Source organism: Paenibacillus hamazuiensis, assembly GCF_023276405.1.
GTDB lineage: Bacteria > Bacillota > Bacilli > Paenibacillales > NBRC-103111 > Paenibacillus_AF > Paenibacillus_AF hamazuiensis.
Genome location: NZ_JALRMO010000001.1, coordinates 8,628,604 through 8,686,274, shown reverse-complemented (window position 1 = coordinate 8,686,274; position 57,671 = coordinate 8,628,604). Strand labels below are relative to the sequence as shown.

At 50.9% G+C, this 57,671-nt stretch carries 43 protein-coding genes (2 of these 43 only partly in view); 3 read left to right on the top strand and 40 right to left on the bottom strand.

Annotation, left to right across the window (positions count from 1 at the left end):
- From MYS68_RS37950 to MYS68_RS37900, 11 genes are all read right to left on the bottom strand, one after another.
- A protein-coding gene (locus MYS68_RS37950) for a ribulokinase (RefSeq protein WP_248930698.1) crosses the window boundary here: on the bottom strand, positions 1–214 show its 5' end (the start). It extends 1,466 nt beyond the left edge of the window; 214 of the gene's 1,680 nt are visible here — the first part of the coding sequence; it begins with the start codon at positions 212–214; its stop codon lies off the left edge, out of view.
- Positions 215–227: 13 nt separating this feature from the next.
- A complete protein-coding gene (locus tag MYS68_RS37945; protein ID WP_248930697.1) occupies positions 228–2,021 on the bottom strand; it encodes an L-fucose isomerase in 1,794 nt (597 codons plus the stop codon).
- 1 nt (position 2,022) lies between these two features.
- Positions 2,023–2,946 carry a dihydrodipicolinate synthase family protein gene (locus MYS68_RS37940; RefSeq protein WP_420852194.1) on the bottom strand — a complete coding sequence of 308 codons (924 nt, stop codon included), beginning with the start codon at positions 2,944–2,946 and terminating at the stop codon, positions 2,023–2,025.
- Positions 2,947–2,983: 37 nt separating this feature from the next.
- Complete coding sequence (locus MYS68_RS37935) at positions 2,984–3,943, bottom strand: phosphoglycerate dehydrogenase (RefSeq protein WP_248930695.1); 960 nt, start codon at positions 3,941–3,943, stop codon at positions 2,984–2,986.
- A gap of 18 nt (positions 3,944–3,961) precedes the next feature.
- Entirely contained in the window at positions 3,962–5,605 is a 1,644-nt protein-coding gene (locus MYS68_RS37930; protein WP_248930694.1) for a response regulator transcription factor, read from the bottom strand.
- Positions 5,583–7,337, bottom strand: coding sequence for a histidine kinase (locus tag MYS68_RS37925; RefSeq protein ID WP_248930693.1), 1,755 nt, complete (start codon positions 7,335–7,337; stop codon positions 5,583–5,585). The genes MYS68_RS37930 and MYS68_RS37925 overlap by 23 nt, the downstream gene beginning before the upstream one ends.
- A 90-nt stretch (positions 7,338–7,427) precedes the next feature.
- Positions 7,428–8,243, bottom strand: coding sequence for a carbohydrate ABC transporter permease (locus tag MYS68_RS37920; RefSeq protein WP_248930692.1), 816 nt, complete (start codon positions 8,241–8,243; stop codon positions 7,428–7,430).
- Between the two features lie 3 nt (positions 8,244–8,246).
- Positions 8,247–9,125, bottom strand: a complete 879-nt coding sequence (locus tag MYS68_RS37915) for a carbohydrate ABC transporter permease (protein ID WP_248930691.1) — start codon at positions 9,123–9,125, stop codon at positions 8,247–8,249.
- 24 nt (positions 9,126–9,149) lie between these two features.
- Complete coding sequence (locus MYS68_RS37910) at positions 9,150–10,490, bottom strand: ABC transporter substrate-binding protein (RefSeq protein WP_248930690.1); 1,341 nt, start codon at positions 10,488–10,490, stop codon at positions 9,150–9,152.
- A 191-nt stretch (positions 10,491–10,681) separates the two neighbouring features.
- Positions 10,682–11,320 carry a bifunctional 2-keto-4-hydroxyglutarate aldolase/2-keto-3-deoxy-6-phosphogluconate aldolase gene (locus MYS68_RS37905; protein WP_248930689.1) on the bottom strand — a complete coding sequence of 213 codons (639 nt, stop codon included), beginning with the start codon at positions 11,318–11,320 and terminating at the stop codon, positions 10,682–10,684.
- Between the two features lie 17 nt (positions 11,321–11,337).
- Positions 11,338–12,132 (bottom strand): IclR family transcriptional regulator, encoded by a 795-nt coding sequence (locus MYS68_RS37900; protein WP_248930688.1) that lies wholly within the window; start codon positions 12,130–12,132, stop codon positions 11,338–11,340.
- 214 nt (positions 12,133–12,346) lie between these two features.
- Here MYS68_RS37900 and MYS68_RS37895 point away from each other — a divergent pair, with 214 nt between their 5' ends.
- Positions 12,347–12,946 carry a P-loop nucleotide/nucleoside kinase family protein gene (locus MYS68_RS37895; RefSeq protein ID WP_248930687.1) on the top strand — a complete coding sequence of 200 codons (600 nt, stop codon included), beginning with the start codon at positions 12,347–12,349 and terminating at the stop codon, positions 12,944–12,946.
- 14 nt (positions 12,947–12,960) lie between these two features.
- On the opposite strand, the gene MYS68_RS37890 is transcribed toward MYS68_RS37895, so the two are convergent.
- The 7 genes from MYS68_RS37890 to garD form a co-directional block, all read right to left on the bottom strand.
- Positions 12,961–13,602, bottom strand: coding sequence for a fumarylacetoacetate hydrolase family protein (locus tag MYS68_RS37890; protein WP_248930686.1), 642 nt, complete (start codon positions 13,600–13,602; stop codon positions 12,961–12,963).
- 89 nt (positions 13,603–13,691) lie between these two features.
- A complete protein-coding gene (locus tag MYS68_RS37885) occupies positions 13,692–15,095 on the bottom strand; it encodes an MFS transporter (RefSeq protein ID WP_248930685.1) in 1,404 nt (467 codons plus the stop codon).
- 96 nt (positions 15,096–15,191) lie between these two features.
- Positions 15,192–16,196, bottom strand: coding sequence for a LacI family DNA-binding transcriptional regulator (locus tag MYS68_RS37880; RefSeq protein WP_248930684.1), 1,005 nt, complete (start codon positions 16,194–16,196; stop codon positions 15,192–15,194).
- 127 nt (positions 16,197–16,323) lie between these two features.
- A complete protein-coding gene (locus tag MYS68_RS37875) occupies positions 16,324–17,259 on the bottom strand; it encodes a dihydrodipicolinate synthase family protein (RefSeq protein WP_248930683.1) in 936 nt (311 codons plus the stop codon).
- A 322-nt stretch (positions 17,260–17,581) separates the two neighbouring features.
- Positions 17,582–18,463: a 2-hydroxy-3-oxopropionate reductase gene (gene garR / locus MYS68_RS37870; protein WP_275983657.1), complete on the bottom strand. Its 882-nt coding sequence runs from the start codon at positions 18,461–18,463 to the stop codon at positions 17,582–17,584.
- 34 nt (positions 18,464–18,497) lie between these two features.
- A complete protein-coding gene (gene dapA, locus MYS68_RS37865) occupies positions 18,498–19,391 on the bottom strand; it encodes a 4-hydroxy-tetrahydrodipicolinate synthase (protein WP_248930682.1) in 894 nt (297 codons plus the stop codon).
- A gap of 28 nt (positions 19,392–19,419) precedes the next feature.
- Positions 19,420–20,949: a galactarate dehydratase gene (gene garD, locus MYS68_RS37860; RefSeq protein ID WP_275983656.1), complete on the bottom strand. Its 1,530-nt coding sequence runs from the start codon at positions 20,947–20,949 to the stop codon at positions 19,420–19,422.
- Between the two features lie 136 nt (positions 20,950–21,085).
- Here garD and MYS68_RS37855 point away from each other — a divergent pair, with 136 nt between their 5' ends.
- A complete protein-coding gene (locus tag MYS68_RS37855; protein ID WP_248930681.1) occupies positions 21,086–22,009 on the top strand; it encodes a LysR family transcriptional regulator in 924 nt (307 codons plus the stop codon).
- A gap of 101 nt (positions 22,010–22,110) precedes the next feature.
- On the opposite strand, the gene MYS68_RS37850 is transcribed toward MYS68_RS37855, so the two are convergent.
- The 19 genes from MYS68_RS37850 to MYS68_RS37760 form a co-directional block, all read right to left on the bottom strand.
- Positions 22,111–23,223: a glycoside hydrolase family 88/105 protein gene (locus MYS68_RS37850; protein ID WP_248930680.1), complete on the bottom strand. Its 1,113-nt coding sequence runs from the start codon at positions 23,221–23,223 to the stop codon at positions 22,111–22,113.
- Positions 23,224–23,246: 23 nt separating this feature from the next.
- Positions 23,247–25,526 (bottom strand): AraC family transcriptional regulator, encoded by a 2,280-nt coding sequence (locus tag MYS68_RS37845; protein WP_248930679.1) that lies wholly within the window; start codon positions 25,524–25,526, stop codon positions 23,247–23,249.
- Positions 25,527–25,599: 73 nt separating this feature from the next.
- A complete protein-coding gene (locus MYS68_RS37840; RefSeq protein ID WP_248930678.1) occupies positions 25,600–27,111 on the bottom strand; it encodes an extracellular solute-binding protein in 1,512 nt (503 codons plus the stop codon).
- 60 nt (positions 27,112–27,171) lie between these two features.
- The gene (locus MYS68_RS37835) at positions 27,172–28,053 is read right to left on the bottom strand and encodes a carbohydrate ABC transporter permease (protein WP_248930677.1); all 882 of its coding nucleotides are present in this window, start codon (positions 28,051–28,053) and stop codon (positions 27,172–27,174) included.
- Positions 28,054–28,075: 22 nt separating this feature from the next.
- Positions 28,076–29,038 carry an ABC transporter permease gene (locus MYS68_RS37830; RefSeq protein ID WP_248930676.1) on the bottom strand — a complete coding sequence of 321 codons (963 nt, stop codon included), beginning with the start codon at positions 29,036–29,038 and terminating at the stop codon, positions 28,076–28,078.
- Positions 29,039–29,498: 460 nt separating this feature from the next.
- Entirely contained in the window at positions 29,499–31,673 is a 2,175-nt protein-coding gene (locus tag MYS68_RS37825; protein WP_248930675.1) for a malate synthase G, read from the bottom strand.
- Positions 31,674–31,698: 25 nt separating this feature from the next.
- Positions 31,699–32,460, bottom strand: a complete 762-nt coding sequence (locus MYS68_RS37820; protein WP_248930674.1) for a fumarylacetoacetate hydrolase family protein — start codon at positions 32,458–32,460, stop codon at positions 31,699–31,701.
- A gap of 106 nt (positions 32,461–32,566) precedes the next feature.
- Positions 32,567–33,967 (bottom strand): FAD-linked oxidase C-terminal domain-containing protein, encoded by a 1,401-nt coding sequence (locus MYS68_RS37815; RefSeq protein WP_248931151.1) that lies wholly within the window; start codon positions 33,965–33,967, stop codon positions 32,567–32,569.
- Between the two features lie 73 nt (positions 33,968–34,040).
- Positions 34,041–35,411, bottom strand: coding sequence for a (Fe-S)-binding protein (locus MYS68_RS37810; protein WP_248930673.1), 1,371 nt, complete (start codon positions 35,409–35,411; stop codon positions 34,041–34,043).
- A gap of 1 nt (position 35,412) precedes the next feature.
- The gene (locus tag MYS68_RS37805) at positions 35,413–36,774 is read right to left on the bottom strand and encodes an FAD-binding oxidoreductase (protein WP_248930672.1); all 1,362 of its coding nucleotides are present in this window, start codon (positions 36,772–36,774) and stop codon (positions 35,413–35,415) included.
- 287 nt (positions 36,775–37,061) lie between these two features.
- Positions 37,062–37,952: an NAD(P)-dependent oxidoreductase gene (locus tag MYS68_RS37800; protein ID WP_248930671.1), complete on the bottom strand. Its 891-nt coding sequence runs from the start codon at positions 37,950–37,952 to the stop codon at positions 37,062–37,064.
- A gap of 95 nt (positions 37,953–38,047) precedes the next feature.
- The gene (locus MYS68_RS37795; protein ID WP_248930670.1) at positions 38,048–39,061 is read right to left on the bottom strand and encodes a D-2-hydroxyacid dehydrogenase; all 1,014 of its coding nucleotides are present in this window, start codon (positions 39,059–39,061) and stop codon (positions 38,048–38,050) included.
- Positions 39,062–39,090: 29 nt separating this feature from the next.
- Entirely contained in the window at positions 39,091–41,115 is a 2,025-nt protein-coding gene (locus tag MYS68_RS37790; protein WP_248930669.1) for a family 10 glycosylhydrolase, read from the bottom strand.
- 83 nt (positions 41,116–41,198) lie between these two features.
- Positions 41,199–41,891 carry an LrgB family protein gene (locus MYS68_RS37785; protein WP_248930668.1) on the bottom strand — a complete coding sequence of 231 codons (693 nt, stop codon included), beginning with the start codon at positions 41,889–41,891 and terminating at the stop codon, positions 41,199–41,201.
- Positions 41,888–42,286, bottom strand: coding sequence for a CidA/LrgA family protein (locus MYS68_RS37780; RefSeq protein ID WP_248930667.1), 399 nt, complete (start codon positions 42,284–42,286; stop codon positions 41,888–41,890). Before MYS68_RS37780 ends, MYS68_RS37785 begins: the two co-directional genes overlap by 4 nt.
- 37 nt (positions 42,287–42,323) lie before the next feature.
- A complete protein-coding gene (locus MYS68_RS37775) occupies positions 42,324–44,411 on the bottom strand; it encodes a hypothetical protein (RefSeq protein ID WP_248930666.1) in 2,088 nt (695 codons plus the stop codon).
- A gap of 87 nt (positions 44,412–44,498) precedes the next feature.
- On the bottom strand, positions 44,499–46,076 hold the full coding sequence (locus MYS68_RS37770) for a type 2 periplasmic-binding domain-containing protein (protein ID WP_248930665.1): 1,578 nt from the start codon (positions 46,074–46,076) through the stop codon (positions 44,499–44,501).
- 66 nt (positions 46,077–46,142) lie between these two features.
- Positions 46,143–47,012 carry a carbohydrate ABC transporter permease gene (locus MYS68_RS37765; RefSeq protein WP_248930664.1) on the bottom strand — a complete coding sequence of 290 codons (870 nt, stop codon included), beginning with the start codon at positions 47,010–47,012 and terminating at the stop codon, positions 46,143–46,145.
- A 2-nt stretch (positions 47,013–47,014) separates the two neighbouring features.
- Positions 47,015–47,971: an ABC transporter permease gene (locus MYS68_RS37760; RefSeq protein ID WP_248930663.1), complete on the bottom strand. Its 957-nt coding sequence runs from the start codon at positions 47,969–47,971 to the stop codon at positions 47,015–47,017.
- A gap of 363 nt (positions 47,972–48,334) precedes the next feature.
- Here MYS68_RS37760 and MYS68_RS37755 point away from each other — a divergent pair, with 363 nt between their 5' ends.
- On the top strand, positions 48,335–53,410 hold the full coding sequence (locus tag MYS68_RS37755; RefSeq protein ID WP_248930662.1) for an S-layer homology domain-containing protein: 5,076 nt from the start codon (positions 48,335–48,337) through the stop codon (positions 53,408–53,410).
- A 54-nt stretch (positions 53,411–53,464) separates the two neighbouring features.
- Here the strand turns inward: MYS68_RS37755 and MYS68_RS37750 are convergent, their stop codons facing one another.
- The 3 genes from MYS68_RS37750 to MYS68_RS37740 form a co-directional block, all read right to left on the bottom strand.
- Complete coding sequence (locus MYS68_RS37750) at positions 53,465–55,048, bottom strand: response regulator (RefSeq protein ID WP_248930661.1); 1,584 nt, start codon at positions 55,046–55,048, stop codon at positions 53,465–53,467.
- A gap of 36 nt (positions 55,049–55,084) precedes the next feature.
- Complete coding sequence (locus MYS68_RS37745; RefSeq protein WP_248930660.1) at positions 55,085–56,902, bottom strand: cache domain-containing sensor histidine kinase; 1,818 nt, start codon at positions 56,900–56,902, stop codon at positions 55,085–55,087.
- 266 nt (positions 56,903–57,168) lie between these two features.
- A protein-coding gene (locus MYS68_RS37740; protein WP_248930659.1) for an SDR family NAD(P)-dependent oxidoreductase crosses the window boundary here: on the bottom strand, positions 57,169–57,671 show its 3' portion. Its footprint extends 232 nt past the window's final position; the window shows 503 of its 735 coding nt (coding positions 233–735); its start codon lies beyond the right edge, outside the window — the gene reads right to left on this strand; the stop codon is at positions 57,169–57,171.

The window sequence follows — 57,671 nt, the reverse complement described above, 5'->3', positions numbered from 1 at the left end:
CCGATCGGCGCAGCACCTCCACATAATCGTCAGGATGCTGCAGCGCCCAATTTGGCCCGAGCCGCTTGCCGGAAACAGGCAAAGCTTCGTCGATAACCCCATGTGGATACCGGGTTACGTGAAAAGCCAATTCCTGCCCGTCAGCCGCATCAACCAGGACGGCCCTTCCCGACTCGGTTCCGAAATCAATCCCGATAACACAGCGTTTTTCCACCGTCTTCACGTCCTTATCGGTATAATGGACCGAAGGCCGCGCATGCCCGGTAATCGGCACCGACGGGCTCGCCGGCGCCGAAGGCGGTCCATGCGCTCGGACGGAACAGCCGCTCTTCCGGCACGTTGTGCATGCACACCGGAATCCGCAGCATCGAGGCGAGCGTGATCAAATCGCCGCCGACATGGCCGTAGCTGAACGCGCAGTGGTTGGAGCCCCAGTTGTTCATCACCGTATACACGTCCTTAAACGCGCCTTCTCCCGTCAGCCTCGGCACAAACCACGTCGTCGGCCACGTCGGATTGGACCGCCGGTCGAGCGCATCGTGAATGTCTGCCGGCAGCTCGACCGAATAACCTTCGGCGATTTGCAGCACCGGTCCGAGCCCCTTGATCAGGTTGATGCGGGCCATCGTCATCGGCATGCCGCCGCGTGTCGTGAAGTCGGTCGAATACCCGCCGCCGCGGAAGAAGTCGACCGCAGGGCACCATAACGTCGCCTCGAGGCACTTGTTCGCTTCCTCTTGGGTTATGTCCCAGAAAGGCTTCATCGCCGGTGAGCCGCCGATAGTCTGTTCTCCGGTGCCGTCCAGCGCCGCAGGACCCGAGTTGATCAGATGGATGACGCCGCCGGCAGCGGCCCCCTCCAGTTTCTTTCCGGTGACCCGTTCCACTGCCTCCGGGCTCCAATAAGTCCGCACGTCGGCGAAAATTTGCGCGCCGCCGGTCAGCAGATGCCCGAACAGCATCGTGACCGCGTTCAGGTTATCGTTTTCCGTCGCCAGCATAAACGGCTCGCGGATACCGTTCCAATCGAACGAGCTCGTCAGGATCGCTTCCATGAAGTCCCCGTTCGGGAAATGGTCGGTCCAAGCCCGCTGCCCCTGGAATCCGGCGGCGATCGCGTTGTGACCGAGCGCTTCTTCCTCGTAGCCCATATCCGCAAGCTTCGGATTGCCGACCATCAGGTCGCGGGCGATCAGAGTCATCTTCACGACGGTTTCCCAGTCCTGATCTTTCTGCCGGTCCGTCCGCTGCAATACGGCGGGATTCACATCCGCTCCGACGCGGCAGTTCGCCTTCGTCCAGGTCAGTGCCCGCTCGTATTCCTCATGATCGTAAATGCCGCGCTCCATCCTGCGGATGAATTCCGACATGTCGACATATTCATTGCGCATCCCCAGGTAATCCTGGAAAAAGCTTTCGTCGACGATGCAGCCGGCAATCCCCATCGATACGGTGCCCATCGCCAGGTACGATTTCCCACGCATCGTCGCCACGGCGAGTCCCGCCTTGGCGAATTGCAGCAGCTTTTCCTGCACATCTGCGGGAATCGTGCTGTCGCCGATGTCCTGCACGTCCTTGCCGTAGATGCCGAAAGCCGGCAGCCCTTTTTGATTATGCGCAGCCAACGCGGATGCGAGATAAACCGCTCCCGGCCGCTCCGTGCCGTTGAAGCCCCAGATCGCTTTAGGCATCAGCGGATCCGTATCGATCGTCTCCAGCGGGTAACACCAAGACGGAGTGACCGTAACGGTCAGGCCGACGCCCTCCTTGCGGAACTTCTCCGCCGTCCGCGCGGCTTCGCCGACGCCGCCGATCGTCGTATCGGCGATGACGCACTCCACCGGCAGTCCGTTTGCGTGGCGGAGGCGGCTGCTCAACAATTGCGCGCACGCCTTCGCCATATTCATCGTCGGCTCCTCAAGGGATTCGCGGATCCCACCCCGCCGGCCGTCAACGACGGGCCGGATTCCGATCTTCGGCATGTCGCCCTGCAGGCGATTGACGATTTTAACAGCGCTCATCTTATTGTCCCCCTCCATATGACTCGAGCCACGCACGGCTCAACCGCTGCAGCTGCTCCACTTCCAGCTTGTTGGTTGCCGTAAAATCCCCGTGATCCTTGGATCGGCAATGATAATTGTCCAGCACGCCCTCCAGCATCAAATAATACTTCGCATTGACCGGGTACAGCTGCTTCTCAATGAGGGAAGCGATGCTCAGGAAATCCGACAGCCGCTCGGCCTCCTGCGGCTTTTCGCGCCAATTCCGGTGCAGCCATACATAAAGCTCCGGATGGAAATTGGCCATGATGCCGCTGTAGCCTCCCACGCCCAACCTCAGGGTCTCATACAAAGTGGCGGAATTGGCGTTATATATGTTTAACGGCGTGCCTTGAACCGCTTCCGCCTTCGCCTTGATATTGCCGATATCGCAGCTCGTATCCTTCAGAAACAAGAACCTTCCGGTTTCGGCACACGTTTTCAGCAGGCCGGGGGAAAGAATCCGTTTGTAAGGATACGGGCATTCGTAGAAACCTAAAGGAATGTCCTCCGGAATCCGCGCGAGCAGCTTTTCCAGATTGCCCATCCATACCTCGTCCGACTCCTCCTCCTTGGCGAGCCGGTTGGAAATCAGAATGAGCGCGTCGATCCCGGTTCCCGCCATGGCCGTCAGCTCCTCGGCCTGCTCGTCCAAGGAATCGGAAATATGCCCCGAGGCGATAACCGGAACACGTCCCGCAGCTTTTTCTTTCACGAACGCAGCGAGTTTAACGCGCTCCTCCAAGCTGAGGAAAAACATTTCGCTCGATTGACAGACGGCAAACAAACCGTCAACCTGCTTGCCGGCGTACCATTCGATCAGTCTTTCGAGTGCGCCGTAATCAATTTCGTTTTCCCTTGTAAAAGGGGTGATCATCGTCGGCCAAATGCCGTTCGGGTTGTTCATCTTCATTGGCTCCTTCTTATTTCGGCTGCTCAAGATCTTATCCGTTCAGCAGATGGGCCGGATCTTTTCCGTCGAATACATCCAAAATCGCCTGGGCCGTCGCGAGCCCCACCTTGTGGTAAGTCTCGTACGTCTCTGCCGCCGTATGCGGAGTGGTCACGATGTTGCTCAGCCCAAACAGCGGATTGTCCTTGGACACCGGTTCCTGTTCATACACATCGACGGCCGCTCCGGCAATGCTTCCGCTGCTGAGCGCGCGGGAAAGCGCCTGCTCGTCCACCAAAGCCCCTCGGGCCGTATTGATAAAATACGCCGTTTTTTTCATCATGCCGAATTCGCGGTCGCTCATCATATGGTAAGTTTCCTTCATGCTCGGCAGGTGCATGCTGACAATGTCGCTGCCCTGCAGAACTTCCTCGCAGGAAACCAGGTGGACGCCGAGCTGCTTGGCTTTATCGGGATTGGGATATTTATCGTAAGCGATCATTTCCATATCGAATCCGCTTAATTTTTTGGCAACCATTTGCGCAATATTGCCGAATCCGAGAAAGCCGACGGTTTTTCCGGACAGCTCCATGCCTACGAACCGATCCCAGTACCCGCGTCTTGCGGACTCGTGAAGGGAAGGAATGTTTCTCACCGCGCACAAGATGAGTCCGACTGCCAGTTCGGCAACGGCATTGGCGTTTCCGCCCGGCACATTGGACACTTTAATGCCGTAGGCTTTGGCTTGCTCCAGGTCGATATTGTCGACCCCGACGCCGAATCGGGCAATCGCCTTCAGCTTCGGTGCGAGCTTGAATACTTCCTCGTTCCACGTGTCCACTCCGGCGACCACCGCGTCGATATCGGTGACCAGCTCTTTCAGCTCCTCGAAGGTATGGGGTCTGCCCACCCGGTTTTCAATCACTTCGCAGCCGCTTGATTCCAGCAGCGCCTTGGCCTCCGCACAGAGGCGGGAATAATTCGTAGCCGTCACAAGCACCTTTTTGTTCATGGGACATGCTCCTTCGCTTTAGTTGCCCTCCATATGTTTGAGCCGAAATTCCTGGGGCGTGAGGGCATAATATTTTTTGAACACTTTATTAAAATAATTCGGATTCTGGTATCCGAGCTGGAGCGCAATTTCATAATTTTTGAGCGAGCCGGATTTGAGGAGCGCGGCAGCTTTATCCATCTTCAGCCTCAGGACGTAATCGCTTAAATTCTCCCCGGTTTCCAGCTTATACACTCTGGATACGTGCACGGGATGCATGTACATCGAATCCGCGATCGCCTGCAGGGAAACGTCTTCCATTAAATGCTTTTGCACGTATGTCTGGATTCGGTTGATCATGGTTTCCCGGTTGCTTTTCATCTCGTTGTCCAGAAATGTCCGCAGCATCTCGAACGATTGAAACGCCCATTTCTTCAGCTCATGGCTGGAGCGCGCCGGCATGAAACCGCCGGCATCCGCCAGCTTGGCCCCGACCGCTTCCTCCAGGCGGAGGCCGTTTTTGTGCGCAAACGAGCTGATCGCCGAATACATCCCGAAGTACATCTCGGTCAAATATTCGGGGGAATCCGCCTTTTTACCGATGAGCTCTTCAAAAAGCGTCTCCAGCTTCTCGCGGATAGCCTCCCAATCTCCGGCTTCCAGCAAATGAATGAACGTAGGCGGCTCATAAAGAGTTTGCAGCGAAGGGACGCTTGCCGCCTCCTTATCTCCGGATACGGCAATGAACAGTTCGCTGCTGGTGCCGATCTGCTTCCGCAGCGAAGACAACATCCCTTGGTAAAGTTCATGAACGTCTTCGGGAAACTTCCCCCACGGGCTGACCAGAACGGAAGCCGTACCTTTCAAATAATGCTTGATGCTGTTTTGCAGCCGGGAAGCCGCCAAATGAAACTGATCCGGCAGGTTGCCTTCGCCTGAATCCGCCGGGTCCCCGTCCCGCTCGGACGCAGTCACGAGAAACACCAGATAATCGTGGACATCCTTGCATTTCCAGAGGCGGAATTTCCCCGCAAACAGCTCTTCCGCCATGTTGCCGACCGCATATTCCATCAGGGACAAGCTGGAGGTGTCCATTTCGGTAAAAGCCCCCTCCAGGCGGACCAGCATGCACGCAAAAGGCTCGGACAAAGCGGCGGGAATGCTCAGCAGATCGAGCTTCTCCTGCAGCCGGGAAGCGGAGTACCTTCGGCCCTGAAGCAGTTCGTTCAGCAAATCCCCCTGAATGCCGGGCAAATGCTCCCGAAACGCCTTCATCGCATTCCGGTATGTCTTGTCCTGCTCATGCTCCGTTTGCAGCTGCTCGACGACGCCCCGGACCTTGCTCATGATCTCGTTATCGCCGATCGGCTTCAGCAAATAATCCGCCGTATTCAGATGAATCGCTTCCCGGGCGTAAGAAAATTCCGCATACCCCGAAAGCAGGATGCATTTGATATGCCGCCAATTTTTCCGGACCTTCTCCAGCAGCTGCAAGCCGCTGATGCCCGGCATCCGGATGTCCGTGATCATAATATCGATGGAATTCGTCTTCAATATATCCAGTGCTTCGTAACCGGAATAAGCTTTGAACACTTGCGCGATGCCGATCTCCTGCCAAGGGAGCGTATCCCCCAAACTATCGACCACGCTCGCCTCATCGTCAACCAAGAGCAAATGGAACATGTCTTTCTCCTCCTGCTGTTTGTCTTGCTCCCGCGTCCCATCTCAGCTCAACGCGCAGTCCTCCCAGCGGGGACCGGGACAAATACACCCCCGAGCCGCCTTGGTACAAATGAGCAAGCCGCTGGTGAACATTCCATACGCCGCATCCCGTCTCGTCGTCCATGGGCAATGACAGCTTCTTTTGCAAAGCGGCCATCGCTTCGGTGGACATCCCGCCGCCGTTGTCGTCGATGACGATCCGGTACTGCTCGTCTCCCGTCCGGCTTCCGCCGATTTCGATCACACCGTAATCCGGATTGGCTTCGATGCCGTGGATCACCGCATTTTCCACAATCGGCTGGATCAGCAGCCTGGGGATTTCCAGCTCCATCATCGCTTCCGGTATGGCGATCTCGTAATCAAAGCGCTGAATCCGCAAGTTTTGAATCGTCAAATAGTTGGTAACCAGCTTCAGCTCGTCGCGAATCGTCGTCATGCCGCTTTCAATGCGAATGGTCGAGCGGTAATATTCGCCCAAATTCAGAGCCATCGCCACGACGGCGTCCTTTTGGCCCAAATTCGCCATGTTTTTAATATAAAACAAACAGTTGTACAAAAAATGAGGGTTGATCTGCGACTGCAGCTGCTTCAAAATCGCTTCGCTGGAACGAAGCTTTTCCGCGTACACATTTTCGATGAGCTCCTGAATCCGCTCCGCCATTTCGTTAAAGCTGGCGAACAAATAATCGAACTCGTTGTTCGGCTGCTTTTCCAAACGGACGGAATATTGGCCGCCCTTCAGGCGCCGCACGCCGCGCACCAGCATCTGGATCGGCCGCTGAACGTTGCGGTAAAGCAGCAGCGTCGCCAAAATGCTGAGTCCGAGCAGCAGCGCCAGCGAAGAATAAAATAAATTTCGGCTCATCGTAATCGGAAAAAGCACGCTTTCCAGCGGAACGTAATCGACTAAATACCACTGCAGGCTCTCGGATCGGATAAAATTGACCATATACTTCTTCTTGTCCATCGTAACGATTTCGGACCCCGACTTGGACAGTTCCCTGCCGTTCAGGTAAGCGGCGAGTTCCTTCACAACCTGGTGCTCCGGACTGATATTCATCACCGGCTCCTGGCCGGGGAAATACAGAAACGGTTCTCCGGAACCCCCCTGCTTGAGCTGCTTCAGCATATTTTTGATGTTATCGTCCGTAAACCGGACTTCGATCAGCAGCCCCGGCACATCCGACTGTCGGATCAGCGAGAAATAGGATTGGTCGGAGCCGTAAACGACGTTGACCTTATGCGACCATTCGCCGGGCTTCGCCGTTTGCAAATACGTTTTATCGTAGAGCACGGAGTAATCCGTAGAGATCGCTTCTTTCGTATCCTGCAAATACAAGGCGATCTGATTGTTCCAGCCGCTTGTTAAAATTTGCAGGTTCAGCAGCTCGAGAATCCGCGTCTGCTTCTGCAGCTGTTCGACCGGCGACATGAGGTTTCGTTCGGCCAGAAACTCCTTGATCCCCGAATACCGTGTACCGATGACGGAAAATTTGCCGAGCCGCTCCACCTCGGATTCCATTTGACTCATGAAAAAGGTCAAATGGTTGCGGTTCTCCGCTTCGATATTGCTGCGAACGACATTGACGCTGACCTGATGGGAATAAGCGTACAACGCAATGATGGGAATGAGCAGCAAGCACAGCAGCGTTACGACTTTGCCGAATGTATTGATTTTGCGAAAAACGGTCATGATGTCCAAGCTCCTTCGCCGTTAAATGATAGGCTATTCCATCATAACACCGCGGGCAGCTACGGGAACAGACCGTCTGCGCATAAAACCTTATCCTTTGACCGCGCCCGCAGCCAGACCGCTGACGATGTAGCGCTGCGCCACCAGGGAGATGACGAGAACCGGCAGGGTGATGATACAAGCCGCCGCCATCAAGCCGCCCCAGTTCACATCGGAATAAGAGATGAAGTTGAATACCGCTACGGGCAGCGTCTTCGTTTTCTCGCCGGCCAATATAAGCGAGAACATGAAATTGTTCCATGAGAAGATGACGGACAAGAGCGAGGCGGTAATGATCCCCGGCCCCGAAACCGGAAGCACGATATTCAGAAACACTTTCAGCTTGCTGCAGCCGTCGATCAAAGCCGCTTCTTCAATTTCCAGCGGCAATGCATCAAAGAACGAAATCATGATCCATGCGATAAACGGCATTCCGACCAGCATATGACTTAGGATCAGTGCGATGTAAGTGTCGATCAGCTTCATTTGGCTGAACAAAATAAACCATGGAATCAGGAACGTAATAGCCGGTATAATTCTTGCCACGAGCAGCAGCAGACCGAGCCCCTGCAAACGGTAACGGGCAATCGCATAGGCGGCCGGCAGACCGAGCAGCAAAGAGCCCAAGGTCGATCCGATGGCCACGATCAAGCTGTTCGTAATATATTTGATAAAGTTGTATTGCTCGAATACAGCCGAATAATTTTTGAGCGTCGGTTTAAAAATAAAGGTTTGGGCCGGCGACATGATCTGAGCCTGTGTTTTGAAGGAGGCAAGAATCATCCAGATGAACGGCATGGAGAACGCCAGCACAATCAACCAGGCCAGAACCGTAATCGTCTTCGAGGACTTGGCTTGTTGCTCCATTTTTTATTGTACCCCCAATCGCTTACGCATCCAGATAAAGATCAGGGTAAGCCCCATAACAAGCATAAAAAACATCACGAGCAGCGAGGAAGCCATTCCCAGCTTGAAATATTGGAAGCCCTGCACGTACGAATAGATGTTCAACGTTTCCGAGGCGTTCCCAGGCCCGCCCTGGGTGGTGGAATATATAATGTCAAAGGTTTTCAAAACATCGATGAGCCGAAGCATGACGGCAACCATAATCGTCGGCCGAACGAGCGGCAGCGTAATTTGCGTCAGCTTCTGCCATCCGGTGGCTCCATCGACGTCCGCAGCTTCATAAGGTTCATGAGGCAGCGTCGATAATCCGGCCATGACGATCAAGCTGATCATTGGCGTCCATTGCCAAATGTCGACAATAGCTAACGAAGGTATTACGTTTTTGGGGTTTCCGAGCCAATCGACCGGTTTGAGGCCCAACAGCTGGAGGAAGGCGTTCGCACCGCCGATGGACGGCTCGTAAATGAGCAGCCATACGAGCCCCATCGCCACCGGTGTAGCCACCATCGGCAGAAGGAACAGCGTTTTGGCCACATTTTTGCCTGCGAAATTTCTGTACAGCACCAAAGCGATGGCCGTACCCAATACGGTTTCCAAAGCCAAAGCCAGTCCCGTAAAGTAGAAGGTGGAGCCGACCGCATTCCAAAATCTTTGCTCCGACAGCAGGATCCTGTAGTTGTCCAGACCAACCCATGTCGATGGGTTGGCCGCAGACATACTCCAATTGTAGAAGCTGGTCCGGAACGTATATGCGATCGGAAAGGCCATCATGATCAAGACGAATAAAACTGCCGGCAAGGTGAAGGCCCACTTGATATTTCTATCCAACCAGCCTGTACGCATGTTCTCCACTCTCTCCCGTTTCGATTATTTGCTGCTTTTCTCTTTATCGATCAGCGCCTGAAAATCCTTATTCGCCTTGTCGGCCGCCGTCTTCACGTCTTCGTTCAAAATCCCTTTCACAACGACATCTCCGATCATGTCGCGCGCTTCGCCGACATTGATCACCATCGGCCGGTCGTGGCCTACGGCAGCTTTAATGGATTCCTGGATAATCGGAATGAACTCTTTAGGGAATTTCGCGTTCGCGCCCGGATCGTTCCAGATCGAGTTGCGCGCCCCCGGAACGCCCATAGCCTGCGCCTTGGTCATGATCTCCTTGCCCGTCGCCCATTCGATAAATGCCCATGCCGCGTCTTTGTTTGCCGTCCTCGCATTCATCATCATGCCCCAAGCCGTATTGTTGTACGGTTTCGATCCCGCCGAACCGGCCGGGAACATGGCATAGCCGATTTTATCGACAACGGTCGATTTATCTTTGTCGATGACGCTTGGAAGAATCGAGCTCGTGTCGGTGAAGAACGCCGCCTTGCCTTGCGAGAAAACACCCAGCGCTTGCGGCCAGTCCATGTTCAGCACCCCGGGAGGGCCGTAATTTTTCAGCAGATTGACGTACCGGTTGATTCCCTTCAGCGCCTCGGGCGTATTGACCGCTGCCGTATCGCCTTTCTGGAAGTCTCCCCCCTCCGAGTAGATGAAGGAGGACAGCTGCGTAACCAGTGCGGCTTTCTGCCCTCTCGCGACAAAACCGTAAATGCCGTTCGCCGGATCATGCAGCTTCTTCACGGCCGCTTCAAGCTCGTCCAATGTTTTCGGTACGGATAATCCGGCTTTCTCCAGCAAATCCTTGCGGTAGTAGAACATCGCCTGCTCCGTCACCATCGGGATGGCGACGACTTTGCCGTTGTCGGTTGTCGAGTCCAGAGCCGCTTTGGTCAAATCTTCAAACTCGAAGCCCGGGTTTTTCTTGACGTATTCGTCCAGCGGCTGCATCCAGCCGTTCTTGTTAAACAGCTTCACTTCCTGCGCCGGACGGATCATGGCGACATCCGGTTCGGCGCTTCCCGAAGTCATTTGAACCGTGATCTTCTGGCTGAGCTGGTCGTTGGCGAAGTTTTGAATTTCCACCTTCATGCCCGTTTTTGCTTCAAATTCGGGCAACTGGGCTTTGATGATGTCCGTCGTTCCGGTATTGCCCAAATAAGCGGTAATTCTTTTACCGGCAAACGGTTTCGCGCCGGCTTCGCCCGATGCGGCGTCTTTGCCTTTGTCGCCTGCTCCGGCGTCTCCGCAGGCTGCAAGCATAGAGCCCAAGACGGATACTCCGGCCGTTACGGCAATGATTTTCTTTAATCTGTTTGGATACATCTCTTTCAACCTCCCTGTAATGGCTGTCTACGATTAGATTGTAATACGGCATTCCAGAAGGAAGATATGATAACAATTTAACTTTCCCTACAGAAATTTAACACGATTCTTTTTTCCGGGCTCAACAACAGGAAAAGTCCCGAAGGAAACGTTCCTCGGGACTTTGGATCCGCCGGCGCCGCTATCGGAGATTAGCGGGCTTTCGCAACGGCCTGCAGAAATTCCTTTGCCGCAGCGGTCACTTTGCGGTAATCCGCTTCTTTTCCGGCCGCTTTGGAAATATAGCTGCCTACGCCAACCGCTACGCAGCCGGCGTTCAGCCACTCATGAACGTTGTCCGGCGTAACGCCGCCCGTCGGCGCAATCGGCGCCTGCGACAACGGAGCTTTGATCGCTTTCACGTAGGCAGGTCCTCCCACCTCCGCCGGAAACAGCTTCACAATATCCGCGCCGGCTTCCAACGTTTCGTACACCTCTTTAGGAGTATAAGCCCCGCTCATCGTAACCGCCTGATACCGGTTGGCCACTTTGATCATATCCGGATTCAGCTGCGGGCTTACGAGCAGTTCGGCCCCGGCAAGGATGGCCGCCCGGGCTGTCTCACCGTCCAAAATCGTGCCGGCTCCGATCAAGACATCCTTATATTTTGCAGACAAAGCGCCTATGACTTGCAGCGCATTCGGCACGCTCATCGTAATTTCCAGCACGGCAATCCCGCCTTCGATGGCGGCCTCGGCAACAGCCAATGCCTCCTTGTCGCTATCGGAACGAATGATGAGCACAACGCCCGTTTCGGATATTTTATTCAAATTGTCCAGTTTTCTCCACATCTATGATATTCTCCTCACTATTCAAGATTGATGTACAACCGTTCTCCGACATAACCGAGCTGCCTGGAAATCTTCAAGGCCGCTTCGGTAACCAGCCTCGCAATCGCCTGCTCGCGCTCGGGCGTCATGGCGGAGGAAACGCTTGCCACGCTGACGGCCGCTGCCGCCTGGTTCGATTGATCGAATATGGCTGAGCCGATACAATACATTTCGAGATTGTCCTCACGGTCGTCGATCGAGTACCCGCGCAAACGGGTTTGCCGAATATCCTCCAGGATGTCCGGCAACGTGACCTTGGAATAAGGGGTTTTCCCTGCGATTTCCCCGTCGCTGAACATATATCGCACCTTCTCGAGAGGCATGGCGGCGAGCAGCGCTTTGCCCAAACCGGTAGTATGCAGATTCCGTCTGGAACCGAGCTTCGCGGTCGGTCTCATCACGGAATGATTTTCGGCTTTATCCAGGTAGACGACATTCCCCTTGTCCTCCATACCGAGAAAAGCGGTGCTTCCGGTTTGTCTGTTCAGCTCCTGCAGGACAGGCCTTGCCAGATGGGTGATCTCCAGGTTGGATAAATAAGCCATGCCGGTTTCGAATGCCGCAAGTCCTAAACGGTACGTCTTCACCCTCGGGTCGTCGAGTTCGATGAACCGTTTGGCCAGCATCGTCTGGATCAGCTCGAACCCGCTGCTCTTGGGCATATTCAGGCTCATGCATATTTCGTTTAAAGTGAGCGGGACATTGCTTTGAGCAAACAAAACCAGAACATCCAACGCCCGGTCGGCCGATTTGTTCACGCGAAATTTTTCCATGGTACCTCCGTTTCTAATAAGTGATTATTCCAAAGTTCACATATGCGAACTTAATTCGATATGACGAACAGTATTTAGTATAAAATAACATGGGCATTATTTCAATTATTGAAAATGCAAAATAAAACAAGTATATTCAATACACATCGTTCAATTAGCCGAAATAAGTTCGTATATGCGAACCACCTTAAATCGTTCGATTGGAGGAACTCGCTTGAAGCCTGCTGTCATTTTTTTAATCGGGTCCGCCGGATCCGGCAAATCCACGGCCGGTAAGCTGCTTGCGGCCAAATACAATCTGGTTTATCTGGATAAAGATACGGTGTGCAATCACTTTACCGGCATGCTGCTGCAATCCAACGGATATTCCCCTTTTGACCGGGACGGCTGTGATTTTTATCAGGATACGGTCATGGAACTTGAATACCGAACCTTGCTTGATGTCGCAAATTCCAATCTGGAGCTCGGATTATCCGTCATACTCGATGCCCCTTTTATTAAGTATTTTTCGAATAAAGACTACATTGTGGAGTTGAAAAGCCGCTACGGCTGGGAGCATGTACATCCGCTGGTGCTCCAGGTTACCGTCGACTTCCCCGTGCTGAAGGAGAGATTGCGCTTGCGCGGCTTGGAAAGAGACGCGTGGAAGCTTGCTCACTGGGACGAATATGTGCAAAGCGTTCAAGAGAAACAATGCTTGTGGGATGGGATTGAGATATTTCGGTTCGATAACTCCGCCGCCGCCCCGGACGAGGTAAACCTTCATAACTGGTTTGAGAAAATCAGGGAACAGCGGCACCGTAAAGACGAGTAATTACACGGCTTACCCTACAAGGTTGGACGAAGCGTTGAACGAAACTTGCCAATCGGCTCTTCTCCCCAGAACAGTTCAAATAAATCGCCATCGGCTATCGCCGCTGCTCCGGAAGGGGTACCGGTAAAGATGATATCACCTTCGCCCAAACCAAAACGGGTTCCGATAAAATCGATCAGTTTCTGCAGCTCGAAAATCATATCGGACGGGCGTCCGAGTTGAGCGATTTCGCCGTTTCGGTACAGAATGAATTCTCCGGTTGCGACGGCCTCAGCCCCGGGAAACGGCCGCCATTTGCCGATCGGCGCTGAATTCAAGAACCCTTTGGCGGGCAGCCAGGGGTAGCCTTTTAATTTCATTTTGGTCTGGACTTCCCGCAGCGTAAAGTCGATTCCTAATGTCATCGCATCCACCAGCTCATCTACCGGCAAGCCCGGCCTATACGTCCGGCTGATTCGCAGCACCAGCTCGGCTTCGTAATGCACTTCTCCCTGATCACCCGGAAGCCCGATCTCGCCTTCGCCCATATCCACCACAGAGTATGTCGGCTTTAAAAAAACCATTGGACTTTCCGGGACTGCGTTACCCGACTCCGCAGTATGCAAACTGTAGTTGCGAACCACACAATATACGTTTCCGATCGATTTGAGTGTCATTGTATCACAGCCTCATTTCGCTTATTGTTTAAAAAAAGACCCGCGGAAGGGTCTTTTAGAATATCTTAAGTACCGGCTGGATCTTCTACCTATGGGGCAATGTCCTCCAGCATTTTTTCACGCGTTTCAATCATTCGTAAAGCAAGTAATGCACCAATAACGCCAACAGCCGCAAAAAGCAGAAAAACCGATGCAATTCCTTTAGCACCCAGCACAAACCCTACAATAGTTGGCGCAATCGCGGAAGCGAGACGCAACCAGGCTGTTGCGAACGCTGTGCCAATAGCCCTTATCCGGGTTGGATATATTTCGGGAGTATACAAGTAAAGCAGTACCGTAATCGTCCCTATTACGCCATAAGCGGATGATCCAAGGTACATTACGCTTTCAGCGGTCTCGGCACCGTTCACCCAAAGCATACTGAGCAAAATGCATGCAACGATAAATGCAGTAATTGCCCAATTTCTACGGCCAACCCTGTCAATCAGAAATGCGCAAGCAACAACGGCAGCGGTTTGTATCATATTTGAGATCGAAGCCGCGCGCAAAGATTCCTCCAAGGGAAGATGGTATACTGTTTTGTACAAGCTCGGGAGCCAATTATTTAATCCGTTAGAGACAAAATATGCGGAAAACCACAATGTCCATACGACCAATGTTCTGGTTCGATAAAAGGAAGAAAATAATTCTTTCCAATTGCCTTTGGCGACCGATTGCGGTGCGGTAATCGTCACGGGAATGCGTTTATCAGTGCTCGCTTCGATCTCTTTAATAACGCGATCGGCTTCTTCAAATCTGCCTTTTGAAATCAACCAGCGGGGAGACTCGCGTAAAGTAAACAACAGCAAGAAAACGACCAACCCGCCGGCTCCTCCGATCAAGAACATCCACTTCCAGCCCAAGCTGGGAACCACCAAGGTTCCGACTTGCGCGCTAATCATGAGTCCAAGCGGGAAAATGAGCTCATACAGCATGAAGAAGCGCCCTCGCCCATGAGCCCGCGAAAGCTCGTTGATATAGGCCGCAGCAACCGGAACTTCACCGCCAATTCCGATCCCTTGCACAAATCGAAACAGAAGCAGAGTGTTAAAATTGCCCGCAAACATACATGTAATGCACATCACAGACATTAAAAAGACGGTATATTTTGCACTATATAATCGTCCAAACCGCTCCGCCAGCCATCCGAAAAATATTGCGCCAATGGCTTGCCCAAGGTACCCGGCACCAATGATAATTCCGATTTGCCCCGGCGTGAGCTTCCACAGTCCAATCAATACCGGTAAAACAAAGGCAAGAGATAATGCGTCGAAAGCATCGAAAAACGTGGCGCTGCCCATAACCACCCTTGGCTTAATGTGCCAGCGGGAAAACGGAATACTTTCCATGCGAGCAATCAGATCTGAAGCAACATTCGATAGATGGGAATCTTCTTTTTTATGGTTGACTTCCTCAGAAACTCCCACGACATTTTTGTTCAATTCTACATTCATTTTAACCCTCCTTAAACAGGGGATATTTAAAGAATTGAAACCATTGAATGTAAGCGTTTTCATTAGCCGCAAAAAAGACATTTGCTCTATAAGAGCTTAATCTTTTTTTGCAGCTGTTGTTTCTCTATTTATGTATTCCATTTTGAACACCACGTCTTTTTTTCTAATTTGCTTCCCTTGAATCATATCGAGCAGTATTGAAGTTGCTCTTCTGCCAATACCAACCAAATCCACATGAACGGACGATAAAGAAGGTGTTATAAATTCAGAAATTGGAACATCATCAGCACCTATAACCGATAAATCTTCCGGTACCCTTAACCCTATCGTCTTGGCGGCTTTTATCACGCCTATTGCCAAGTAGTCCGAAGCGCATACAACTCCGGTGATATCTCTGCGCTCATTTAAAAATGCGGACACCCCTTTAGTTGCTTTAAACACATCAAATTCATCGATCTCAAACATATTTTTAGATGAATAGTCCAATCCGAGTTCCTGCATCATACTTTGGTATCCTTTCAAACACCTTACACTATGCATGGAGCTCATCGGACCATTGATGATCCCGATGTTTCGATGTCCCAATTGATAAAGAGCGGCCACCGCTTGTCTTATCCCATCCTCGTCGTCCGGACGTACACAAGGGAATGGCGATTCTTCCAAATAACTTCCCACTACAACAATAGGCAGACCGATGCTGATCAGCCATTCCAAACTTAGTTCCTCGTTACGAGGAGAAAAAAGAATAACACCGTCCACAGATTGGGTTTCCAGCAATCGTTTTTGTTGTGCTGAAGTAAACGACATGAGCAAATTATAGTCTGTTTGATCGATACCTTTGGCTATACCTTCTATAGTAGTTGAAAAAAACGGGTTATTTAGAATGAACGAGCCCCTCGGAACCACAACGGCAATATTTCCTGTAGTTCGCTTCGCCAATCCTCTGGCTCCCAGATTGGGGCGATAGTCCATTTCTTCAATTACTTTACGAATCCGGTCCGCCGTATCCGCACCGACACCGGGTTTACCGCTTAATACGCGTGATACGGAAGCAATGGAAACCCCTGCTGCACGCGCCACATCTTTTATGCTGACAGTCAAGTTGCATACCTCCGCGGGTCCAGTATAGATTTTATAATTGTAATTATACACCAGACCCGCCTAAATGCTATAGATTGGTAGCGGCAGAAGAATTCCTCAGGCCACTACCATTTTCCATGCGTTTTAGTTAACCGTTAATTAACCCGACTTTTAGTAACCCTTGACGAATTTCCTCTTTCTCTTGCTGCGTCAAAGGCAAAACCGGACGCCTGGCCAGGGAGCTGCTGATTAATCCGCGTTGATACATGGCTTCTTTCATACGCAAGTGGGAAGTGGAAGATGGCTCATCCATTTTGTATACGGCATGTTTCAATTCAAAGATGCGGTCGTACACTTCGTTGGCTGCGACGAGATCTTTATGTTTAACCGCTTCCACTAATTGTGCAATCAAATCCGGTACGAAACATCCAAAACCGACAAGCGCACCGTCAATACCTTGAATTAAGGTTGGGAGCAAATATTCATCATGGCAAGTTAAAATCGAAACTTCCGGGGCATGTTTTTTCAAAGCTCTGACATCCACTTCATACTGGGCCATGTCCCTTTGACCAACTTTAAATGAAACTACATTCGGTATTTCAGCCATTTGCAGTAATTGATTTGTTTTATAGGATGTTTTTGTCCATGTTGGATATTGGTGAACTACAATAGCGATATTAATCGCAGCGGCTACATCTTTAAAAAATTGAACGGGCGATTCCGGCTGCATGCCAAATCTCAACCATGAATGCGGAGGCATTAGAAGAATTCCTTCCCCTCCCGCCTTTTCAACCGCTTGTGCATGTTGGATAGCCTCGATCGTTCCCTCGGCGGATACTCCGGAAATGACAGGAATACGACCTTTTAATTCATCGGCGGCAATGCGGACAGCCTCCGCACGTTCTTCGGGAAGCAAGGTCATTATTTCTCCCGTATGTCCGTTTACGACAATCCCATTGATTCCTTTATGACTTGCTACCCAGCTTACCAATTTACGAAATGCCGCTTCATCGATGGTGTAATCATCCGTAAAAGGAATAAGAACTGCCGGAAATACTCCACTCCACTTTGCTTTGTTTTTCATTTGAAGATCCTCCTCAACACAATTTAAAATATAGTAAACGTTTACGTTTATGATAATACAATGTAAGCGCATTATGTGTCAATTATTTTTTAAAATTCACAAAATAAGTTGCATTTTATGAATAAATACGTTGTAAATAATGGGATTTAAAGTGAATGTTTGATCTTCTATAAAGTAAACGTTTAAGTTTATCGTAACAATTTCCATCCACACGAGTCTCCCAAAACAAATAGAGCATAATCGTTCAAAAGACAACGATTATGCTTCCAAAACGTCAAAAAAGCCCTTGAATTCAAGGGCTCCTTTAAATTAAAGCGTCCAATCACCGTTTCACTTCAACCTTGGCCAGCTTTTCATAAAATTGAATTAAACTTCCATGATCGCAATCTCCCAAACCATCCGCTTTTAATGCCTGCATCATTTCCATTACGCTGGCCGTTAAGGGCAGCGGAACTCCTACCTCGTGCGAGGTTTCCAGAACATTATTCAAGTCTTTGATATGCAGGTTGATGCGGAAGCCCGGGTCAAACTTGCGGTCCATCACGAGCGGCGCCTTGGCATCCAGTACGGTGCTGCCGGCGAGCCCTCCCCGAATCGCCTGATATACCGCTTCCGGCTGCACCCCTGCTTTGCTTGCCAAAACAAAAGCCTCCGACATCGCTGCAATGTTGAGCGCTACAACGATCTGGTTGGCCAGCTTCGTTACGTTGCCCGATCCGATGTCGCCGGTACGAACGACAGAGGCCGCCATCGCCTTCATGACGTCATAGCATTGGTCGAACACGTGCTGTTTGCCTCCCGCCATGACCGAGAGCGTGCCTTCAATGGCTTTCGGCTCCCCGCCGCTAACCGGAGCATCCAGCATCTCGATGCCCTTCTCGGCCAGCTTCAAAGCGATCTCCCGGCTGACGAGCGGTGCGATGGAACTCATATCGATAACAACCGTTCCCGGCTTGGCACCCTCGATAATACCGTCCGCTCCCAAGACGACTTCTTGTACTTGAGGCGAATTCGGAAGCATGGTTATGACGATGTCCGCCAGCTCCGCGACCGCTCTGGGCGTCGCGGCGGCCGCCGCTCCCGCTGCAATCAAATCGGCAGCGGCTTTATTTTTCTCAAGAACCACCAGTTCATAACCGGCTTTGATCAAATTCATGCTCATCGGTTTGCCCATAATACCAAGACCAATAAAACCTACTTTCATACTTATGCTCCCTCCAAATTTTTCATATTATACATCATTGCAATGCGCCCATTTCCTTCAAAATCGCTTTCAATTTATTGCGATTCGTCTCGGACGCCTCCGTGTTGGGAAGAATCGAAGCGCCTACCGGTACCCCGATCAAATTCATCGCCTCTTTGGTAACGACAGGGAAGCTCGCCAGATTGAAGGCCATACGCAGCGGGGCCAGCTTGAATTGAGCCTCTAGCGCTCCCTGCAGATCGCCCTTCATGTATTTATCATAAATTTCCACAACAAGAGCCGGCACAATATTGGCTGTGGAAGCGACACAACCGACAGCTCCGTAGACCAACGAACCCAATATCATCACGTCCCGGCCCGCCATGACTTTAAATCCTTTATTTCTGGTTCTGCGAATGTATTCTGCGGTTAACGTCATATCTCCGCTGCTGTCTTTGATCCCGACCAAATTCGGAATATCGGCCAGTCTTTCCAGCAAATTGGCGGAAATATTGTTTCCCACCCGGTCGGGATTATTATAGAGCAGCACGGGAAGCGCCGTGGCTTCCGCTATTTGGCGGAAATGCCGGTACAGCTCCTCCTCGTTCGGAGTAAGAAACATCGGGGGCAGGACCGTTAACGCCTGAACTCGATGAGCCTCTCCCATTTGGGCGAGCCGCACGCATTCTTTGGTGGTGATTGCGCCTATGCCCATATATACCGGAACTCGTCCGTTAACCTGTTCGACCGTCGTGCGAACGGCCCTTTCCTGCTGCTCGCGGTCAAGCCCGTAAAACTCGCCGTTGCTGCCAAGCGATAAAATCCCATGCACTCCGCCGGCCAGCACGTGCTCGACGACGCCTCTAAGCTTATCTTCGTCCACGCATTCCGCTTCATCCACCGGGGTCACGATAGGCGGAATGACCCCGCGAATCCATGTCGTATCCATTCGCTCCACATCCTTTTTTGTTTTTCAATCAGGTTACCGGTGCAGGGTTAAACAACGCCAAATCGTTGTGGATTCCCCAATGGTCCGCCCACGTTTGTTTTCTTCCGCTGGCGACATCCAGGATGAGACGGAACAGCTCCCAGCCGACTTCTTCAATGGTGGACTCTCCCGTTGCAATGGTGCCGGCATTCAGGTCGATCAGATCGTGCCATTGCTCCGCCAACGAATTTCTTGTCGACACCTTAATGACAGGGGCAATGGACAAACCGTACGGCGTGCCTCTTCCTGTTGTAAATACTTGCAAGTTGATGCCGGATGCCAGCTGCAAAGTCCCGCAAACAAAATCGCTGGCAGGTGTTGCCGCGAAAATAAGCCCCTTCTCCGCAGCCTTCTCGCCCGGACCCAGCACGCCGGCAATCGGACTTGTGCCCGACTTCACGATGGATCCAAGCGCCTTTTCGACAATATTGGCCAAGCCGCCTTTCTTATTCCCGGGCGTAGGATTCGCGCTTCGGTCCGCCGAACCTCTCTGTAAATAATCGTCATACCACTGCATCTCGCGAATCAAAGCCTGCCCGACTTCCTTGTTAACCGCCCGCGGCGTCAACAAATGAATGGCATCCCTTACCTCCGTGACTTCGGAGAACAGCACGGTTGCGCCGGCCCGTACAAGCAAATCCGCGGCGTACCCGACTGCCGGATTCGCCGTCACCCCCGAGAATGCGTCGCTTCCGCCGCATTGCAGGCCGACGACCAAGCCGGATGCAGGGCAGGTGACGCGCTTTCGGCGATTCAATTTCTCAAGCCGGGCTTCCGCCATCTCCATGATGGCCTCCACCATCGGTATAAACCCGTGACTGTCCTGCAAGGAAACGATACTGCCCGCGTCCCCGTCCGGCACCAATCGCTGAGGAAGCAGCTTCTCGCAGCCGAGTCCGACGACCATAAGCTCTCCTCCAAAATTCGGGTTTTGGGCGAGATTTTGAATGGTTCGTACCGGAATGACCGCGTCGGGTGCGTTGATCGCAACTCCGCAGCCATAAGTATGGGTTAATGCTACAACATCCTCGACGTTCGGAAAGCGGGGAAGCAGTTCGTTTTTAATTCGTTTTACCGCATACTGCAGCACACCGGCAACGCATTGCACGCTGGTCGTTATGCCCAAAATATTTTTCGTTCCGACGCTGCCGTCTTCATTCAGATAGCCTTCAAATGTATACCCTTCCAAAGGAGGAAGCGTTTGCGGCACATTGCTTGCGATCGATAATTCCTCCAGCTGTGGCGGGTCGGGCAGTTGAACAAGCGACTCGTCGATCCAACCGCCTTTCGGAATCAATTGAGACGCATGTCCGATCACTTCGCCGTAACGAATAATGGCTGCGCCTTGAGGAATATCCGTCAAGGCCACCTTATGCCCTTGCGGAACATGTCCGATTAACTCAAGCCCGCAAGGAAACACCGTACCTTTCGGCAGCCCTCCCGCATTCACTATGATCGCAATATTGTCCTTGGGGTTGACCTTAATATAAACCGGATTTTCCGATGGTTGTTTCGACATGGCAATTTACCTCCCGGCTCTCCTCATGACTTGATCTCTTCACATAAATATCGTAATCTGAAAACATCATAAAGTAAAAGTGATAATAATTATACTTCTCTTAATTAAATTAAGAGTAACGAAAGGGGAGGGCGGCGTGGATTTAAAGCAACTCGAATATATCGTTAAAATATCGGAAGAAAACAATATCACGAAGGCGGCGGAAAAACTGTTCATTACCCAGTCTGCCCTAAACCAGCAGCTGCTGAAGCTGGAGAAAGAGATCGGAACGCCCCTTTTCGTCCGCTCCAGAAACAATTGGCATTTGACGCAGGCCGGCAAAATTTATATTGAAAACGCCAAGCAAATGCTGCTCATCAAAAAGGACACCTACAACCGGATCAAAGATCTGATTCAAATCAAAGAAGGCACCTTGAGCGTCGGCCTGACCCCCGAGCGCGGTACGGAAATGTTTTCGGCGATATATCCTCTCTTTTATAAAAAGTATCCCGACATAAAAATAGAGCCGGTTGAGGTGCCGGTAAAAAGACAGCAGCACGAAATCGCCCAGGGCAAGCTTGACATCGGCTTTCTAACTCTTCAGGATTGGCAGAAAACAAGCGATCATTATGTTCATGTCGGCTCGGAGCCGATTATTTTGGGAGTCCCTAAAGCTCATCCTCTGGCCCATGCAGGCGGAACGCTCGGTGGAACGCTCCCCCAAACCAGGTTAAAGCTTTTCGAAAACGATACTTTCGCCATCATGAGAAAAGGCTCCACGCTTCGCGAAATCTATGATCGGCTGATCGCCGAAGAAGGGATCGCCCCCCACATTTTATTGGAAACCAGAAGCTGTCAAACGTTGTACGAAATGGTCGCCGAAGGCATCTGCTGCTCCGTTTTTCCCATCTCTTATGCCAAGCCGAGTCCCCATGTATCGTATTTCTCGCTTCCACAAAATCCGGTATGGGAAATAGCCGCCAGCTATAAAAAGGATAGCTACCTGAGCAAGCCGGCTCAAGATCTGATCGCCTTTTCAATCGACTATTGGTCCAAGAGATTGAAAGGCATTTATGGATAATGCAGAGAAAATCCCCCAAAAGTGAAGTGAACCTTTGCAGCCTATTCCTGGTACTTTTGGGGGAGCCCCCGGTTATCCACAAAAATCAGCCGGCTGTCGATTTATTGCCGGCCCTCTTCCGTCATCTTGACTTCATTGTAAGCCATCAGCAGCGGAGCGACGCCGTGACCGTTATTATCTACGATTTGCTCGGCGAAGACGTAATACTCCAGGCTGCCGTCGCGCATTTGTCCCGTTTCCGGCTTCTTTCCAAGCCCGGCGCTGCGGCATATGCCTCCCAAGAGCACTTCGCCGGCTTCTTCTCTCAGATAACGGTCTATTGTCCCTTGGAACGACTGGATTCCGTATGGTTCATACTCCTTCGGCAAATAACCGAGCCGCGTGCTCTTCAGTATGGAATAAGCGAGCATCAACGTTCCGCTGGTTTCCAAATAATTTCCTGCGAAATCTCCCCGGTCCACGACCTGATACCACATGCCGTCGCTATGTCTGTACGGCAGCATGCCGTCAACCAGCTCTTTGAGATAAGAGACAAGGAACGCGTTATCCGCAGTCTCACCCTCCAGAAGCTCCAGCACATCAACCAGCGCCATCGCGTACCAACCGATAGCGCGCAGCCATACATTCGGCGATTGTCCTGTCGTTTTATCGCACCAGAACATATTTCGGCTCTCGTCATAAGCATGGCGGTATAACCGTTTGGCGCCGTCGTAGATGTAACGGCGTACATTTTGGAACTGCTGCAAGGGGTCCGTGAAATCCCCCGTCTTGGCGAACTGCTTGATATAGCGCACATAGAACGGCTGCCCCATGTACAGACCGTCCAGCCATACCTGAAAAGGATAGTTTTCTTTATGCCAGAACGATCCCGATTCCGTTCTCGGGTACGAGGCCAGCTGTTGGTACAGCAAATCGATCATCTTTTTATACTTGGGCTCTTGCTCCTTCTCGTAGAGAGTAAACAAGATGTCGGCCATGCGGATTTGATCGATATTATAGCTTTCCGTCCGAATTTCCGGAATTGTCCCCCGCTCATCGAACAACTGGTCTATAAAGCCTTTTACAAAGAGATACTCCTGTTCGCGGCCGGATTGCCTATAGCTGTCCAAATACGCTTTTAAAATGCATCCTTCGATATAATGCCATCTTATCGAGTACCATTTGGTACTATACATGTATTGTTCCTTCAGTTTATCTACCAATGCATAGTTCAACCGATGCGCCTCCCTGCCGGCAATTATTGCGTTCGCGTATGGTTCTCGCGATATTGGCCCGGAGTCATGCCCGCGGCTTTCCGAAAGGTACGGATAAATCCCGTGGAATTGCTGTAACTCAGCCGCTCGGCAATTTCCGAAATCTTCATATTGCTATCCCTGAGCCACATCTTGGCCATATCCATTCGATAATTCGTCAAATAATCGATAAACGTCATTCCGATCTCTTTTTTGAACACTCGGCTTAAATAAACCGGATGGTAACGGAATTGCTCGCTGCACGACTCGAGCGTAATATCCTGATCGTACTTCTTGTGAATAAGCTCCACCATTTGATGGGCGATGTTAATGTACTGGGAATCGATGCGCCCTTGCAGAAAGGATACTGAAGACGGAATCAGCTCCGTCTTGAACCACGTGATGATTTCCTCCGCCGTATTCAATTTCATAAACCGGCTCATGACCGATTTGGTCCCCATCAGCCCGTCCAAAGTACCTCCCTGCTGCTGAATGAGCTGATAAACCTTGGAGATGAGCTGCAGCATCAGGTTTTGAAAATCGTTAAACGTTACGCCATTGTCCAATATGGAAGCCGTATACTGATTAAAAAATTCGAAAGCCCCTGCCGAATCGCCTGTTTTCATGCATTGCAGCAGGCTTTCTTCGAAATGGTTCCAGGATGCGGCGGGCTGGCCGCCCCCCCTCGGAACCGTGTCGATATCTTCATAACTTAAAATTAACTCATTTCCCAGACTGATTCTCCGTTTGAGGGCCTCCAGCGCTTCGGAGTAGGCGTCCATAGCATGGGTGTACCTGTGAAACGGGCGGCTTATGCCGATGCTGATCTTGAGCTGAAGCAGCTCATGCACTTTCGATCGGATCAGCTCAGCCGTTCGGTAGAAATCGTTTTTCAGCTTTTCCGGATGCTCCGAATCCCCCAAAAGCAAAGTAACCTGGGACTGATCCAGGAGCAGCGTGCCCAAAATCCGGCCGCTTGGGATCAATTCGCCGACTATATTATTTATCGCAAACAGCAGCAGCTCTTTATCGCTTTCCAAGTAACGGGTGTCCGTTAACGAATCGATTTGCAGGGCGAGCACTCCGAGCGCCTTTCCCTTCTCTCCAAAGCCATAAGTTTCATACTTGTACGTAAATTCGCTTTCCGACACTTGGCCCATGAGCAGCTTCAGCAAGAAAAACTCCTTTACTTGTCTGTGTTGAACTTGAAGCTGCTGCTGGAGCTGGTTTCTGGTGCTGAACAGAGAGGAAAACCGCTCCTCGATCAACTTGAATTCGTCCTGCCTTTTGTTCTGCAGCTCCCCTTCGCCGAATTGCTCAAGCATCATAAACAGCCGGCGGAACGGTCTGTACATACGGCTGCTGCCGTAGAAAGCGGCGAGAGCGACGATAACGCAAATAATCAAACAAACAGACAACGTCAGAAGAGCGATTTTTTTCGTTGCCTTCGTGATCTCTTTGATCGATACTACAGAGACATACGACCAGCCGTTATACGACGAAACTTTGTAATTGACCTCCATACCGCCGGTTGCAAAAGCTCCTTCCGGGTCCGTCGCGGCATGCATCCGCTGCAGTATGGAGGATTGGAGCTCATCTGCGCTGCCGAAGCTCGTCAGGAACGGTTCCCGTTCCCGATTTAACACATAAATGGTTCCGAATTGACTGTTTTTTGTCAAATTGCTCAGTAAAGATTCTTCGGACAAATCGATAATCAGCAGTGCTTTGGGCGCGCCTGCGGCAGCGATCATCGGCAGTTTGACGACAAGCCGGATCGCATCGTCGCCGGACAAGCCGCCCTCCATATCCGATGAGACCGGTTTGGCAACGGAGGCCAGCCAAAACAAGTTCTGCGGACGCTTGGCATACTCGCTCAGCAGCCGCGGGTCCCCCAGCTCATCGGAGGAGGTAAAGCCAAGCTTGCTGATCATCCAGCCATGCTCCAAATTAATCAACCGCGTGTCCGTCACGCCCGCAAGGGAATGCAAATTGTACAGCCCCTTGGACAAATTGTTGATCTTTTCAAAGTCGTCGCTGCGCAAGCCGGCGAATAAATAATCCCTTGCCACCGACGAGTTGATATATTGTACTGCCCCCATCTCCACATTTTTCAGAATCTGCTCAATTCGCATCTGGTTTTGCAGCAAAATTTGCTCATTCCCCTCGCTTACCTTTTCTCCGACATCCCTGGAAGCCATGTAGTAGGAGAAAAATCCTATGCAACCGACGGGAATGGCGCTGAGCAAAAGAGAAAAGACGAGCAGCCGATATAAAAATTTAGGCATGGAAACCGCTCCTTTTTTCGCATGAAGGCTTCGCCATCACCTTATTATATCAGAATGCCCGGTAGAGGATTGCTTACTTCTTTTTGGCATATTCCGCCGTATATTCTTCGATGAGCTTATCTCCGCCGGCCGTTTTCCATCTGTTCACTTCCGCCTGCCATCCGGCTTCGTCGATTTTTCCCATAATAAATTTGGTTTGTGCGTCGCGAATCATCGTGTCCAGCTCATTGCCCTTTTCCGAGTAAGTGCCGGAGTTCAAAGTCAATGCCGGATTTTTGACGACGTTGGGCAAATTATCGGCAACGACCTTCCACCCTTTGGCTTGCAAATCCGTCATGCTCAAAGGCAGCCCGGTTCCGGTCACCTCGAAGGACGGCAAACTGTCGCGATACGGCTTGACTTCCAGATTGAACAGAGCCAAATCTTTAAACTGCGCTTTTCCGTCGGAGGTTTTCGTATAATGCTTGTTCTCAATTCCTCTGGTCAACAAAGTCGACATTTCCGGTTCCAAAAGCTTATCGAAAAATGCCAGCAATCGCTTGAGCTCATTTTCGGTCTTTACGCTTGACTTCGGGAAAACGAAGAAGCCGTTATTGCCCGGTTCGGCGGGTACACGATTGCCTGAAGGCCCCTTGTAGGGCGCGATGTCCACAACGCCGTTCGGTACGGCTTTATTCAGATTTTCCTGCGAAGTAGCGGCCGCCGACGCAACGGTATTGACCCGAATCCCGACTTTCCCCACGTTCCATTTGTTGTCGGCATCGGCCAGCTGCACAACCGAAAAGTCTTGATTGATCAGCTTTTCCTGAAAGAGCCGGCGAAGCAGCTTCATCGAATCCAGGTACGGCTTCGTCATAAATTCAGGCACAAGCTTTCCGTCTTCGACCCCCCACTTGTTCGGAGCGCCTTGCGATACAGCCAATCGGGTCAGGAAGGAGCTGCTTGCCGCCGGATCGTTGTACGACTTGTCGAGGAAAATGCCGTACGTATCGTTTTGCCCGTTCTTATCCGGATCCTTCTCCGCAATCGTTTTCAAAACGTTATACCAATCGTCCAAAGTGACCGGAGGCTTCAAGCCCAGGGCGTCAAACCAATCCTTCCGGTAGGTGATCCCCGCCCGTCCGATGTCTCTGAACAGCGGCAGCCCGTAAAGCTTGCCGTCCACCTTGATATTGTCGTAATAGAGCTGATTTAACGCGGACAAATTTTTATAATCTTTCAAAAGTGGTCCTATTTCCCAAAATATTCCCGATTGAATGGCGTTTAACGTAGTGGCATTCCATGTAATTTTAAACGCTTTGGGCAATTCGCTGGATGCCAGCATGATGTTTTTCTTATCTTCGAACGCGGCGGCCGGTATCCATTGAATGTTCAGCTTGGTATTCGTATATTTTTCGATAGCCTGCTCGATTTCATTGCCTTTTTTCGGCGCTTCCCCTATTTGGGGTGTGGCTATCGTCACCTCGAGCTGCTGTTGTTCATCCTGCGCCGGCACATTTGCCGTGCCGTTCCCGGCTGCGCAGCCCGTTAACTGCGCAGCCGCCGTCAGCAAGGAAACCGCCAAAACACTGAATCGTTTTTTCATTTCCGTACCCCTCCAAGACTCAATATAATATATAAAACGGTGAATGCCAAAGAAGAAAAATTAACCTTTGACCGAACCCAAAAGCACCCCTTTGGCAAAATGCTTCTGCAAAAACGGATACACCAGCGCAATCGGGATCGTCGCAATTACGATCGACGCCATACGAATCGTCTGCGGCAAATAGTCGGTCGGGTCCTGCTGCGACGCCGTATCACCGATTTGGTCCTGCGACAATATGATAATTTGCCTCAATATGACCTGTACGGGGAACTTCTGGGAATCGTTGATATACATAATCGCATTAAAGAACGCATTCCAGTGTCCTACCGCATAGAAAAGTCCGAAGGTGGCCATGGCCGGCATAGATAAAGGGATGACGATGCGAAACAAAATGCCTATGTCGTGGCAGCCGTCGATTTTGGCCGAATCCTCCAACCCGTCGGGTATTTGCTGAAAAAAGTTTTTCAGAACGATCAAATTAAACGCGCTGATCGCTCCCGGAATCATTAAGGACCAGTAGGTGTCGATCATCCCGAAGGCCTTGACGACAAAATAAGTCGGGATCATTCCTCCGCTAAACAGCATCGTAATCAACACCATAATCAGAAAAGTCCGGCGCCCCCGCAAGTACCCTTTTGCCAGCGGATAGGCCGTAAGCGAGGTCAGCAGCAGATTGATGAACGTGCCGAATACCGTAATATATATCGAAACCAGGATGCTGCGGACCATCGTATCCGTTGAAAAAATATATTTATAAGCCCCCAGCGTAAAGTGGGTCGGGAAGAGCAGCAAACCGCCCTTGACAACTTCCTCCGGCGCGGCAAACGACACGGAGACGATGTACAGGAAGGGAATAAACATGATAATCGAAACCAGAAGCAATGCGGAATAATTCAGCGTGTGAAACAATCGATTGCTCCAATTTTTGTCTTCTGTTGGCATGTGTGAGTCACCTCTTCAAGCTTTAATAAACGCCTTCCTCGCCGAATTTTTTCGCAATCCAATTGGACAGCAGCACGAGGACGAGCCCTACCAGGGACTTAAACAATCCTACCGCGGCGCTGTAGCTGTACTGGCCTTGTGTCAAACCTTTCGTGTAAACATACGTATCGAACACTTCCCCGACTTCCCGGTTCATGGAATTCAGCATCAAGAAGATGTGCTCGAAGCCCGTATCGAGAAAGCTGCCTAAGCGAAGAATAAACAAAATAACGACCGTGCTGCGAATGGCGGGCAGCGTAATGTGCCAGAGCTGGCGCCAGCGGCCTGCCCCGTCCATGCGGGCCGCTTCATACAGCTGAAGATCCACCCCGGAGAGCGCGGCAAGAAAAATAATGGTCCCCCAACCGGCTTCCTTCCAAATGGATTGGCCGATAATCATCGGTCTGAACCAGTCCTCGCTCAGCAGGAACGGAATTTTCTCCAGCCCCAACTGACGAATGTATTCGTTTACAATTCCGCCTTCGGTCGTAAATAAAATGTAAAAAATGCCTACCGCAACGACCCAGGAAACAAAATGGGGCAAATAAAGCAGCGTCTGCGCAAACCGTTTGAACACCTGATTCCGGACTTCATTCAGCATGAGCGCTAAAACGATAGGAATCGGAAAGAAAAACAGCAAATTATATACGGCTAACAAAAGCGTGTTGCGAAAAAGCTCCCAAAACTGCGGCTCTGTGAAGAAACGTTCAAAATGCTTGAACCCGACCCAAGGACTGCCCATAAAACCGAGATGGGGTTTATAGTCCTCAAACGCCATCGCCAACCCTGCCATCGGTACATATTTAAAGATGACAAAATAAAGAAATCCGGGTAATAAGATCGCGTACAGCCAGCGATCCCGGATGACATCCCGAACGAACAAAGACTTCTTTAGAATGAACTTATTGTGACTTAATTGCAACCGGTTTACTTGCGATTCCTTCATCGTCGTCCCCCTGACTGAATTCATACTGTGCGGATCGATCACGCTTCATATCATAAATTTTCAAACCCGCTACCGGCAATAGTACGAATCGAACCAAACGCATAGGGGCCTATAGAATAAGGGGAAACAGAGGCTGCTATCATGTTTTGCAAAGCGATTATACTTTCTTAACCTGCCTGATTTTCGCGATATTGCGATAGTTGGCGTTTGTTTAATGATTATCGGTTTATTTTTGATGATTCAAGGGTTAAGAGAAAAAAAGTGATGGACGATCCGGTATGACTGTCCGCATTTTACAACAAATGCCGTCCCGTAAAGAAAATGAAACAAGCTGACTCGGTTTGAGTACCGGCGTCAGCTTGTTAGGCAGGGCTTTTCTGGCTGGTCGTTCTTCCTTGAATATAGGAGAAAAAGCATGCTGCCGAGGCAACATGCTTTCTCCATCCATACCCTTTGCGGTTTAGGCCTTCACCATCGCCTTAAATTGCTTGCGTCTGCGGTGAAGGATAGGCTCCGTGTAGCCGTTCGGCTGATTGTATCCTTCGAATACCAGCTCGCAGGCCGCTTGAAACGCCACAGAACGATCGTAATCTTCGGCCATCGGCCGATAAGCCGGATCGCCGGCGTTCTGCTCGTCGACCACTTTGGCCATGCGTTTCATCGTTTCCATGACCTGATCTTTTGTACAAATCCCGTGATGCAGCCAGTTTGCCATATGCTGGCTGGAAATTCGCAGGGTGGCCCGGTCCTCCATCAGTCCTACGTTGTTAATGTCCGGTACCTTCGAGCAGCCGATTCCCTGCTCCACCCAGCGAACGACATAGCCGAGGATGCCTTGGGCATTGTTGTCCAGCTCCTGCGCAATCTCTTCGGGACTCCAATTTCGGTTCTTTTCCACCGGAATGGCCAAAATATCGTCGCGGTAGTCCCGATTGTTTTGCTTTAACCGGTTTTGCACCGCCTTTACATCGATTTGATGATAATGGAGCGCGTGCAGCGCGGCCGCCGTCGGCGACGGCACCCATGCCGTATTGCAGCCGGCTTCAAGCTGAGCGATCTTCAACTTCAGCATTTCCTTCATAAGATCGGGCATCGCCCACATCCCTTTGCCGATCTGGGCGCGGCCCTGCAGCCCGCAAGCCAGCCCGATGCTTACGTTGGATTGCTCGTAGCCCTGCAGCCACTTCGCCGATTTCATATTGTTTTTGCGGATCATAGGCCCCGCTTCCATCGAGGTATGCATCTCGTCCCCGGTTCGATCCAGGAAACCGGTATTGATAAACACGATGCGATCCTTCACTTCCCGGATGCAGGCTTTCAAATTAAGAGAAGTGCGGCGTTCTTCGTCCATGACCCCGATTTTGATCGTATTGCGCTCCAAGCCGAGCATGTCTTCCACCCGATCGAACAGCTCTCCGGCAAAAGCGACCTCCTGCGATCCGTGCATCTTCGGCTTCACGATGTAGATGGAGCCTTTGGAAGAATTCGTGAACGGACTATTTTTCAGCAGATCGTGTTTGGCGATAAGGCTGGTCACGACCGCATCCAAAATCCCTTCGGGAATTTCCTGCCCATTCGGGTCCAGTACCGCATCGATCGTCATCAGATGTCCGACATTGCGAACAAACAGCAGCGAACGCCCGGGCAAACTGAACTCCTCTCCCGAAGGCGACGTATATTGGCGATCCGGATGAAGCGTTCGGGTTATCGATTGATTGCCTTTCGTGAAGGTCGCGGATAAAGTTCCTTTCATCAGCCCCAGCCAATTGCGGTATACCGATACTTTATCTTCGGCATCCACCGCCGCTACGGAATCTTCGCAATCCATAATTGTGGTAAGCGCCGCTTCCATCAGAATATCTTTAATGCCCGCCTTGTCCGTTTGGCCGATCGGATGACGGCGGTCGATTTGGATTTCAAAATGCAGCCCATGGTTTATAAAGAGAATCGATGTCGGCTCTTCCGGTCTGCCTTGATAACCTGCAAGCTTGGAGGTTTCTTTCAATCCCGCTTTTTTCCCGCTGCTCAGCGAAACGGAAAGCTGCCCTTCTTCAATCGAATAACGAACGGCTTCCTCATGAGACCCCTCGGTTAGCGGCACCGCCCGATCCAAAAAGCTTTTCGCATACGCAATAACTTTCCCGCCCCTGATCGGGTTGTATGCACCCGTTCGCTCGGCTCCGCCCTCGTCATCCGTCGCATCGGTTCCGTACAGGGCGTCGTACAGGCTTCCCCAGCGGGCGTTCGCCGCGTTAAGCGCGTAGCGGGCATTATTGACCGGCACGACGAGCTGCGGGCCGGCTTGAAACGCGATTTCGTCATCCACATTTTGCGTCGTAATCTGCACATCTCCCGCTTCCGGCTCCAAATACCCGATTTCGTTTAAAAACGACTTATATTCGTTAAAATCATAGTTCTCCCCGTTTTTCCGGTGCCATTCGTTGATCCGATTTTGAAGTTCATCCCGTTTGGCCAGCAGCGCTTTATTTTTAGGCGCCAAGTCGGCGATCAGCCGTTCCAAATCGGACCAGAACCGCCCCTCGTCCACCCTGCTTCCGGGCAATGCTTCCGAGCAAATAAACCGGTGCAGCTCAGAAGCAACCTGCAGATTCCCTACTTTAACGTATTGTTCCATCGATAATCTCCTCCTCCATATCATTTTACTCAGCTTTCACTTGATTTCGAAGGTGTCCTATGCCTTCAATGTAACAATCGACCACATCGCCGTCGCGGACGGCTTCCGATCCCGCCGGGGTTCCCGTCAAAATGACGTCTCCCGGCATAAGGGTCATGAACCGGCTGATGTACGATATCATGACGTCGATCGGCGTAATGATGCGCTCCATAGTGCTGTCTTGTTTCAAAATCCCGTTAACTGCCGCTTTCATGCGCGCGGACCGGTAATCGAATTCCGTCTCGAGCACCGGACCGAGGGGACAGAACGTATCAAACGCTTTGCCGATCGTCCAATGTCCTTCCGGGTGGAAATAATTGAAAGCGCCGAAGTCGTTCGCTACCGTATATCCGAAAATAACCCCGTCTGCCTCTGCAGGATCCAGGTTTTTCGCGGTTTTCCCGATAACGACGGCAAGCTCCGCTTCGAACTTGATCTCTTCCGTTCCGCGAGGCAGGAGTACCGGGTCCTCCGGACCTACCACCGTTCCCAGCGGTTTGAAAAATAAAATCGGCATGTCGGGAACAGGCGGCTTCTCGGCCCCTTCCGCGGCAAAGTTTTTGCCGATGCCTATGATATGCCTTGGAATAAGGGGCGCTTTGAAGCGAATATCGCTCACCGGAAACGTTCTCCCCGTTAATGTACGGGCGTCGAACAAATCTCCGGTAAATTCTTTTACGGTGCTTCCCTCGATAATGCCGCTCAAAATCTCCGGTTCTTCGGAAATCGTGAATCGAACCAGCTTCATCTTTTTATCAACCTTTCGTTCGACATTGTGAACATCGTTCATTATATTACTTAAAATAATATTCCCATAGATTGCTTTAAACGTCAATGGGAATATTGGAAACCTATTATTCCTTGGACGAGGCGACATATTTCTTAACTTCCGCGCAGCGGGCAGGTTTCGGGAATATTTTGTCCGGATTGCAAAGACCTAAAGGGTTGAAGACGTCGCGAATATCCGTTTGCGCCTGAATTTCCCGCTCGTTGAAAATAAACCGCATATCCTCCATCTTCTCGATGCCCACCCCGTGCTCGCCGGTAATGGAACCGCCTACGTCCGCGCAAACCTTCAGCACCTCGGAGCCCGCGGCCACCGCTCTTTCCGTCTCTCCGGGCACCCTGGAATCAAATAAAATGAGCGGATGCAGATTGCCGTCACCGGCGTGAAACACATTGGCGATGCGCAGCTTGTATTTCGCGCTGATTTCCCCCACCTTCGCCAAAACTTCAGGAAGCTTGCTGCGCGGAATCACCCCGTCCTGGACCAGATAATCCGGTGAAATAGTGCCCATGGCGCCGAATGCGGTTTTCCGGTTGGCCCACCAGCGCCCCCGTTCCAAGGCATCCGCCGCTTGGCGCACCTCCCGTACCCGATTTTTTCGGCAAACGGCAATGATGTGATCGATCTGATCCTGCAGCCCTTCCTCGATTCCGTCGACTTCGACGATAAGCACCGCACCCAGATCCCTTGGATATCCGACCGGATAGTTGCCCGATTCAACGCCTTCAATGGCGATTTTGTCCATCATTTCCAGAGCCGCCGGAACGATGCCTGCAGCAATAATCTCCGAGACGGCCACGCTGGCGTCGTTAACATCGTCATATAAGGCGAGCACCGTCTTGACTCCCTGCGGTTTCTTCAAAATGCGGACCGTAATTTCCGTCACGATGCCCATCGTGCCTTCCGATCCGGTCAGGATGCCGAGCAAATCGTACCCCGGGCTGTCCGGCGTCCCTCCGGTTTTCACGATATCGCCGTTCGGGAGAACGAGCTCGAGCCCGAGCACGTGGTTGGTCGTCACGCCGTATTTCAGGCAGTGCGCCCCGCCTGCGTTTTCCCCGACGTTCCCGCCTATCGTACAGGCTGCCTGACTGGAAGGATCGGGAGCGTAATAATATCCTTTCGACGAAATCGAATTGGACAGCTTCAGATTGATGTAGCCGGGCTGAACGACCGCCCTGCGATTCAAATAATCGATGCTGAGCAATTTATTCATCCGCACCAGGCTGACGATCACTTCCCCGCCTTGCGCTATCGCTCCGCCGCTAAGGCCCGTCCCCGCTCCCCGGGGCAAAAAAGGAATTTGCCGTTCATACAAATACTTGACGACCCGGGAAACCTCCTCCGTCGACTTGGGGAAAACGACGGCCGCGGGAAGCGATTTTTCGATCGTATATCCGTCGCATTCGTACGCCACCAAATCCTCGTAGCGGTGCAGAACGGCGGATGGGCCAAGCATCTGCACCATCGCCCGGACGAATTGCTCGCGCTGCTCGATACTGACGAAACGGTTCGACGCCGAATTCTTGGCATGGATCGCCTCATTCATGACCTGATGCCTCCTCCTTACGGTATGCCCAATCGAGCAGCTGAATCGTGTGAACAATTTGTTCCGTCCGGTTATGGCGCACGACGCCGACCTGAAACTGCATCATGCAGCCGGGATTGCCCATAGCCACCGCATCGCACCCGCCGGGGATGTCGTTCATCTTGCGGTCCAGAAGCTGCCCGGCCATCTCGGGATGCGTCAGGTTGTATATGCCGGCGCTGCCGCAGCAGCGATCGGCATCGGGCAAATCGGCAATCTGCAAGCCGGGAATGGCTGCAAGCAGCCGGCGCGGCTCGGCCCGTACACCTTGTGCGTGCGCCAAATGGCAGGCGTCATGGTAAGTGACCGTCATGTCGAGTTTCCCTTTGGGCGCGATCAGGCCGAGCCGGTCGAGAAACTGCGAGACGTCCATGATTTTTTCGCTGAACAAATGCGCCTTCTCGTGGTAGCGCTCGTCATTTTTGAACAATTCCCCGTATTCCTTCAGCGTCGAACCGCAGCCCGCCGCATTTACGATAATGGCGTCGATGTCATCGGATAAAAATACGTCGATATTATGGCGCGCCAATTGCTTCGCTTGATCGCGGTCCCCTGCGTGAACGTGGAGAGCGCCGCAGCATTTTTGCGCTTTCGGTATCCATACTTCGCAGCCGTTGCGGCGCAAAACGCGGATTGTCGCTTCGTTGACGTCGCTGAACACGACATCCATGACGCAGCCCGTAAGCACCGCCACCTTCGCCCGTTTGGCGCCGATGGCCGGCAGCGTTTCCGGATGGGAACGCAGCACCGGCGGCCTTGACAGCTTGGGCAGCGCTTTCTCCATCTCGCGCAAATGCGCAGGCAACAGGCGCATCACACCTAATTTATCCGCCGCAAAAGCGAGTCCGGACTTTTGGTACAGCTTCAGCAGCGTCCCGAGCATTTGCATTCTGGACGGGTACGGGAAAAGCCCGTGCAAAAACAGCTTGTGCAGCAATCCGGAGAAGCCCTTCGGAGGATCGGCCTTGTACAGCTGCCCTCGCGCTTCTTCGATCAGCGCCCCCACTTGAACGCCGGACGGACATGCGGTTTCGCAGGCCCGGCAGTCCAGACAGGTGGACACCGGATTTTTGAAAAACTCGTTCAGCTGCATTTTTCCTTCCGCAACGGATTTAATCAGATAGACCCGTCCCCGCGGAGAATGCGGTTCCAATGCGGTTTCCTGGTAGGTCGGGCACGCCTCGAGGCACATCCCGCAATGCACGCATTGCGAAAACTTCTCCGGATCGGGGGCATCCTCCCATAAATAATTGGAACGCGTTAACGAAATATCGTGGCATGCTTGGGGAGCCGCCTGCGGTTTTTTGACACCTTGCTGCGCCATCTCAAATACCTCCTACAAACCGACCCGGGTTCAAGATGCGCTTCGGATCGATTTTCTCCTTGATCCCTTTCATCAATTTCCAATCTTCCGCTTCAGCGCCCCATACGTTCAGCTTTGTCCTCATTTTGCGAGGAGCGATTTCGATCACCGACCGTCCGTTCAGGCTGCCGAGGAACGACTCGGCGGTGCGAAGCCATTCGAAAACCGCCTGCTGCTGTCCCCATTCCGCCCGAACCGTTGCTCTGCTGATGCCTGTATACAGACCCCCATGGAAATCCAGCGGCAGCCCTTTTTCATCCGCTGCCTGCTGCACGGCTTCGTAAACGGCCGGTACTTCCGCAATCATGGAGAGCAGCTTGACGCCGATCACAAGCTTATCGTCCGGAATGTCGTGCGAATTCGGAAGATGCTCCCGCAATCCGAAGAGTACGGCCCGGGTTTCTTTATACCCCGATATCCGCTCCAGCACCGTAACCCCTAAGCTGTTACAAGCGTTCTGCAGCCAGTTCAATTGAAATCGTACCGAACGCTCCACATCCTCGAACGACACTAGCAGCACCGGATCGCCGGCGGAACTGCCGAATATTCGCGCTCCCAGCCGTCCGTTTATCCATTCCGCTGCGGATGGTTCAAGCTGAGAGTCGAGCAAAATTTCCTGCAGCTTGCGGAGCTTAAGCGGATCCGGGTCGCCAATGGCCAAAGCTCCGGCATAGGGCGGGATTGGCCGGATTTTAAAGGTGAGCTCGGTGAACACCCCCAGGGTGCCCATCGAACCGATAAAAAGCTTGTTCATGTCGTAACCGGCCACATTTTTGACGACCTTTGCGCCCGTGCGAATCAGCGTGCCGTCCGGATAACAAATACGGGACGCGATTAAATAATCTCTCGCCGATCCGTACATCGCTCTTCCGGGTCCCGAAGCGCCCGCGGCGACGATCCCGCCTAAGGTCGCTTGCTCCTCCCATGCCGGATCAAGCGGCAGAAACTGCCCTTCCACGCCTAAAGCTTGCTGAAGCTCGCGCAGCGTTGTTCCCGGCAGCGCGGTGACGGTGAGGTCCCCGGCGGAATGGTGGATGATGCCGGACATTTTTTTCAACGATAATATGATATCGATTTCGTCGCCGGGATGTCCGTACGCATCTTTCGTACCTCCCCCCTGAGGGGCGACACGTACATGGTTGCTGGCGGCCCAGCTTAAAATTTGCTCAATTTCCCGTTCTTCGGAAGGAAACACAACCATGGGAGCATGGAGCCGGTATTGACGCTCTCCCTCTTCATTGCGAATCGCAACATTCTCCGGACCTACCATGCCGACCAAATCGCGCTTCATTTCATCGGTTGTCAGCTTGACCGTTTCAGGCATTTCATCACCTCGCTAAAATTCGGCAAATATGACTTTGGATAGCGGTTGTTCAATATATTGAACATTGTTCATTATTATATCTATAACAATTTTCCCACAGGTTTCCGGCCGTGTCAATATCGATGGACTATATCTTTGCAGGCGCTTTATAGACAATATATGATTCAATCGTCCCGGAAATTTCGAGATCAAAAAATGAGTGTCGGGGAGTGATTCTTGATCGATAATCGCGAGAAAAAAAGGCCCAATGATGGGCCGGAATTTCCAAATATTATAGTTTTGTAATTTTACTTTGTCTCCGGCCGTTGTTCATTCATTTCTTTCATGTACAAATACATGCCGGACATGTCTTTGTCCCCGAATCCTTGGGCTTTTGCGGTATGGAGCAGCCGCTCCACCTCAGCTCCTATCGGCAGGGCGGCTCCGTTATCGTCCGCCATTTTTTTCACCAGCACCAGATCCTTGTGCAGCAGATTAAGAGCGAAGCCCGGTTGGAACTGTTCCTTTTCGACAAACTGGGTATAATGCCGGTCATAAATCCGGCTCTGAGCGAAGCTGTTGCTTAAAATTTGATGCAGCATATCTTTGGGCAGGCTCATTTTGTCGGCCAGCGCCATCGCTTCGCTCGCAGCCTGGGTATGGATACCGACCATCAGCTGATTCAGCAGCTTGACGACGGTTCCATTGCCGACTTCCCCAACGTGGTAGATGTTTTTACCCACCTTCTCCAGGATGGGAAGCACCCGATCGAACACCGGCTTGTCGCCGCCGACCATAATGGACAGCGTCGCCTGCTCGGCTCCCACCGTTCCGCCGCTAACCGGCGCGTCCAGAAATTCCATGCCTGCCCGCCCGGCGGCCGAGGCGATTTTGACACAAAGATCCGGCGATACGGTGCTGAAGTCGATCAAGACCAGACCCTTTCGGCCGTTAGCCACAATTCCTTCGGGACCGAGGAACATTTGCTCCACGTCCGCCGGCATCGGCAGGCACGTCATGATCACATCCGCCTGCTGCGCCAGTTCTTTCAGGGACAATCCGATTTTCCCCCCGGACTCCGCAAATGCCGCTTCTCTGCCTTGGCTCCGGTTTTTCCCATACACCTCGTACCCGGCTTTAACCAGATTCCGCGCCATAGGCAATCCCATATTTCCCAAACCGATAAATGCGAGCTTCAAGTTTTTTTCCTCCTTGGGTTAGTTTAAAATTTCGATCGCTTTGGAGCACATATTCCAGCTGCGGTCGGAATATCCCGCGATGTCCTGCATACAGGTTATTTCCCGTAATGGCTCCCTTGCGATTCCGGCGTGTACACATCGTCAGGGCGCAACTCGTTGAGCAGCGGTTCCCCGGCTCGGTAACGTCTGACATTTTCCGCGATAATGTCTATGGAACGGCCTGTGCGATCGGGCACCTGCGGCGTTGTATGCGGTGTAATCAGCGTGTTCGGCGCGTCCCAAAGCGGACTGTCCGAAGGCAGAGGCTCCCGGGTGAACGTGTCGAGCCCGGCCCCGCCGATCTGTCCCGCATATAGAGCTTCGGCCAAGGCCGCTTCGTCAATGACGGCGCCGCGCGCCATATTGACTATGCATGCGGACCGCTTCATCAGCGCCAGCTCCCGGCGGCCGATCAAATGATGCGTCGCATTGCTCAGCGGCACGGCCAGCACGATAAAATCGCTTTCGGTCAGCAGCTCGTCGAGCGAATCGCCGTCGGCGGCGCAGAAGAGCCGGTCGACTCCCGGAGGCGGAGGGGCGCTGCTCCGGCGGTAACCGAGCACGCGCATGCCCATCGCCTTGGCCCGTACTGCCAGATCGGCGCCGGTATTGCCCATGCCGACGATGCCGACCGTCCGTCCGTACAATCCCCGAAGGTCGTTCTGGCCGGGCACTCCCCATTGATGCGCCCGCTGGGCGTCAAGAAACCGCGGAAACTGATAAGCCAGAGCCAGCATAAAAAAGATCGCATGCTCCGCCAGCGCAGGTGACGATCGCCCCGCCGAACTCGTTACGAGCAGCCCCCGCTCGAACAGCTCGGGCCTCGCGCTTTTGTTTAATCCGGCATGATCGCAGTGAATCCATCGGAGCAGCGGGGCCTGAAAGAATCGTTCATCCAGGATATCGCCTGCAAGCACAGCTACATCCGCGACCTCAAGCGCTTGGCGGATGCCTTCGCGATCGTCGCTCCTCAGGCGGATGAGCGATGCCGGTTCAAAGGCTTGGACCAACCTCCGATAATGTTCCTCTTTATAGTCGACCGTAGTAAGCACGACCCGAATGTCCCTCATATTGCAGCCTCCTCAGACTATTGGCAGCTTTAATCCTCGATCACAACAGTTTCAAACAAATCAAGCTCATCCAGATTAAATGAAAGCTCATTGTCACGGTAAACAAAAGGTATATCGCCGGAACGGCGCAGCGCATGGACGCGCGACGGTTTGGCATCCGCCCGCAGGGTGAAGCGAATGTTCCGAACCGGCAAAGGCGCATGGAATGCGGTTCCAAGTTGTCCGGAACCATTTACTGCGCTGATCAGGCGCCGCGAGGGCCCTCTGTGGAAGGTTACTTCCACGAGCGGTGAAGCATCTGCTTGCAGAGGCTCCCGGTGACCGAGCACATCCCGCAGCGCCGCCATCAAGAGGCGGGCATGACCGTGGTTGCTCAGTTTTTCATAATGCGCTCCAAGCCCCCACGGAATATAGGCGGACTCCCCTTTTCCATATCGGCCAAAGATCAACCCCGGCGTGTCCGTCTGCTCGGTTATATAACATTTCTCCGGAGGTCCGAACATGCACGAAGGAATCAACCCGAGAAATCCCTCCGCACCTTCCTCCAGCTTGCACTCCAACGCTTCCCCGTACAAATACACAAGGTCGATTTGTTCGAAACCCCGAAGTGTGGATTTATCCGCTTCGCGGATTCGGAAATAAGCCCCCTGTACCTTCGGTTTAAGCTCAAACTCCTTCGTCCCTATGCTTTGCAGGCGGATGCGTCCCAGAGGATGTCCTTTCTCATCGCACGTAGAGCTAAATCCGGTGGCAAGCAGTTTTCCCCCCTGTTCCACGAAACGGTCGACGGCTTCCACCGCACTGTCGCTCATGCTTCGCTGGTCGGCGAGGATCAGCAGCTTGTAACGTTTAAGTTTCTCTTCAATTTGCGGCGATTGCAGCGCGCTGTCGTGCAGCAAATCGTATTGCACGTGGTTTTCGGCCAAAATTCTCATGATTCCCTTTAATTCGTTTTTGCTTCCGAATATACTGCTGCTTTCCGGGACAACCAGGCCAATCTCGGCCAAGGATGCAAGGTTCGAATAATACTCCTCATGATCGCGGTGAAAACGGTAAATATCTTTCACGAGGTCGAAGCAAAGCCGGTCATCCTGATTAACGAGCGTACCGATCACGTAATAATCGAGCCATCCCCCGTTCACCAGATTTTGCGCCAGCCGCAGCCCGGTCAAGTGAGGAGAAACCGCCGTATGCCGCATGGCATAATCGACGAAGTGGACCGCCGAATTGCTTACGGCCATCCCGTCCCAAGTGCCCCGAACGGTGCGCACGTTTTCCGTAGCCGAGTAATTCCATTCCGGCAGAGGCCGGTTGATCCCCGTGTTGGATTCCTTGCGGAAGATGTCTGTTCCTGAATGCGTATAGTTGCATACGGCGATATGTGGATTGATGCGCTTAACAACCTCCACCCGTTTGAGAAACAGCTCCCTTACCGTCTCGGCACGGAACTTCTCATAATCCCGGAAAATCGGATCGTCCGGATCCTCCTTCAGAGGCAGCCGTTCATGGCCGGTGTACTCGAAAAATCGCTTTTGGCAGCTGCCGCATTGGCAAATCCCGTAATAATTGTAGCTGTAGTCGTGAGTCACGTAACCGTGCATATTGAAGAATATGCCGTCAATAGGATACCTTTCGGCCACTTCCCGCAATATTTGAAGCGAATACTCCTGTTGGTAGTAGCCGTTGATGCAAGTATGCACCTGGCCGTTGTAATTGACGATTTCTCCGTCCACGCTTCGATACAGCCAGTCGGGATTAGGCAACGCGCATTTTTCGTTTAACCGGCTGAAATCGAAACGGGCTATGAACTTCATTCCTTTTTCGTGAACGCGCTGAATCACCTTCCCGGCAAAATCATCCTTCAAATTGGGATTAACATAATGGAATTCAAGCGCGGAAGGATAGTTGGCCACTATTCCTCCTACGTTAAACAGCAGGACATTTGCCGAGAATTCCTCCAGGCTCCGCATATACTCGTCGATGTCCAGCATCGCGTCAATCTCTCTTAAATTCGTCTGTATCAGCCGCATCGGCTTCTGTTGCCACCAACCCATCGTCGATTCCTCCCAAAAATGATATATACGTCCATCCGGACACCTTCACTTGCTGCAGTCGGCTAATTCGGTATTCCGCTTTCTCATTGGAATAACCAATAGACAGGTATGACCAATACCGAAGTGACCATCCCCGCCAAACACATGGAAAACCCGCTGATGCTTCCCAGCAGGTCCGATTCGCGAATTAACCGGCCCGTCCCGATCCCATGGGATGACGTCCCCACCGCGGTGCCGACGGAAAAGTCATCCCGCATGCCAAACCGTCTGAGCACCTCGGGGCCGATCATGCTGCCAAGCAGCCCCGTCAATACGGTGAGAACGGAGCCGAGCTCGGGATTCCCCCCCATGGAACGGATAATTTCAATCGATATCGGCGTAGTTACGGACTTGGGCATCATCGTAAACATGATTTCCCGGGAACCGCCCAATAGCCACACCAGAGCAGAGCTGCATGCTACGCCCGTAAGGGAGCCTGCCAAAATTCCCGCTACAATGGGACGCAGCTTCTCTTTAAATTTTTGTGCGTTTTTATAAAGCGGAACTCCCATAGCTACGGTCGCGGGTCCGAGGAAAAATTCAATCAGGCTCCCTCCGACCTTATAATCGGAATAAGGTACCCCGCCTGCAAGCAGCACAAGAATAATGAGGCCGGAGCATACAAACAACGGATGGAGCCATTTGATATACCGGTGTACGCCAAACGAACAAACGTAAGCCAACACGGTCAGGGAAATGCCGAACATCGGACTTTGTGCATACGGTTGCAGGTTCAAGAATGTTCCCTCCTTGCTGCGTCGCGCCATGATGCGGGAATATTCGGACTCGAGCTTGCTTTTTTTCTGCCGGTCAGCGCCCTCACGGTCCATCCCGTGGCAAGCAGTACAGCCAACCAGCTTATGAAAAATGTGACAACAATAGAAGCGGCATGTTCCCGGATCAAAGGCAGAATAGATAACGTCCCTGCAATAATGGGGGCGAAAAACAACAGCATATGCCGGTTCAAAAACGAAGCGGTTTTTTCTACCCATTTCAATTTGATCAAGCCTGTAAATAAAAATAACGTAAATAAGGCCAGACCGATCACGTTACCTGGGAGTGGAACGTTCAACCCTTTTTGAATGGACATTCCAGCCAAATAAAAAGCCAATAAAATTGCAAAACCACGCATTGCGAATCCCCCATTATGCCAAGACGTGCTGTTAGTTTCATTTCCTAACAAATTCGATATCTTCAAGCACCTGCGGACGGAACAGCTCCCACGTGAACGGTGTTTTGCCTAAATGCAGCAGCGGCTGCTTCACGTAATGGGAATTGGTCACACGAACCAGATCATCCCAATGCTGAACGGCGTTTGGCGGCTCCAGCCATTGCAATGCTTTTTGCCGCTCCGCTTGATCGCCGGTTCTGACGTATACTTCGTAGCAAACCCCGGCTCGCAGTTTGGCCGCGAAATACAGACCCAAATGGGCCCAAGCCTCGACATCCGCCATCTCGCAGCAAAGGGAAGGCGAACCGCAGCCGATCGAAGCGAGCTCCGCCAAACCTTGCCGGGCGTCGTGCTCCAAAGTATCGGCCAGTTGGCGCGGCGTCACATAACCTTCAACCGATTGATTATCGATGATATGGTCGACATAGCTGCGGATCGACAAATAATCGGGATCCAGCGGCTCGCTGCTCAGCAGATCCTCAAGCGAAATAAAAGCTTTCCCCGTATTGTACTCGGATTTGTCGGTGGCAAGGAACCCCTCGGCGTATAAAGTAAAATCCCATGAGAAAGAATAAAATGATGCGAGCGCCATCGGCATTTTGCATACCGACGAAAACGCCGCAAGCAGCGGGCGACCTGCAGACTTGCCGTAACGTCTTTCAATAGCGTCCGCAAACACATCGTCGGGTGTCGTTGGGTCGTACAGCAGCCTTCCCCACAGCATGTAATACAACCAAATCTTTTCGAAGGCGTATGTCCACTCGATATGCGGACTTCCCGGCACGTGTGAATAGTCGTTGGCAGGAATAAAACATTCGGATCCGATGTAATACCCGCCCACATAATCTTGGCCGTTATCCGACAGATGTTTTCTTATAAAATCCGGCTGAGCCCAACGCAGCGTGAAAAAATCCTCGTTTCGGACCATCCACGTGATTTTGTAATTTTGCGGCGCCGGATTCCAGTATCCTTCCATGCCGTCGGAACCTCCGTGCGTCATGAGAAGTTTCGTGGAAGAATACGCATGGGACCAATTGAACTTGACTTCCACCCATACCGGCTCTGGCAAAAACTCGTTTTTTTCGATCGCGTTTCTCGTAATGTGCGGGTCAACGGAGAATGGGGCCCGGTGGATAAATTTCACAGGCCGACCGGCATTTTTCATCCCTTCAAAATACACGTCGGCGATCCAATCCTGCCGCTCCTCGGGCGTCATTCCATTCATTCTTTCCCCTACGGAAATGCCGAATCCGGTCAGTCCGGGATATTCATCGATCAGCTGCGTCACGCATTCGCGGGTATACTGCTTGATTTGCTCGGTGGAATAATAATCTCCATGATGGTAGAATGTCTCGTCGCTGACGGCATCGGCGTCGTAATGCTCCCGAAACGATTCCGAGACGAAAATGTTCCAGTTGATCATGTACGTTTCAATCCCGCGATCATGGGCCATTTGGAACAGGGATGTCCAAAACCGTTTCCAATCGGCGAGCTCTTCATCCGTAAATGGGGTGGCTTTAGGAAAATTCATAGGCTTAATCATATAAGGGAACGGATGAAGGCACCATAAAGTCAGCACATTGTAGCGGTTTTCCGCCATCATGTCCAAAAAAGCTTGCCAGAAGGCGAGGTCGCGGACCGGTTCCTTCTGCAGATCAAAACATTCGTTCCTCCGGTAGCTTGACCAAGGAAGATTGAACTTCACGGCACGGAATGGAAATCCGGGGTTCACGACGCATTCGGAGACACTTAACGGATTCCCGTGTTTCCGGAGCTGCTCCGCGACCTCCAGCACGCCGTACATGGCGCCGGACTCGTCGCGGGCAAGAACGAACAACGCCGGATTTCCGAGGTGAAGCGAGCGGCGTATTTCAAAGCCTTCCGCCACGACCGACGCATCGGCGGTCATTCCGAATGATCCCTCTGCATGCTGATTGTCTGAAAGGATAATCATATGATCCATATCCGGGCGCTGCGTTTCGTTAACCGTCCATGTTTCTCCCAAATCCGTAATTGCTGCTTGCAATCTTCGAACGGCAAAGATTAGCTTCGGTGAATGATCCGGAAATGTTAGTGATATCGTCATTGATGATCTTCCTTTCGAAGTTTAAAAAAGCAGGCACGTTGCCTGGGCAACATGCCATTACTGCCATTCCTTGATTCCGCGGTTTTGCTACTTTTTCACTTTTGCGTACCAGTCTCTGGCGCGTTTGGTGACCTCTTCTCCACCCGATTTATACCATTTGTCTACAAATTCATCGAATTTACTGATCGGGTATTGACCGACTATAATCTTGGAGGCATATTCCACATACAGCGTACGGTTGTTGATATCCGCAAAGCCGTCGTAGATGCTTGCAGGCAAACCGTCCCCGGCTATAACCTTGGCGTACTTCTGGGCATCCTGCATATCGCGGACGGTCTGGTCAGTAGCCCACTTTCTGTCTTCGGTCGATGTATTCTTGATGAGTGAGGTCATAAAATCAAGGGTGGCCATATTTTTATACGGCTCGAAAATGATGTTCTCCTGGGTGCTCTTATCATCCGGAAGTCTGATGGCTTTGCCGTTTTGCATGGAGTAGTGCATTCCCTCCACTCCCAGATACAGATCGTTCCAATTTTTCTTGTCGTACACGTTGTTCAGCAGCTTCAAGGTGGCCATCAGCTTCTTCTGATCCTTGTTGTTCTTGACAACCCAGGCCGGGGGAGTCATTCTCTTCCATGTGTAGAAGCCTTTATATCCCGGAACTTGGGGTATCGGGAGCACAGAGAAATCGGCCTTAACTCCTGTGTTCTTGTTCATGTTTTCCAGGCGGTCATTGACGGTTTCCGCCCAGTGAAAATAGTTCCCGGCCTTATTCCCTTCCACCTTTCCATCCCATTTCTGCTTGTTGTTCAGAAGCGTCTCTTTGTCTAATAAACCTTCTTTGTACAGCTTGGAGATAAATTCCAAGGCCGCTTTCATATTCGGAGTAACCGCGGAGTAAGTCAGCTTGCCGTCGTACAGATCCCAATCCGGCATTCCTTCGAACATGGCAACGCCGTACATGGCGAACAGATGGTCCATCCAACGCGCCTGCTCTCTGCCGCCGGCCGGAACCTCATCCTTTTGGCCGTTGCCGTTGGGATCCTTGTCCCGGAACGCCTCCAAAACCTTCACATATTCGTCCAGGGTTGTGGGCATCGGCAGACCCAGCTTGTCGAGCCAATCTTTTCGGATCAAGCCGGCGTATCTTCCGTAGTCCAGCACACCCGGGATATAATAGATCCGGCCTTGGCCGGTAGGGTCGTTGGCCTTAACGATATCCCATACGTCTTTCGGAATCGCTTCCCATACATGCGGCGCATACTTAGGCAATAAATCCGTCAGATCGGCAATGGCGCCGCTCTTGGCGAGGCTCGATTCGATGCCGTTATAAGGCGCGAACAGATCCGGCATTTCGTTTGCGGCGATTTTCAGGTTTAGCTGATTCAGGTAGTTGGTGCCACCGTTCCACTCCACATAAGGATGAATGACTCCTACTCCCAGCTTTTCCTTATAAAATTCATATAACTTACTTCCCTTGGTGGTCGGTAAATAGCCGTTGTTTTCTCTCCATACTTCAATGTCAACGATTTCGTTCGTGGAGCCCGAGTCCTGGGGTGTTGCTGCAGAAGGTGCAGGAGGCTCCGTTTTGCCGGAACAGCCGGCAACGACCGAAAATGCAAGTGATACCGTCACTGAGAGTGCGCCAAGCTTTTTGACTTTCATGCCATTTCCCCCTTGAATGTCGTTAGAAATATGTTTCAGGCGTTAAGCCATAAAACCAATAGGATATTATCCTTTAACGGATCCGACCATGGCTCCCTTGACAAAGTACTTCTGCAAGAAAGGATATACCGCAATGACGGGAATGATCGCGAAAATGACGGTCGCCGCTCGTAATGTACGTTCGTTATAATTCACGTCAAGCTTGGAAGGAACAAGCGCCATAATGACGCTGTCGTCGGTAATAAACTGCCGGATTTTGATCTGCAGCGGGAACAATTCCGGGTTTTGCAAAAATAGCAAAGGAGTCTGGAATTGATTCCAAATCACAACGCCGTAAAACAAGGCCAGGGTGGCCAGCACCGCCTTGGACAGCGGAAGCACGAATTGGAACAGCATCCGGAAGTACCCGCACCCCTCGATGAAAGCCGCCTCTTCCAGCTCTTTTGAAAATTGCTTAAAGAAGGTCCTCATGATGATCAGATTAAACGGATTGAGAATATGGGGCAAGATCAGAACCAGCGGATTATTATAAAGACCGATACCGCGGACTGTCAGGAAATACGGTACGAGTGGCGCTTTAAACACCATCGCTATAACTACGCCGACCATAAGCACCGGCCCCCAGCGGAACTCCGACTTGGACAGCGGGTAAGCGAGCAAGGCGGTGATCAGCAGCGCCAATGCCGTGCCGATCACTGTCGAACCTAAAGTAAGAAAGAATGCTTTCCACAGATCGGGACGGTAAATGATATAATTCCAGGAGTCGAACGTGAATTCCCTGGGCCAGATCGTCACCAGATTCAGATCCACGACCTTCTTGGAGCTGAACGAGGTGGAAAGGACGGATATTAGCGGAATGATCGCAAACACGGACAGAAGAACAAGAACAACGGCAATCGCCGATACAAATACCTTTTCTCCTCTGGATTCTGCCATAATTACCAAAGCCCCCCGTCGGACACTTTTCTTGATAGTCTGTTGAAAATGTAAACCAGGATAAATCCAATGACCGACTGGAACAAGCCGACCGCCGTAGCAAAGCTGTACTGCGCTTGCTGAATTCCGGTTCGGAATACGTACGTATCCAGAATGTCCCCAACACTATATGTCATCGGTGTCAACAGATTGTATACGTGATCGAAGCCCAGCTCCATGAAGTTTCCGATCTCAAGCAAGAACAGCACCAATACCGTGGGCAAGAGGAGCGGAAAAGTGATGTGACGGATCTGCTTGAACTTGGAAGCGCCATCAATCATTGCCGACTCATACAGCTGAGGATCGATTGCGCTGATGGCCGCCATATAAACGACAGTTCCCCATCCCGCATCCCTCCAAATGGCCGTAATGACATAAACCATGCGAAAGTAATCGCTTTCTTGCATGACAAGAACGGGATCGTAACCAAACCACCCTATCACCACATTGAATAATCCGCTTAAAGAGAAGAAATCGAAGACGATGCCGGCGATGATGACCCAGGACAAAAAGTGCGGAATGTAGAGTGCCGTTTGAATTCCTTTCTTGAGCGCCGACTTTCGGATTTCGTTGATCATGAGCGCCAGTATGACCGGTACGGGAAACACAAGCACGATTTTAAGAAAACCCAACATCAACGTGTTGCCGAATATTCGGATAAAATCCGGATGCTGAACCAGAGTTTGAAAGTGTCGAAGCCCTACCCAAGGGCTATCAAGAAACCCTTTAAACACGGAATAATCTTTGAATGCGATTACAGTTCCTATTAACGGAATATACTTGAACGCGATAAGAAACAAGATGCCCGGAATGGCCATCATATATAACGGCCACAACAGTTTCATCCGATGATTGGCGACTTTTTCCAACTTTTTTCCTCCTGCAACCACTTTCATTTGATGATTCGCTGCTTTTTCCAACTTACTCCCCCCTGCAATTCACTGTTGTATTCGTTTACAATCACTATACTATTTAGTCCGGATTAGCTCAATTAGGCGTTTTTAAGTTTCTAACCACGTCATTTTTTAGATGTTTCCTTCCCCCAGGATTAGCGAAAGGGCTTTCTTTCTCTATTTTCTTAAAAATGCCATTGTCATGAACTAAAAAATGCCCTGTTGGAGAATAGCTAATCAGATAGTATAGTTTTTGTAAACGGATACAAATTGCTGGCGAAAGGCGGTGAATACTTAAGAACCACCCGTAAATAAGGTATTCCGTTTACACTCCTGTTCCGGTCTATTGCATTACCAAGATCATCCTGTTCTTTGGAGGTAGACTTATCAATGTTAAAATTAAAGCAATTGTTTAGGCTAAAAACTGTTAGTTTAACCCTCGCTGCAGCGTTGCTGGGGAGCAGTACAATCATCCCGCAAAGCGAAGCAAATGCGGCTTCAATTGCCACGGTATCCGTAGATGCCAGCGTCTCGCAAGGCGAGCTTTTCAGAAGCGAGAAGTACTTCAACATATCCAAATATTTTACCTATGCGGGCCAAAGAGACGCAGACGTACAGTTTATCAATGATCAGGGTCTGCATAGTAAAGTTTTAAGAACCTGGGTTGACCAAGATATTTATGATTTGGATACCGATACGTATCATTTTAGTAAATATGACGATTACTTCTCGGATACAAGTAATATGGCGGATGCATTACTCGTTAATATTAAAGCAGAGAAAGTGATCCCCGAGTACAAGTCGCCTGATAAAGTCAAGCCTGTCCTAAAAAATATCATTAAATATCTGAAACAAAATTATCCGAAAGTAAAATATATTGAAGCTTTAAATGAGCCTGATGATACGCATACCGATCGCTATAAAGGCGTTGTTACACCCGACACGGTATACAGCTATTATAAAGCTTTCTCCGACGCCGTATTTGAAGTCAACGCAGAGTTAAATCCATCGGTCCCTTTGCAGGTCGGAGGACCTACTACCATGAGATTGGACATTGACTGGTTGCGGGGATTCCTTGACGGATATAAGAATGATCCATCACCAAAAAAGCAGCTTGACTTCATATCCTATCACGGTTACTTTGTAGGACCGAACTTCACCGGTTTTGTTAAGGAAGATCCTAGTCTTGTGAATAGTCAAAGGAGCCAGATCGATGCTGAACTCAGCAGCAGAGGCCTCAGCACGGATATCCCGTCATTCATTACCGAAACGGGGATTTACCCGGGACCCTTGGGAGATGTCTCCAACAGCAGCGGGGGAGTTGGGCCGGACCAGTTGAGACAGGCGGCAGGATTGGCTTCCCTTCATTATTGGTTTATGAATAACAGCAAAAACCACGCGTTTCAGTGGGAATTGCGTCATCCGGATAATGCGAGAAAGGATGTTTTAGTTTCCAGAGATCCAAATAATGTTGTACTGCCAGATATACCTACAAATAAATTTACGCCTTACGGAAATATGCTCGTCATGCTGTCCAAGATGAAAACAACCAGAGTATCGGCTATCTCGGACAGCATCATGGGCGGTAAAGGTGTCTATGCTTTGGCCGCCAAGGATGATACGGGCGTTTCCCTCATGGTGTGGAACTATCAAGGCACCGGCACGACAGATTACAATGCCGCAGTGAACGTATCCAACCTGCCGTCCATATTCAACGGTAAAAATGTCAGAGTGAAAACGTATCAAATCGATGCAACCACAAGCAACTATTATGCAAATCCCGACAAAGCCAATCTCCAAATGGTAGACGACAAGATCATGACCCATAACGGGAATTACACCGCCTCCGTACAGCTTGAACCGAACAGCTTGCAATTGCTGGTTCTGGAGCCCGTAAGCAAATCCTCAAATGCAGCGGTATCCGTTGATGCCAATGTTTCACAAGGCGAACTTTTTAGAAGCGAAAAGTACTTTAATATTGCCAAGCAATCCACTTTTCCTGCTGCACAGGCTTCAAGGGCTGCAGATATACAATTTCTGGGCGAACAAGGTCTTCGTACGAAAATTCAAAGAGCGTGGGTCAATGAATCGGAAATTTACGATGAAGCCACAGGGTTATTCAACAAATATGATCAAATCGACACCTATTTGTCGCAGGTAAGCAATATGGCCGATGAACTGTTAATTAATTTAAGAGCGGAGAAAGTGGTAAAGGAATTGGAGTATACACCTGCGCAGATCAAGCCCGTCGTAAAGGAGTATATCAAACACCTCAAACAAAATTTCCCTAAAATCAAGTACATAGAAGTTTTAAACGAACCGGACGCTCCTGCAAACAGCGATGCCAATTATTACAGAATTGACCCGGTTACAGGCAAACAAACGAATACGAATATTCTTTCGCCCGGTAATTTATATAGCTATTATAAAGCGTTCTCCGATGCGGTATACGAAGTCAATGCGGAATTAAACCCAGCGGTTCCTTTGCAGGTGGGAGGACCTGCTTTATACAATTTCGATTTAGATTGGTTTAGAGGGTTTCTGGATGGATATAAGAACGATACCTCCCCGACAAAGAAGCTTGATTTCATATCCTATCACGGTTATTTAAGAAAAGATCCCGCGACTGGAAAAAATCTTTTTTATAAGGATAACCCCAGATTGGCGACGGAAGAACGATCCGCGATTGAGACTGAACTCAGCAGCAGAGGAATAAGCACGGACATACCGTCATTCATCACGGAAACCGGTATGTACCCGGGACCATTGGGGGACGATCTTGATTTGGGTTCGCTTGCCACGGGAAAACCGCCAAAATATGATTATATCGATAAAGATCAATTAAGACAGGCCGCAGGTATGGCATCGCTTGCTTATTGGTATTCGGACAGCAGCGGTAAAAACTATCCGTTCGGCTGGAATACGCGCCATAATGGCGGTAATGGCAGAAAGGATGCTTTAGTAACGAGAGATAGAAATAATAAACTGCTGGATCCCATTTATTCGGATAAGTTTACTCCTTACGGAAATTTGCGAAAAATGCAGTCAATGATGAAAACGACAAAAGTATCGGCTTCCTCGAACAGTATCGACAGCAACGGTAAAGGTGTATATGCGTTGGCCGCCAAGGATGATACAGGTGTTTCCCTTATGGTGTGGAACTATCAAGGAACCGGTACCGCGGACTTCAATACAGGTGTCCAAGTATCCAACCTGCCGCCCGTATTCAGCGGTAAAAACGTCAGAATTAAGACCTATAAAATAAATAATACTACGAGTAATTACTATAACGGAGATCCGGTTAACCCGAACCTGCAAATGGTAGAAGACAAGATCGTCACTCATAACGGCTCATACAGATCATCCATCTACCTGGAGCCGAACTGCTTGCAGCTTTTGGTGCTGGAACCGGTAGATACGAATGTAATGCTGCGCAATACATTTGACGAGGAGGTTACGGGAGCATTTCCCGGTTGGACCGTAACCAAAGCGGTTTACACGGCCGTTTCCATCGTGAATGTGCCCAGTACGGTCAACCGGAGTGTATACCTGAAGGATGATTCCACCGCAGGTTTTGCGCAGATTTCGAAGACCTTCCCTGCTCATATGGAAACGCTCACAGTTCAGTGGCGATTTAAGGAGGATTCGAATGTCACGGGCGACCGGTTCCAATTAAAGAGCGGCACAACTGTAGCCGCAGACGTATACGCGGATGATGCCGGCCGTTTGGCGGCAAACGGTACCGTTATCCAAGGGATCCACCCGGGGACATGGTACGACGTAAGTTTGACGGCAAATCCCGCAACGGATAAGTATGACATCTACATTAACAACACGTTGAAGGCATCGGGATTACCGTTATCGGCTCCGGTAACCAGCTTGGATACGATCAGCTTCCGTACGGGAGAAGCCAATAAGAATGTGCTGTATATCGATGATGTGACGATTTCCGATATAATCCCGCCGTCATGGGCGAGCGGCAAAGCATTGGCCGCTACCAGCCGCAGCCAAAGCTCCATAGGGCTTGCATGGAGCGGAGCAGACAATACTGCCGCAGCCTACCGGATTTTTAACGGAGCAGCCTTATCTGCTACGGTAGTGGGCGCCACATACGCAACCGTCGGCGGCTTGACCCCCGGCAAGGATTATACCTTCACCGTTCAGGCAGTCGATGCGTACGGCAATGCAAGCACGGACGGCCCGTCGCTTAACGTGTCCACAACGTCCTCCCGGAGAGGCGGTTCCAGCGGTTCCGTGAGCAGCGGAGGAGGCCCATCCCCCGGCGAATCCGTTTCGAGCGCCGGCTTAACTGCAGACGCTGAAGGGATGGTGGACTCCGATTCGCTCAAATCGGCCCTTTCCGCTTCGAATCTGGTAGAAGTTGCGGCGAATGGAGACAGCGTTAGTTTGCCGGCTGCAGGTCTCATCGATGCTTCGAAGAATCTAAGCTCTGCGGTGAAGATAAATTCAGCGAACGGCTCTATTGTTCTGCCATTGTTTGTTCTGAAGCTGGAGGAGTTAGCCCAATCCATAGGAGCCAATATAAGCGAGCTGAGTGTAAGCGTATCCATAAAGAAAGTATCCGGAGATTCCGCCAAAGAGGTTGCGGAGGCCGTCTCTAAAGCAAATGCTGCGCCTCTCTCCGACGCGGTTGACTTCAGTGTAACCGTTCGGGACAAAGGTGGAAATTCATTTGCCGTGGACTTCGGCGCAACCTATGTTTCCCGCTCCCTCGACGTACTGAAAGCCGTTGACCCTGCGAAAACGACGGGGGCATTATTCAATGAGTCCGACAAAAGCCTGACCTTTGTGCCCACCACTTTCGAAGCCAAGGATGGCAAAACGATTGCTACCTTGAAACGTAACGGCAGCAGCATCTACACGGTTGTCGAACTGAACAAGAGCTTTGATGACATCGCTGTTCATTGGGCTAGAGCGGATATTGAACTGTTGGCCAATAAGCTTGTTATCGATGGGGTATCGGAACATAAATTCGATGCCGACCGCAGCATCACCCGAGCGGAATTTGCAGCTTTGATCGTTCGGGCTTTGGGGCTTAGCCCCATGAAGTCGTCAGCCTCAATTGCGGACGTCAAAGCCGATGCCTGGTATTCGGATGCTGTCTCTACAGCCTCGGCTGCGGGAATCATTCATGGTTACGAAAACGGCACGTTCCGCCCTGAGGCGCAAATTACCCGCGAGGAGCTTGCGGCGATGGTTGTTCGGGCGATGAACTACGCAGGTAAGAGCAGCAGCGTCACCCCTTCGGATCGAGATATGCTTCTTGGCCGATTCAAGGATTCAAGCAAGATCCGCTGGGGGCACAAAGAAATCGCTGCCGCAATCAGTGCCAACTTGATGAACGGCATGACCGACGACATACTCGGCTCCGACGGAATGGCCACTCGCGCACAAACCGCTGTCATCCTGAAGCGTTTCCTAAAAGCCGTCCAATTTATAGATTGAATATATGAAGAAACACGCTGGGGGTCCTATTTGGACCTCTTCTTTTTTGGGGGGCTATTTTTTCCTCGAGTTTTTGCGATATTCGCTGGGCTTAACCCCTACCAATTTTTCAAATAAACGGGCAAAATGCTGAGCATCCGAGTAGCCGACCATTTGGCAGATCTCGTATACCTTCAAATTGGTTTTCTCCAGCAGATCCTTCGATTTGTTAATCCGAATCTGAGCAAGAAAGTTTAGATAGGTATCGCCTGTCTTCTGTTTAAACAACTGGCTTAAATAATAAGGGTTAATGAAAAAGCGCTCGGACAGATCCGCGAGGCTGATCTGATCGTTGTAATGGTCCTTCACGTATTCTTTGATCTGGGTAATGATATCCTTTTTCTTAGGTATTTTCTTTTCCAGCTTGAAGGAAATAATTCCTCTGAAAACTTGAACCATCCACTGCTCCAATTGCTCCAGCGTTCGAATGCGCGAGGCGTCCTCCGGAGAAAATAGTTTTCCTCCCAAAAAGTTATTTTGCTGCAGCTGAAGGAAAGACATTTTACGCACGCTGGATAACAGGATGTTCAAGCATTGCAATTGGAGGTCGACCGGACTCATTCCTCTTTCCGACTCCATCTGCCGGAATATATCACGTATGATGCGAACGCACTCCGCTTCGTCCATGTTATCCAAGCCGGATTCCAATTGGACGATCATATCTTCCGATATAGGATGGGCCATTCCCGGCAGGCTAATGATCTCGGGATAAGGGATCACCACATCCGCGCCTTTGATAACCTTATAGCTTAAAGCATAACGGGCTTCCTCAAAGGATCGGCTAATCCCCGCCGCCCGCTCGTGCACGGTTCCGATTCCGACCGTCATAGACAGCTTTAACTCGCGATACAGGGACTCTTTCAGGCGCTGGATGGAGCCGACCAAATCCTCATACACCATATCTCGATCATGTGCAACGACTAAAGCGATCTGGCCCCTGGAATAACGGAATCGGTATACTTTCCGGTACTGCCCAAATGCGTGATCGATCTGGCGAAAAACCGGTTCAAGAACAAATTCCTTGAAGTTTTCAAAGGTATTCCCTAATTCCAACAAGGCACAAACAAAAAAATTATCTTCGATAGGGATGGATGCCATCCGCAGCAGTTCTTCCACGTAATCGGTATTTTCGCTGCCAACGTCAATGACGTCCCTCAAACAATTTTCCTGCATCCGGTTATGGACCTGTTGCTTCAGATCTTCTACTTCCTGAAGCTTGGCTTTTTCCGCCTTGATGACCTCCATAACCTTATGAATACAGTCGCGCAGCTCTTCTTCCTCCACCGGTTTGTTAAGGTAAAATTGAACCCCGAGCTGTATGCCCCGTCTGGCGTATTCAAAGTCGGCATAACCGCTGAGTAGAATAAACTTCGCCGGACACCCCGCTTCTTTGAGCGTCCTGATCATCTCCAGACCGTCCGCCTGAGGCATTCGGATATCCGTTATGACGATGTCGGGTTTCTGTTCTTGAATCAGTTTAACTCCCTCGATACCGTTGTAGGCTGCACCGACCACCTTGCAAGCCGGAATATAGCATTCTATCAAAATCTGGAGGCCGTCCAGGATTCCCGCCTCGTCGTCTACCAGGACTATCTTCACCCTTTTTCCTCCCCTTTCGTTCCATTCAATCGGCAATCAGAGCCTTGGAATAAGAAGCTCCACCGTTGTGCCATTCCCGTAATCAGGTAAAACCTTAAGATAATATCGTTCGCCATAATGTATTTTTATGCGTTCCGCAATATTTTTCAGGCCCAGCCCTTTTTCCTTCAGATCATCATCCGACTCCAGCTTGTACTTGTCGAGCTCCGCTTCTTCCAGATTAAGGGCAAGCTCTTTGTGTTTTTCCGCAGATATGCCTGTTCCGTCGTCCGATATTCGAATCAATATCCATCCCTCCTCTGTCCAAAGCCCTTCAATGACGATATTCAGCATCCGGTTGTAATCCTGAAACCCATGATTAATGCTGTTCTCGACAATAGGTTGAAAAACAATCGGAATGATGCTGCATCGCTGCATCTCCTCGGGAATGCGGACGTGCAAGCGAAACTTGTCGCCAAATCGGATATTTTGCAGCTTCAAATAATTAACCGTGTACTCGACTTCATCCCGAATAGAATGACGCCTTCCTTCCTTGCCCAAGGCTAAGCGGAACATTTTTGCCAAGATCTTGATCATGCCTGCAATCTCTTGATCCTTATTGACAAGCGCCTTCATCCGGATGGATTCCAGCGTATTATAGAGCATGTGAGGATTGATTTGGTTCTGAAGCGCAATAAACTTGGCATGACGGCGCTTGATCTCGGCTATATAAACTTCTTCGATCAAGGTTCGAATGGTGACGATCATTTTGTTATAGCTGTTAACCAGGCTCCCTATTTCGTCATTGGACGGCTCGTTGTGAATGGGTTTGTATTCTCCGGTTTCGGCCTGCTTCATGCTTCGACGCAGTGCTTTAATAGGCTTGGTAATAGTATAACTTAAGGTGATGGAGATAATTGCCATGATAAGGCCGGCAGAAATAATAACCATTACCGTCACAAGCTTCATGTTGTTGATTTTCTTCAGCAGCTGATCACGGGGAATTTCCGTATTGATTGTTAGATTTCCCAGTTCGGTTCGGCCTGAGAGAATAATGAAGTCACCCGTACTCACATCTGTAGTGGACTTCCTGCCGGATTCCAATATTTGCTTCCATGACTGTTTGCCGCTGGCCGCATCGGAATGGTAAACGATTTCCCCGGAGCTGTCGCTTATGATCACTTTAATGCCGTATTTATCACGGGCTTTGAGAAAATCCTGGTCAAGCTGAAGCAGCGTATACGGATCCATGTCCATAAGGAGCAGCCCGGCATAAGTGCCATCAAAATTCAGAAGCACCCTACCGACGGTGATCAGAGCCCCTTCTCCCTTATCCTCGTAATATGAACGGTCGTGCAGCCCGGTAATAAAAAATGTATCGCCTGAGCTTTGAATTTTTTTATACCAATCCTTAGAAACGAGTGTACTTAAATTTGCCGAAGCGGTAGTATTGCTGTACTGGTAAATGCTATTATCGCGGCCTATCAACATCAAATTGACAATTTCCGGTTTCAATAAAGCAACCCTCATCAATAACTTCTGCACGGTAACCTTCTGAGTAATCAGCTCGTCCATGGTCAGCTCTCGCGTTTCGCCAAGCTTGAAAATAACATCGTTGTCGACCAATACCGACTTGGTCACCTTTTCATATTCTTTCATGAAATTGTTTAATGAAGCCTCGATCTGAGAAGTGTAGAGCGCAGCAAATTCTTGAGAGGATTCCTCCAAACCCGTAACCCACTGTTGGTAGATAATGGTGCTCACCACCAACAGCGGAACGACGCAGGTAAACAGAAAACTTGCCATCAATTTGTTTTGCAGCCTCATATTTCTTATAAACATAACTGCTTTGGGGAACCATTTGATATATGGCATAGCAGACCCATCCTCAGCTCTAAGTTGAAATCTTGTATTCGCTTACAATATTTCCATAACAATATGCGATCAAGGCGAAATATGCTAATACCAATAGTACCTAATATGACCTGGCATTTCAATTGGAGACTGAATACATTTGGCTATAGTGATCGGTTCACCCGCCCCAAAAAGAAGAGGCTCTCGGGAGAGCCTCGATGTGTATTCTGTATGTTTATTTCCACGGTTTGTGAGGCCGATCCGGCGGAACTCGCCACCGCTTCATTCTAGATAAACATTCCACCGTCCACTTTGATGACCTCACCGGTCACGAAATGCGAATGGGCTATTAAAGAGTACGCTGCTTCCGCCACATCCTCAGGAGTTGCAATTCTGCCGAGTGGAGTTCCCTCCGCCAACCGCTTGATATGTTCCTCCTGCCCGTCAACCCAACGGGTTTGAACAATCCCCGGTGCAATGCTGTTCACCCGAACTTCGGGGGCCATGACGCGGGCCAGCGATTTCGTTACGCTGATGGCGGCGGCTTTCGAGGCGGCGTAAGCAATCGAGCTGCCCAATCCCGTCAATCCTGCGACCGACGTAATGTTGACGATACAGCCTCTCCGCTTTTTTAATTCGGCGGCTGCAGCCCGGCAGCAGAAGAAAAGCCCCTTGACGTTGACATCCATCACCCGATTCCAATGCTCTTCCTTCAACCCTTCAAGGTCGTCATGGTTTACAAAATCCGTCACTCCCGCATTATTGACCAATATATCCAGGCGTCCGAAAG

Coding starts and splice junctions, on each gene's coding strand:
- MYS68_RS37780 (WP_248930667.1), bottom strand. CDS start 42,286: ATGCGTGGTTTTGCAATTTTATTGGCTTTTTATTTGGCTGGAATGTCC.
- MYS68_RS37840 (WP_248930678.1), bottom strand. CDS start 27,111: ATGAAAAAACGATTCAGTGTTTTGGCGGTTTCCTTGCTGACGGCGGCT.
- MYS68_RS37925 (WP_248930693.1), bottom strand. CDS start 7,337: ATGACCGTTTTTCGCAAAATCAATACATTCGGCAAAGTCGTAACGCTG.
- MYS68_RS37940 (WP_420852194.1), bottom strand. CDS start 2,946: ATGAACAACCCGAACGGCATTTGGCCGACGATGATCACCCCTTTTACA.
- MYS68_RS37795 (WP_248930670.1), bottom strand. CDS start 39,061: ATGAGGGACATTCGGGTCGTGCTTACTACGGTCGACTATAAAGAGGAA.
- MYS68_RS37910 (WP_248930690.1), bottom strand. CDS start 10,490: ATGTATCCAAACAGATTAAAGAAAATCATTGCCGTAACGGCCGGAGTA.
- MYS68_RS37770 (WP_248930665.1), bottom strand. CDS start 46,076: ATGAAAGTCAAAAAGCTTGGCGCACTCTCAGTGACGGTATCACTTGCA.
- MYS68_RS37815 (WP_248931151.1), bottom strand. CDS start 33,967: ATGGTGCAGATGCTTGGCCCATCCGCCGTTCTGCACCGCTACGAGGAT.
- MYS68_RS37825 (WP_248930675.1), bottom strand. CDS start 31,673: ATGGAACAATACGTTAAAGTAGGGAATCTGCAGGTTGCTTCTGAGCTG.
- MYS68_RS37875 (WP_248930683.1), bottom strand. CDS start 17,259: ATGAAAAACAAAGCAAAGTGGAGTGGAGTATTTCCGGCAGTTCTTATT.
- MYS68_RS37890 (WP_248930686.1), bottom strand. CDS start 13,602: ATGACACTCAAATCGATCGGAAACGTATATTGTGTGGTTCGCAACTAC.
- MYS68_RS37835 (WP_248930677.1), bottom strand. CDS start 28,053: ATGCCAACAGAAGACAAAAATTGGAGCAATCGATTGTTTCACACGCTG.
- MYS68_RS37885 (WP_248930685.1), bottom strand. CDS start 15,095: ATGAATGTAGAATTGAACAAAAATGTCGTGGGAGTTTCTGAGGAAGTC.
- dapA (WP_248930682.1), bottom strand. CDS start 19,391: ATGGATACGACATGGATTCGCGGGGTCATTCCGCCTATCGTGACCCCG.
- MYS68_RS37930 (WP_248930694.1), bottom strand. CDS start 5,605: ATGTTCCATTTGCTCTTGGTTGACGATGAGGCGAGCGTGGTCGATAGT.
- MYS68_RS37905 (WP_248930689.1), bottom strand. CDS start 11,320: ATGTGGAGAAAACTGGACAATTTGAATAAAATATCCGAAACGGGCGTT.
- MYS68_RS37790 (WP_248930669.1), bottom strand. CDS start 41,115: ATGGGTTGGTGGCAACAGAAGCCGATGCGGCTGATACAGACGAATTTA.
- MYS68_RS37820 (WP_248930674.1), bottom strand. CDS start 32,460: ATGAAGCTGGTTCGATTCACGATTTCCGAAGAACCGGAGATTTTGAGC.
- MYS68_RS37810 (WP_248930673.1), bottom strand. CDS start 35,411: ATGGCGCAGCAAGGTGTCAAAAAACCGCAGGCGGCTCCCCAAGCATGC.
- MYS68_RS37900 (WP_248930688.1), bottom strand. CDS start 12,132: ATGGAAAAATTTCGCGTGAACAAATCGGCCGACCGGGCGTTGGATGTT.
- MYS68_RS37805 (WP_248930672.1), bottom strand. CDS start 36,774: ATGCCTGAAACGGTCAAGCTGACAACCGATGAAATGAAGCGCGATTTG.
- MYS68_RS37765 (WP_248930664.1), bottom strand. CDS start 47,012: ATGGCAGAATCCAGAGGAGAAAAGGTATTTGTATCGGCGATTGCCGTT.
- MYS68_RS37830 (WP_248930676.1), bottom strand. CDS start 29,038: ATGAAGGAATCGCAAGTAAACCGGTTGCAATTAAGTCACAATAAGTTC.
- MYS68_RS37745 (WP_248930660.1), bottom strand. CDS start 56,902: ATGCCATATATCAAATGGTTCCCCAAAGCAGTTATGTTTATAAGAAAT.
- MYS68_RS37935 (WP_248930695.1), bottom strand. CDS start 3,943: ATGAACAAAAAGGTGCTTGTGACGGCTACGAATTATTCCCGCCTCTGT.
- MYS68_RS37775 (WP_248930666.1), bottom strand. CDS start 44,411: ATGACGATATCACTAACATTTCCGGATCATTCACCGAAGCTAATCTTT.
- MYS68_RS37845 (WP_248930679.1), bottom strand. CDS start 25,526: ATGCCTAAATTTTTATATCGGCTGCTCGTCTTTTCTCTTTTGCTCAGC.
- MYS68_RS37915 (WP_248930691.1), bottom strand. CDS start 9,125: ATGCGTACAGGCTGGTTGGATAGAAATATCAAGTGGGCCTTCACCTTG.
- garD (WP_275983656.1), bottom strand. CDS start 20,949: ATGTCGAAACAACCATCGGAAAATCCGGTTTATATTAAGGTCAACCCC.
- MYS68_RS37755 (WP_248930662.1), top strand. CDS start 48,335: ATGTTAAAATTAAAGCAATTGTTTAGGCTAAAAACTGTTAGTTTAACC.
- MYS68_RS37945 (WP_248930697.1), bottom strand. CDS start 2,021: ATGAGCGCTGTTAAAATCGTCAATCGCCTGCAGGGCGACATGCCGAAG.
- garR (WP_275983657.1), bottom strand. CDS start 18,463: ATGAAAGTAGGTTTTATTGGTCTTGGTATTATGGGCAAACCGATGAGC.
- MYS68_RS37920 (WP_248930692.1), bottom strand. CDS start 8,243: ATGGAGCAACAAGCCAAGTCCTCGAAGACGATTACGGTTCTGGCCTGG.